We start from the raw sequence: 57,155 nt of genomic DNA, 5'->3' as shown, positions 1-57,155 counted from the left end.
GCGGGCAGGCTGCCCTGTCTCAAGGCCTTCAGAATCAGCGCCTGCGGCCCGGTCAGGCCGTGACTTTGCACCAGGGTGCGGGAATGCAGATCCACGGCGCGAATCACGCGTCGCAGAGCGATAATCACCTTATCGCCGATATCCTCATGTCCGCCCATGGTTTATTGCTCCGCAAATTGTTTGTGTCGTAAGCATATATTCCTCGGTACTATCCTCTGCCACTATCGTGCCGACTTTAATAATCGGCCATTATATCTTATAATCATTCGCCTCAAGCCCTTTTGGGACACCTTTTGGACAGATGCGCCACCACAAACTATTTAGGGATCAAATTATTATTCGGATCGTTCGTCTCACTGTTTTCCGTTGCCCATGTCGCCCGAAACCATGCTCAGACCCAATCTCCGTATAAACGAGAAACGCTGGAAGCACAAAGCCTTGTTTCACCGACGCCGTCGCCACCCCCTCATTCGTCTCGCCATCAGCGTATTGATTCTCGGCGTGCTGGTCGCCCTCGCCGCCTGGTGGCTAGAGGCGCCGCTCCTTGAACAACTCTCCGATCCCTTTTTATCATGACCGCCCTGTCCCGTAGACACCTCACGACCAAAAGCCGCCCGCAACGGATCGGGCTGGCCGTGTTGTTGCTGGCGTGCCTGTTCAGCACCGCGGCCGCCGGATCTCAACTGCCCGCGCCACGACTATCCACTTCGGGTGATGTCGTCACGGCAGGATACTACCGCCTCAGCTGGGAGACGGCGAGCAGTGAAGTGGAATCGGTAACAGCACCCCTAAAGGAATCTATTTGGACACCTGTTTGGGAACTACAGGAGGCCACCCAGGCGGATTTTCGCGATGCGGTGACCGCCTACCGCGGCCCCGATAGCGCCACGGTCTTCTCCGGCAAACCGGACGGCGCCCGGCATTATCGCCTGCGCAGTGTGGCGCCGCAGGCCAGCCCCTGGAGTGACACCGTTAGCGTGCGAGTCACCCATCATAGCCTGTCCCGCGCCCTGCTGTTTCTGTCGCTGGGTATCGTGGTGTTTGTGGCCACCGTGGTGCTGATTGTGCGCGGCCCGGAGGCAGCAAAATGAGTACCCCCGAGCTGCGGGTCAACGCCGAACGTCTGCGCGAGGACATCGACGCCCTCGCCCGGATTGGTCGGTATGAAGACCAGGGTATCTACCGCATGGCCTTCAGTGATGGCGACATGGCCGGCCGTGACTGGTTACGCCAGCGGATTATCGATAGCGGTCTGGAGTGTTATCAGGACGGCGCCGCCAATCTTTATGCGCGCCTGAACTGGAATGACCAGACCGCCAGCGTGATGGCAGGCTCGCACGCGGATACCGTACCGGGTGCGGGCCATCTGGATGGCGCCCTGGGGGTCATCTGTGCGCTGGAGGCCTTGCGCGTATTGCAGGAATCCGGGCTCACGCTGAAGCGCCCGCTGGAGGCCGTCTCCTTCAGTGATGAAGAAGGCCGCTTCGGCGGCATGTTTGGCTCCCAGGCCGTGGCGGGGCTGGTGACACCCGAGTATCTACACCAGGCCTGCGACCTCGACGGCGTCAGCCTGAGCGCCGCGCTGGCGGCCCGCGGACTGGATGCCCGCCAGGCGCTGCACGCCCAGCGTGCCCCCGGCAGCATCCATGCCTATGTCGAATTACACATCGAACAGGGGCCGGTGCTGGACCGCAAGCGTTGCAGCATCGGCATCGTTGACGCCATTACCGGCCTGTTCAAATGGGAAATCACCCTGAGCGGCGCCGCCAACCATGCCGGCACCACCCCCATGCATATGCGCGCCGATGCCTTTCAGGGCCTCGCCGAATTCGCTGGCCAGCTGGATCGCGTACTGGCGGAATACGGCAGCCCGCAAAGCACCGCGACCATCGGCCGAGTGGCGCTCAAGCCCGGTGCGGCCAATATGGTGCCGGGCGAGGCGGTGTTTTCACTGGATGTCCGCGATACCGACGCCACCACCCTCGAGACCATGGCCGCCGCCCTGCGCAGAAGCCTGTCCGCGATCGCCCGCCGCCGCAATCTGATGTTCGCCTTTACAGTACTGAGTGAGATCGCCCCCGTGCCGTGCGCCACCAGCGTGCTGGACGCCATCGATGAGGCGGTAACCGCCCTGGCCCTGTCCGCGACCCACCTGAGCAGTGGCGCGGCCCATGATGCCCAGATCATCGCCCGCATCGCACCCGCCGGCATGATTTTCGTCCCCAGCAAGGAAGGCCGCAGCCACTCCCCCGCAGAGTGGACGGCGTGGGCGGACATCGAGGCCGGCGCCAATGTCCTGTTAAACACCCTCAAACGGCTGTCCACCTGACCATGACCCACAAACACCAGACCCCCACACCCTCCACCGAAGACTTTCTGGATGTGGATCCCCTGCGCGAGGCCTACCGGCGCTCCATCACCCACACCCCGGCCGTCACCCTCTCGCTGGAGACCCATCAGACCGCCCTGCTGTGCATCGATATGCAGTACCTGGACGCGGCAGCGGGCTTCGGGGTGTTTGCCACGGCCGAGGCCTCGGGGGTGCCGCTCGCGGCCCAGCGCTACTATTTCGATCGTCTCGAACAGACCGTGCTACCCAATGTGCGCCAGCTACAGGACGCCTTTCGGGCCCGCGGGCTGGAGGTCATCCATACCCGCATCCAGTCGCTCACCCACGACGGCCGCGACCGCAGCCCAGGCCACAAGCGCCTGGGCCTGCATGCCGCGCCGGGCTCCAGGGAGGCCGAATTTCTGGAACAGGTCGCCCCGCTGGACGACGAGATCATCATCAACAAGACCGCCAGCGGCGTGTTTAACTCCAGCAATATCGAATACATCCTGCGCAACCTGGGCATCAACGGCCTGTTCGTGGTCGGCGTCTACAGCAACGAGTGCGTCTCCACCGCCATTCGGGATGCCTGCGATCTCGGCTTTCACGTCACTCTCATATCCGATGCCTGCGCAACCGTCACCCCGGAATTGCAGCACGCCACCATTACCACCATGAAGGACCGCTACGCCCGCGTACTGACCACGCAAGAGGCCATCACCGAAATCCGCGAAGTGGTCGAGCCATGAATAACATGCACAGCGCCCTGCTGGACGCCAATACCGGCTGGATGATCCTCGCCGCCTTCTCGCTGCTGTGGATCGCCCTGGGGGCCTATCTCGGCCGGCGCGCCAAAGGCCTGGAAGGCTTTATGCTGGCAGGGCGTCGGGTGGGTCTGGCCCTGGGCACCGCCACCGCCATGGCCACCTGGGTCACCAGCAACACCACCATGGCGGCCCCGCAACTGGCCCTGCAGATGGGCGTATGGGGCATGTTGGGATACTCCCTCGGCTCGGTGGGCCTGATCCTCTTCGCCCCGCTGGCCAGGCGCATCCATGCGCTAATGCCCGGCGGCTATACCAGCGGCGATTTTGTGCGCCTGCGCTATGGCAAGACGGCGTGGCGCATCTTTCTGCTCATCTCCCTGTTTTATGGCTTCGGCTGGCTGGTCTCCATGGGCATGGCGGGCGGTGTGCTGGTACATGCCCTGACCGGGATCGACTACCGCATCGGCATGAGCGTGATCCTCGCGGTGTGCGTGCTGTACACAATATTGGGTGGGCTGCGCGCGGTGATCGGCACGGATTTTCTACAGACCCTGATCATCCTGGTCGGTATCGTCATCCTGGCCTGGCTGGCGATCGCCGAAGTGGGTTTTGAGCGCATGCATGCGGCGGCACTGGAAGAACGCCCCGAGCTGCTGAACCTGCTGATGCCGGCCGCCATCATGTTTCTGTTTAACAACCTGCTGTTTGGGATCGGCGAAATCTTTCATTCCAATGTCTGGTGGAGCCGGGCCTTTGCCTTCCGTGCCGGCGTCGGCTTCAAGGCCTATTTCATCGCCGGGGTGTTCTGGTTGCCGATCCCGATTGTGGCCGGATTTATTGCCCTCACGGTACCGGCACTGGGGATCAATGTGCCTGCCGCCGACATGGTGGGGCCGCTGGTGGCGGCCAACCTGCTCGGGGCTGGTGGTGCCGTGCTGGTGTTTATCGTGGTGTTTGCCGCCCTCGCCTCCAGTCTTGATTCGCTGCTGGCCGCCACCTCTGACCTGATCCTCACCGACATATATAAGGGCCATTTCCGCCCCCGGGCCAGCGAGGCAGAACTCGCCCGCGCCGCGCGCTGGGTGGTGCTGGGGCTGGGTATCACCGCCTGGCTGTTATGCCTGCCGCGCCTCACCACCCTGGCCGAGCTGCTGTATTTCACCGGTGCCTTCGTGGCCAGCACCATCTGGCCCATCGCCGCCGGGCTGTTTTGGCGACGCGTCAATCCGGGCGGCGCGGCGCTGGCGATGGTGGCCGGCACCGTCATCGGCCTGGCCGGCTATTTCCTCATCGGCTTCTATGTGGCGGCGCTGATCTCCGCGGCGGTCTCCATGAGTGTCGTGTTGCTGACCACCTGGCTACGGCCCCATGAGTTTGACTGGGACAGGCTCGCTGGCCGCGGGGAGACACGAGTATGACGATCTCGATAAACGCACTGACCTGGTTGGTTGGAACGGCAATAGCTATAACTGCCATTGCACCCCTTGTATTAATCATCTTGTGGATAAAGGACTGGTTAACCAAACGCCTATGGTAGACAAAAAAAGCCCCATTCTCCGGGAACAGCTTGGAGACCAGACCCTGGACACCCAGGGATTCGAACGCCCCCGCGATCTGATGGACGCGATCCATGAAGACCTGGCCCCGCTGCTCGACCTGACCTTGCGTCCGGTGGTGTCCGCCAGCCAGTTCACGCGCGCGCAGCTGCTGCAGCTGTCACGGCTGGCGGCCCGGTATGAAACCCAGCCACAGATGATCACGCGGCCGCTGACCGGCAAGATTCTCATTAGCGCCTTTTATGAACCCAGCACCCGAACCCGGCTGTCATTTGAAAGCGCCTGGCATCGTCTGGGCGGCGACATCATGTCGATCACCGACCCCGCCTCGACCGGCATCGCCAAGGGCGAGTCGCTGTACGACATCGGCGAGATGCTCAATCACTACGGTGATCTGATTGTGCTGCGTGACGGTGACGAGAAGGCCGTCTATGAAATGCTCGAAGGCCTGCGCATCCCCATCATCAATGGCGGCAACGGCACCGATGAACACCCGACACAGGCCATGGCGGACATCTACGCCATCCTTAAATGGCGACCCGAGCTATGCCTACCCGAGATCAACATGCATGAGCGCATCCGCATCGGCATTATCGGCGTGCCGGGGCGCATGCGCACCGTGCGCAGCCTGCTGATCCTGCTGAGTCTGTTTGCCGATGCCCTCACCGAAGTCGTCATCATCAGTGATGAGAGTGATCCGTTTGCCAAAGACCAGCGTGAAGAACTGGAAGGCAAGGGCCTCAGCTTTCGGGTTAGCAACGACATGAACAAAGAGCTGCCGAAACTGGATGTGGTGTACATCAACACCATCGCCTGGGTGGGTGATGATTATGAAGAATTGGGCAGCCAGTACCGGCTCGACAAAGCATCGCCCCTGAAAGAAAACGCCATCATTCTGCATCCGCTGGCGCGCGGCGATGAACTTGCACGGGAACTGGATGACACGCCGCACAACTGGTATTTCGCCCAGGCCCGTGGCGCGGTATTCATTCGCATGGCGTTGTTGTCATCCATGTTAAAGAGTTTTACCTGATATCCATTAGCGGAGAAAAATTTACCTATTATGTGTGGCATAGCCGGATTTATATACCAAGACAGACAACACCCCGTTGACCCGGAAACCCTGGTGGCCATGGCCGCCATTCAACATCACCGCGGCCCGGATGGCTTCGGTTGGGAAGCCATGCCGGGTATCGGTTTCAGCCATGCCCGCCTGTCCATTATCGATCTGGATCAGGAGCGCGGACGCCAGCCCTTTGTGTCTGACGACAAAAGTCTGATGCTGACAAAAAACGGTGAGCTTTATGATTACCAGCGCATCCGCGCCGACCTGACCGCGCAGGGTGCACGCTTCCACACCCGCAGTGATTCCGAGATCATCATGCACCTTTATCCGCGCCTTGGGCTGGACAAAACCCTGCCGCATCTGCGCGGCGAATTTGCCTTTGCGCTGTATGATCGCGAACAGGACAGCCTGCATCTGGTGCGTGACCGGTTTGGCATCAAGCCCCTCTACTGGACAGAGATTAACGGCGGCATCGTGTTTGGCTCTGAATTGAAGGTGTTATTCGCACACCCCGAGGTCAGCCGTCAGTTTGATTCCGCGGGCCTCTATCACCAGTTAATGCAGACCATTGTGCCGGGCACCACCGCTTTCAGCGGAGTCCATCAGGTCAAGCCGGGGCATGTGCTCAGCATTCAGCGTCGCGATGGGCGCCTGCGTATCGACGAAAAATGCTATTGGGATATGCCATTTCCGGAACAGGATGCACGCGGAAAAATGGCTGACGAACAGGAGTATATCGACGCGGTTCGCGAACAGTTAATCGAAGCAGTGCAACTGCGACTGGAGGCCGATGTGCCGGTCGGCTGTTACCTGTCCGGTGGCATCGACTCCTGCTCCATCGTCGGCCTGTCGGCGGCCAGCACCCAGGGTTCGGTCAAGTCCTTCACTATCGGGTTTGATAGCGCCGACTATGACGAGACCCCCATCGCCACCGAGATGGCCAAATCCGTCGGCGCGGAGCAGGATATATTGCGCCTCGATGCGGACCAGCTGTATGACCACTTTGAGGAAACCCTGTGGCACACCGAACGCACCATCTATAACACCCTGGGCGTGGCCAAACTCCTCATGAGTCGCCGCGTCAATCAGGTCGGTTACAAGGTCGTGCTCACCGGCGAAGGTTCCGACGAACTGTTCGGCGGCTATCCGGCGTTTCGTCGCGACATGTTTCTGCACGGACTGGATCACCTGTCGGCCGAGGAACGCGGCGAATGGGAAGGCGTGCTGAACGAAAACAACAAACTGTTTAAAGGCGCGATGCTGGCGGAACAGAGCGTGGAAGATCCTGCCCTCACCGACAAGATCGGTTTTACCCCCTCCTGTCTGCAACCCTGGCTGGCCAGCAGTCAGTACGTACCCGATCTGTTACACCCGGAGCATCGCCGCACGTTGCAGGGTTACTCACCTGGCGCGGCGATTGCCGACACCTTCAATGCGGATGCACTGCACAACCGCCACCCGCTGGATCGTGCCCAGTACGTGTGGATCAAGACCATGCTGGAAGGCCAGATCCTCACCTGGGGCGGTGACCGGGTGGACATGGCCAACTCCATGGAGGCACGACCGCCATTTCTGGATCACCACCTGGCGGAATACGCCGCGACCCTGCCCCCCTCCATGCGCATCCACGGCCGCACTGAAAAATACGTGCTGCGCGAGGCGATGAAGGGGCTGCTGCCGGAGACGCTCTACAAGCGCGAAAAATTTGCCTTCATGGCCCCACCCGCACACACAGACCCAAAAAAATGGACGGCCATGCGCAGCCTCGCCAGCCGTCACCTCAGCCCGGAGCGACTCAGAGAGACCGGCCTGCTGGATCCGCAGGGTGTCGATGCCCTGTTCCGGCTGCACGAATCACCGGACACCTCGGCCGCAACCCAGACCCAGCTCGATGCTGTCATCAACCACCTGATCGGCGTGCAGGTGATGCACCAGCACTTTATCGCCGACGACATCCCCGCCAGGGCACGCCGCACGGCAAAGCAACTCGGCTGGCTGGTCGCATAAAGCCACAGCATTTTTTCCGTGGCCACTTTTCAGAGACAACTTTTTACATACAACAAAGGAGATCCACTATCCAACATCAAAACAGGAGTAGCTTGATGAAACGACACCGCATACAGTTTCCCCGATCAGGGGCCTTCAATCTTAACCAGGACGAGGCCTATTTCTATCTACAGGGATCAGCAGGACAACGAAAAATGCGGCTGCATGATTATGCTGAAATCTATCAGCTGCAAGGCCTCTACGAACAGGTCTTTTATGACCGCCTGAAATGCACATCCCCGAACAAGGTCACCGCCATTCTTGAATCCTCCGTCAGGCAATCGCAGGACAACTTTACAGAATTGCGGGTCCTGGATCTGGGCGCGGGCAATGGCCTGATGGGTGAAGAACTGAAGAAACACGGCGTATCACGCCTGATAGGCGTCGACATCATCCCGGAGGCTTACGAGGCAACCATCCGTGACCGACCGGGATTGTATGACGCCTATTATGTCGAAGACTTCACCGCCCTCAGCGACGAAAAAAAACAGGATATCGAATCGTGGCAGTGTGACTGCCTGGTAACCGTCGCCGCCCTGGGTTTTGGCGACATCCCGACGCGGGCCTTTATAGAGGCATTCAATATCATCAAGCCAAAGGGCTGGGTGGCCTTCAACATCAAGGAAAGCTTCTTTGACACCCGTGACAGCACCGGCTTTTCGACCATGATCAGGGAACTGATCTTTTCGGAATATCTTGATGTCTATCATATCGAACGGTATCGACACAGATTATCCATTGAAGGCGAACCGCTCTATTATTTCGCGATCGCCTGCCGAAAGAATGCAGACGTTCCACTGGAATTTCTGGCATCAAAAGGCATCGCGACCTAGCAACCGGTCAACCGTGGTTGGGTCGGCTATGGGGCAGGATAGTAGGAGAACAGGATAGTAGGAGAACAGGAGAACAGGATGTGGCCGCCAGCTCCGCTATCTCTGCTCGGCGGCTCGACTTAATGGCTGACCTATCGCGTCAAATTACTGAATCCCGCTACTGCGGCCATAAAATACGCACCGACCACGAACCATCCGCGGAGGTCGGTGGACGGCTCGCTGCGCCGCCATACATAACGACAGGTAGTCAATAACAGGTCAGAGTGAGACTGGCCGCGTTGTTTTTCTGCTTATTCGCATTCGCATTTGCATTGGTGAGGAAATCGATTTTCCCGGGAGGGCGTGAGGTCAGGAATACCGCATCACCTGATCCAGAGGTATCCGTGGCGTCATTTCAATTTTCGCACCCCGTTCAACATACCCCATTACAAACACCAGCTGCGGAATAGTCTTCAGGTCGGGCAGCATTTTCTCCAGATCGGTCCTCATTTCCGGAATTTCGAGCAACTGAAACACAGGATAAATACTCACGTCATGCAGCGAGGCTTCCAGGGCCATTCTCTCGAATACCTGCCCCACTTTGACCGCCGATGTGGGCTCATCCAGATTTGAGGTCAACACACCAAAAACTGCTGCATTGGCAATTATTTTCGATTCTTTTGTGGCAATCATATCGACGGCCTCCATATCCCGATCAAGCAATTCCAGCTCTTCCGACAACCAGGGATTATAGTAGTGCCCACCAGAGTTCAAGCTGGTCAATTCATGGCGGAATTCAGAATCAGAAAACAATATCGCATCACTGTCACGCACAAGTCGAACAAACTCATCTTTATACTTCGGATCATTAATAGTGTCTAATTCAACCTGATGCTGCATATCGGTATCGACGTAAATGTGTTCGCCGAGAAAGCCGGTTATGCTCTGCAGATCGGCACTGGATATTGGTTCATTTTTAAAATACTTCTTTATAAAGGTATCGCGATGACTGATTGCCGAAAATAAATACTCCGGTCGCGGCGCTATCGATTCATTCGCCGCTCCCAGAATGATTCTTACCGCCCAGTCGTTACTATAACCTTCCGGAAAATAAGAGACACTACGGTGACCCATCCCGAAATAAGCTATGGTGATCAATAGATTCTCCAGGGCACAGCCCAAACTGATGTATAACTCCCGCTTATCCGGATCCGCCATCTTCAGCCAACGGGAATTATCAGCGTAGATATTAATCTGATCTCCCTTATCATTGACTTCGAACTGCCATGGCTGGGTATTGTAGAAAGATGACGCCAATAGTGCATAGCGCAACATGAATTCCGATTTATCATGCTGACTGCCATTGCGTGGAAAATCTTTCGGGTCAACCTGCCAAGCTGACATTGTGGCTTTTTCAATCTCCATAATCGATCTCCTTGTGACATGCGATACAAATTTATCGCTGATTATTAATGTCTAGATCCTATCCATTCCATCATTAATATCATTGAAAAACATCAATATCGCTGCTGCCCCAATAACAGATACCACCACCTTGCAACTGGTTATTCTCCCACATTCCTCTATGAACCCACCTATGGCTATTGCGAAAACGCAATGACTCGATCAGGACAGATCAATACTCTCTGCAATGGGATTGGCGCATGACTCGAATCAATTAATTCGATCGATAATTAACGACATCCATTCCCCATCCATCTGCTTGTTACACCGACACTGAAAGACACGAATATTGCAGGGATCGCATATGAAAATTCTGGTTGTTTATTACTCTATGTATGGACACATTTATCAGATGGCCCAAGCCGTCGCCGAGGGCGTTGAATCTATCAGTGGTGCTCACGCGGAACTGCGCCGGGTACCGGAAACACTAACCGATGATGTATTGGAAAAGATGGGCGCCCTGGACGAAAAAAAGAGTTCGGCCAACATCACCCTGGCAACCGTGGATGAACTCGAACAGGCGGACGCCATCATCTTCGGCACGCCCACACGCTTCGGCAATATGTGTGGCCAAATGCGGCAATTTTTTGATGCCACCGGTCATCTATGGGCAACGGGCGCGCTGATCGGAAAAATCGGCAGTGTCTTCACCAGCTCAAACACACAGCATGGCGGCCAGGAGTCCACCATTCTCTCCATGCATACCACGCTGCTGCATCACGGCATGGTCATTGTGGGCCTACCCTACAGCTTTGAGGGGCAAATGCGTATGGATGAAATTACCGGTTGTTCACCCTATGGTGCCAGCACCATTGCCGGTGCCGACGGTGTTCGCATGCCCAGCGAGAATGAACTGGCAGGCGCCCGCTATCAGGGCAGCCATGTCGCCGCACTGGCGGCCAAACTGACTCGCGCATAACTATTCCCTGATGACCGATACCCTGGTGATCTATGACCTGTTCTGGTATTACCCTTATACCCTCAGCGGGATGACACGTATCGCCGGCCTGCTTTGCTTCGCACAAGGGCGTGCTGAACAGGTATTGATCGACGGCCTGCCCCTGGATTAAATGCCGTCATTCAGCGGCAACCCGGCTATATCGTCGCCGTCGCATCGCTGTCGATATTTTTTGTTAGATGGCAAGTCGAGCGCCAGGAGCCGGCGTTTCTTAACGACGCTCAGACCCTCAGTCCGGCCCGCGCTCGATACTGCAACACAGGCTGCCACCCGCCCCTTCCTCCTCGCCCTTTTCCGTACTCTACATTGCGCCGGTGACCGGGTTGGGACGGAGGGTAGCGTATCCCTTGAGGCCCTTGGAATGGGCAATTTCATAAGCAGCGGATGCCGTATTCGGCAATGCTGGTGCGAATGTCTTCGGGCAGGCTCCGAATCTATTCTTCAATATATGGGCTCAATAAATGGGCTCAATAAATGAGCTCAAGGATTGAGTTCAAGGATTGATTGAATTTCTGCGGCTTCAAGCGTCTCCTTGTTCAACAGGTGTTCGGCCAGGGCATCCAGTAGCGGACGGTGCCCCTTCAAGAGATCAGCGACCTCTTTTTCAATGCCTTCCCCTTGGCTGATCGACTTAACGGATGGCCTAAAACACGCACGTCCACAAATCATCGTCAGATGTCAATGGACGACGCGCCGAACATCCATATATAACTACAGGTGCAGATTAAAAATCGGTGACTTACTGGCCGAGTTATTTTTCTGCTTATTCGCATTCGCATTTACATTCGTAAGAAAAAATCGATTTTCCCAAAAAAGCGTGGGGCAGAAATGCTGCATCAACCTTACCCAGCCGTCATTTCCATTTTCGCTCCCCGTTCAACATAACCCATCACCCATTCACCTGCAGTGAAAATAAATTGCAAAGAACATTCAATGCTGAATGTTTTGAATTTTCTGGATTCGATTCAACAAATTCCCGGGTGGATTTGGCTGTTTAACAAGATATTGCCTGTAATAGCGTAAAGCTTGCTGGAAATCACCTTGACGATCATAGGTGGCACCAATATTGTAATAGGGCTGCGGGTTTGTCGGATCAGCAGAAATGGCGCGTCGCCAAGAGTTTATCGCCCCAGAAAAATCGTTACGCATATACAAAATATTACCTAAATTGTTATACGCATAGGAGTACTTTGGATCCAATCTTACCGTCAGATTAAACTCCTTTTCGGCTTTGTTATATTCCTCTCTCTCCAGATACATCATGCCTGTGGAATAGCGCAACAAGGGAAAATCAGGTGAGAATAATACCGCTTTTTCAAAATATTTTTTCTCATCTAAAAAATAAGACACGCGCCACATTGATACCGAAAAATAAAGCGCTACATAACTGACCGTTATCAAAACTAAAACACTCTCCTTGACGCGCAAACTTAACAGTCCCTTTGCTAACAACACACAGAATCCCAGCGATCCCAAATAAAGTATCTTGTCCATAAAATAGAATTGTGCGAATTCACCCACATTGAACATCACAAGCAGCCACACGAAAAACCATGCATACCAAAATAGCCATGCCTGATGGTATTTCCAGAGCCACGCAGCAACCAAGCCAAGACCTATTACGCCAAAATAAATAAAACTCTGTCCGACTGATATTTCAGCAAACATTCCAGGCTTGTTATGGTAAAGCGCTATCGCTGCATCCGGCACAAAAAATATCTTTACGCTGGTAGTCAGTATCGTTGATATCGCATTCAACCATGGCACAATCCCAATGTTGGTGATCGGCAAGCTACCAACAGCGAATGAGCGCAAAACAAGAAATGATACTACCAATACCAAATACGGGATTAAAAAATTATAATCCTTAAATGTCTTTTTATCTGCTATCAGATATCGCTCCAATACCAATATTATAGGCAACAGTATCGCCGATTCTTGCGCCAACAATGCCGTAGAAAACGAAACTAAAGACCACATTATTTTATTTCTAAGGTGGAAATAAAATGATAAAAGGCAAAACAACGAAAAAACAAGATAAGAATCTGAATAAGCCCAGCTTACCGCCTCTACATGACTAGGGTTAACTGCAAAAAACATCGCTGACATGAAAGCGACTAAAGAATTCCTGGTTACTTCACGCACCACCAAAAAAGCCAACAACACAACCAATAAATTTAAAATGATACTGACAGCGTGAAAACCCGCCGGATTTTTCCCGAATATTTTATACTCCAAAAAATGAAGCATCCTGATAAGCGGGCGGTAATAGCCAAGGCTTTTATGGGCCACTCCTTGTTTTTCAAGGTGGCTAGCCACGCCCTCCGTAAAGTACGAAGAAATATAACTGGAGTCACGAATTGACGGATCATTTAAAAACGTTTCTGTATCATCCCAGATAAAACCACCGAAAAAAGATGGGGAATACAGTGTCAATGACAACAGAGACAGTATAAAAAATACGATCCAATATTGTTGTCGTGGATTACGCCATGAATTTTGTAGGCTAAAGATGATGGGAGACATTATAACGACCTAAAAATTTTATTTTTGGCATAGAAAAGAAAATTGCAGATAAAAATCCATTAACAGACGTCCCGGCCAAGCCATCTAAACCTGCTAACTTTAATGCTGCATTCAGAAAATTACTCACCAGGCGCAAACAATCAAATGTCAGCGTTTTCTTAAAAAAAAAGCAGAGCTAGGAATAACCATAGGTAAGTGACCTTAATGCACATGACAAAATAAATAGTGGGAATACTCAGCACATTAATTTGAAGCCGCCAAAAAGCGCTATAATGCACATACTCATCAGGTTACTCAATGAGAAAATGGTTATTATGACACAAGACGGAGATGTTTTAATCCGTTCCTGACAGCCGCTTCACTGCGATCGAGATAGCGACACATTCATATTAATATTTGTGCGCTAGTACGGTATTATTTCCAGCACTGGAACATAGATTACCACCGGCGCATTGTCGAAATTATCCACATTGTCATAGATCTTGCTGGCAATCGTGGGAATGTCCGCACTACCCCACCAGTTACACGTAGCATCGATGGTCACCGAAGCACCTGTCAGGCAGCGCCAACTGGACAGATTGTATTGCGTATAGTCGTAAATACTATTGCCAGTTATGAACTAAACTCGTAGAAATATCACCTCCTGCTGTTATGACGCCGGGCAGCCAAGTTACTATGATTGACTATGAGCTTTGCGGCCGGGTTTCCGCTTGGTCTGACCAAGCTTCAACGGCTAACAATTGATAACATAATGAAAAAATGTTCACTGGTGGATAAAGCAGTTGCTTAACGGCTAGCATGGAAAACCGGACGGCATCCCGGACTAAAAGGCTGCTTGCAAATATAATCGGCATTGGATATAAGGCCTACGTGTTACCGCGTTGGTTCGGTTTGCTATTCACACGTTAACGTCCGACGCCTGTGCAAGGGCAGCGTTGTACATTCAAAGGGTAAGAGCATTGAAACCCGTTGTATCGACAATCTTTTTACTGGCCTGTAGCAATGTCTTCATGACATTCGCCTGGTATGCCCATCTCAAGGAACTCAACAACAAACCCTGGATTATTGCCGCGCTGGTCAGCTGGGGGATTGCATTATTTGAATATATGTTCCAGGTCCCGGCCAATCGTATTGGCTATACTGTCTTATCCATCGGGCAGCTCAAGATACTGCAAGAAATCATCACCCTGAGCATCTTCGTACCTTTTTCGCTGTATTATCTAAAAGAACCCCTGAAGCTGGATTATCTCTGGGCAGGTCTCTGCCTTGTTGGGGCGGTCTATTTTATGTTCAGAAGTAAATTTGGATGAAATGAGGATCACGAAGAATATAGTGATCGGGTTTTCAGGCGGCAAGCAGGCCTTCGTGAAAAGATACCCGGACCGGGTAAGCGTTAAACCCTGATGACAACACGGCCTGACGACTGAAACACATGGAGGCGGAACCCGGAGTCGAACCGAGATACACGGATTTGCAATCCGCTGCATAGCCATTCTGCCATTCCGCCGTATTGCGTTACCACTACCGGTTATATTGCATAACCTTTATTGCATGACCCTAGTATTGCATAGGCGTAAAACTAAAAAACCCCGACCGCAGGATCGAGGTTTAGATTCTTGCGCCATTTATTCCTGAAAAATTAATGGAGCGGGAAACGAGATTCGAACTCGCGACCCCAACCTTGGCAAGGTTGTGCTCTACCAGCTGAGCTATTCCCGCCTGCGCTTTAAGCCGAGGTATTGTACTGGCGAGAGATTCACTGTCAAGCGTCTGAAGCAACTTAATGGCAACTTAATGTCGACTTATTCATTTTCTTTTTGCATTGCCGGCCAGGAGGCCCGCAAATAGATGACCATTGACCACAAAGTCAGCCCGGCGGAAATGTACAAAAAGGTGAAGCCGATTTCGGCGGTGGGAAAATCGCCAATGGGTTCCCGGTAGAGCAGCAGCACCAGGGCCAGCATCTGGGTGAAGGTCTTGATTTTACCGATCACGGAGACCGCGACCTGGGCGCGTTCACCCAGTTCGGCCATCCACTCGCGCAGCGCGGAGATGACGATCTCGCGGCCGATGATCACCGCCGCCGGCGCGGCGAGAAAAAGCCCGGCATAGGCGGTCGGGTTGACGTCCACCAGCAGCACCAGGGCCACGGCCACCATCAGCTTGTCGGCAACCGGGTCGAGAAAGGCCCCGAAGGCCGAGGTGAGGTTCATGCGCCGTGCCAGATAGCCGTCCAGCCAGTCGGTCCCGGCGGCAAAGGCGAAGACGATAGTGACCGCCAGGTTGGCCCACCCCACCGGCAGATAGAACAGCACCACAAACACCGGGATCAGGGCGATACGCAGCAGGGTGAGGGCATTGGGCAGGTTCAGGTTCATTGGCTTCGTGGTCTCAACTTCGGCGGCGCGTGCAACGGCGCCTATTCATCAACATGAAACACATCATACACACGCTGCGCCAGCTGCTTGCTGATGCCGGGCACGCGGGCCAGATCTTCCACCCCGGCGCGCGACACCTCCTGCAAGCCGCCGAACTGTTTTAACAGGGTCTGGCGACGTTTGGGGCCGAGGCCAACGATCCCTTCCAGCACCGAGGTGTTACGGGCTCTGGCGCGCCGCTGACGGTGTCCGGTAATCGCAAATCGGTGTGCCTCGTCGCGAATCTGCTGGATGAGGTGCAGGGCTGGCGAGTCTGCCGGCAGTATACGGGTGGTGCCTTTGGCGGACAATTTTTTATCCGCTGCACCATTCGCCCCGCGATACCGTGACAGGATCAGCTGCTCCTGTCCCGGCCGCCGGGCGGGGCCCTTGGCCACGCCCACCAGGGTGATGCCGCTGATCTGCAGCTCTTCCAGCACCGCCTCGGCCTCGCTCACCTGCCCCTTGCCGCCATCGATGAGCAGCACGTCGGGCATCTTGCCCTCGCCCTTTTTCAGCCGGGTATAGCGCCGCAGCAGGGCCTGATGCATGGCGGCATAATCGTCACCGGGGGTGATGCCCTCGATGTTGAAGCGCCGATAATCCGCTTTCACCGGCCCGCTGGTATCCAGCACCACGCAGGAGGCCACGGTGGCCTCGCCCATGGTGTGGCTGATATCGAAGCACTCCAGGCGCTGGGGCGGGCTGTCCAGCTGCAGCACATCCTGCAGGGCCTCGAAGCGGCGCAATACTGTGCTCTTGGTGGCGATCTGGGTGGTGAGCGCATTGTCCGCATTGGTCACCGCCATCTCCACCCAGCGCGCACGCTCTCCGCGCAGCTTGTGGGAAATCTGCACGCGCCGGCCGCTCTCCGCGCTCAACACGCTCTGCAGCAGCTCGCTATCTTCCAGCGCCTGATTGACCAGGATCTCCGAGGGCACCCTGCGTCCGCTGTCGCCCCTCAGGTAATACTGGGCGATAAAGGCCGCCAGCACCTCCCCCGCCTCCGCCCCGTCGGCGTGCCGCGGGAAAAAGGTCTTGTTGCCGAGGTGGCGGCCATCGCGCACAAAGAAGACCTGCACGCAGGCCAGTCCGCCGCCGGTGACCGCGGCGATCACGTCCAGATCCCCACCCTCGCCGCTAACGTATTGCGACTCCTGCACGCGCCGCAGATTGGCGATCAGGTCGCGGTACTGCGCCGCCTCCTCAAAGGCCTGCGCCGCGGATGCCTGCTCCATCTGCCCGACCAGCTCGTCGATCACCTGCGAGCTTTTGCCCTCCAGAAACATTGTGGTGTGGCGGATGTCCTCCCGGTAGCGGGCCTCGTCGATCAGCCCCACGCAGGGCCCGGTGCAGCGCTTGATCTGGTATTGCAGACAGGGCCGGGTGCGATTGTTGAAAAAGTTGTCCTCGCACTGGCGCACCCGAAACAGCTTTTGCAGCAGGTTGAGGCTCTCGCGCACGGCCCCGGCACTGGGATAGGGCCCGAAATAGCGCCCCTTGGCGCGCTTCGCCCCGCGGTGATAGGCCAGCCGTGGATAGTGCGGGTGGTCGGAGAGGAAGATATAGGGGTAGCTCTTGTCGTCGCGTAGCAGGATGTTGTAGCGCGGCTTCAGCTCCTTGATGAGGTTGTTTTCCAGCAGCAGGGCCTCGCCCTCGGTGTGGGTGACGGTGACCTCCACCCCCCGGATCTGCGCCACCAGGGCGCGGGTCTTGGCCCCCTGCGAGGCGCTGCGAAAATAGCTGGAGACGCGCTTTTTGAGATTTTTCGCCTTGCCCACGTACAGCACCTGGCCCTCGGCATCGAGCATGCGATACACACCGGGGCGGCTGGTGAGGGTTTTCAGATAGGCCCGGGCATCAAACCCGGCACCGGTGGTCGGCGTTGCTGCGGGCTGGTCGTCCGCTCTGTTGATGGGTTCTTTATCCGCCATCAGCGCCTTCTGCTGGCCTTTACCCGCTTGCGGGCCTGGGCGAATACCGCCTGAAACATCTCCGCCGTTAGCCGCCGGGTCTGGGTGTTGTAACGGCTACAATGGTAGGAATCCAGCAGGTAGATGGACCGCGATTTTCCATCAGGTAGTTGTCGTAAGCTATTGTGTTCAAAAGGATAGTCCTTCAACTTCAGGCCCAGCGCCCGCAACACCGCATGGTGCGCGATGGTCCCCAGCGCCAGCACACAGGCGCCCGGCGACAGCCCTGCCAGCTCGGCCTGCAGATAGACATTACAGGTACGGATCTCCTCCGGGCTGGGCTTGTTTTGCGGCGGCAGACACTTCACGGCATTGGTGATCCGACAGTCGATCAGCACCAGGCCATCGTCTGCCGAGACTGAGGTCGGGGCGCTGCTAAAGCCGAAGTCATAGAGCGTCTGATAGAGCAGGATGCCGGCATGGTCGCCGGTAAACGGCCGACCGGTGGCATTGGCGCCGTGCATGCCCGGCGCCAGCCCCACAATCAGCAGGGCGGGATCGTCCACGCCAAACGGCGCGACCGGCCGGGCATGATAGTCCGGATAGGTCCGTTTGATCTGGTCGAGGAAATCGCTCAGCCGCGGGCAGCGGCGGCAATCGGGATCAAAAATGGGCTTCGTTGTAGTCACGCGGCTCCCGGCAGGTCGGTCATGGATGGGCGGTTGATTGATTGGCCAATGGGCACGCCCGTAGCATAACATTTGCCATTGCCGTTGATGAGCCAGGGCCCTCGCGGCGCAGGTTTTTTTTGATTCGGGATGAACAAATCGGCACACTAGTACTCCTTCAGGAAGGCGTCGAATCCGTCCAGCGGCAAGGCGGCGATAAAGTCAGGCAAACCATACGCCGCTATCAGTGAGTGGCTGGTGAAGCCACCGGCGTTGAAAATCAGAACATCAGGTGTTGAGAGGACGTGTTATGCGGCATAGGACAATGGTGAAAAAGATCGGGATGGTGCTGCTGGCCACGAGCGCCAGCCTCCTGCTGAGCAGCTGCCTGGTGGAAAAGGACAAGATTGTAGAAAAGATCGCCCGCAAGACGGATACCCTGCGCATCTACCGGGACGGGGATTTCATTGATTACAACCTTACCGCCATCATCAGTGCCAACGGCGACATCCCCGTCACCCAAATTGGCAGCGTGCGCATCCTGTGGGAGAGCATTGCAGAATTACAGGACCCCATCACGCTCGCAAACATCGTCTCGACCTACCCAGTATTAAAAGAGACCACCACCCTGACCTATGAGGGCAACGACATCCCTGATGCCACCGTCGTGCGCTACATCAGCCAGGTCAATACCGACTCGGCAGACCCCGACCAGGGCAGCATGCTCCTGCATGCCATTGAAGCCGCCGGTGAAAAATTCTGGCCATATGATCCCACGACAACATCAAACTCTAGCTCACCGGTAATACGCCCGGTGATTTTTGCGTCTCCATTAATATCTATGCCGTCTTCGCCTTATGCCTATTCCATCATGGAGTGCAACAGCCCTGGCCTGTGTGATACAAAAATTTATACCTTGAATGAGAATATATTTGCAGTCGTAGGCGATACGCGTGAGATCAGCACCAACCTGGGCATCTTCAGCAATCCCTTCCAGATCAACTTTTCGGGCACCACCACCCCCAATGGTGAACAGGCGATTGCATTTCTGGGAGACATACGCGACGCCTGCGGCACCAGCAGCGATCAAATCAGCCACAACGGCGAGATGTTTGTGATTCCGGAGATTGGGGTGATACGAATGGAACACGACTGCACTATCAGCCCATCAGGCAACTCCGTGCATTACATCCTCACGGTGCGCAACACGAGCTTCAACTAATAGTGTCTTTCCGTGATACGAGGCGGATAAGCATTAGCAGGTTGATTCATCAAAGGGGCAAGCCGTAATTCCCGCACCATCGCGTTACCGTCACGCTATATCCAGCGGCCACTCACACCAGGCAGTGGCTCTGTCCCTGACTACAGATAATTAAATAACGACAGATTCTGAATCCTGGCGAAACTCTGCTGGGCGGCCTGTAAGGTGGCCAGTTGCAGGTTCAGGCGGCTCACTGCCTCGGCAAAATCCAGGTCTTCGATGGAGGACAGCGTCTTCTGTCCCTGGAAGATAATATCCTCATTCAGTACCCGATGGCTGTCGATGGAATTCTGTCGACCACCGGTCTGGGTACGGAAGCTGCTCAGGTGCTCCAGGGCCAGATCCAGATCCGCAACAATGTTGGTGTTGGGCGTGCCGGCCTCGAGATCAAGGGCAAACTGCTCCAGGGTTTCAAAGACATTTTCGGTGCCGCCACCGGTCTTGGGGATATCCACAAACACCGATTGCCCCGGATCGCCCACCGCAATAAAACGCGTCTCGCCGATCTGCACATTGCGCTGCCCCAGATCGCCGGTATAGGCATAGGTAAACTCTCCGGGCGGCCCTTCGGTGGCGGTAAACGGTGTGGTATTCACATTGAAGCCGGAAAATATATATTCCCCGTTAGAGTCCTTTTCGTTCGCGACGCTCATCACCTCATTGAGCAGTTCGCGGGTCTCGATCGCCAGATTGGCGCGCGCTGTGGCCGGCAGGGTGGTGTTCTCGGCCTGTACCGCCAGCTCGCGGACGCGCTGCAGCACATTGATGCCCTGGGTCAGCGCACTCTCTTCCTGGCTGATACGCCCCACCGCGGCATCCGCATTTTCGCCGTATTGCTGGTGGGTCTCGATGACCTTGTTCAGGGCCAGGATCTGCGTGCTACCGAGCACGTCATCCGAGGGCGCCAGAATACGCTTGCCGGAGGCCACCTGTTGCTGGGTGAAGCTCAGATCACTCTGCCGCTCCAGCATGGCGGTGACGCCACGGTCCTGCATTTGTGTGGTTGAGATTCTCATTTTATTTCACCCGCGACAACATAGCTTTATTTAGCGACGGCCTAGCGGCCCGTCACATTGATCAAGGTCTGAAAAATTTCATCGGAAATCCGTATCAGCTGGGCCGCGGCCTGATAGGCCTGCTGGAACTTCACCAGGTTGGCCGCCTCCTCATCCAGGTTCACCCCGGAGACGCTCTGATGTTCCTCTACGGCCCGGTTCAACAGCGCCGCCTGGGCATCGGCATTCACCTTGGCCTTGCTGGTCGCGCCGCCCACGGTGGCCACCAGTTTTGCATAGGCCGACTGATAGGTCTCGGTATTACCGCCCAGCAGGCTCTTTGACTGCATGGCGGCGAGGGCCAGGGCATTGGTGTTATCGCCCAGGGCGTTGCCCGACGTGGCCGCCGCGAATTCGGCGGCTGAGCCGATGGCCACATCAATGTCATTGCCCGCATTGCGTACCGGGCGAATCAGGAAACTATCACCGGCGGCGGCGGTGCCGGTCAGTGTGAGTGTGAGCCCATCGGCGGCGACGGTGCGGGGAAAATCGCCGATCGCAAAGCCGCTGTCCACAATAGTGTCATCGCTAATACGCCGCAACGAGAAGGTTGCGCCGTCATAGTTCAGCCGATAGTCGCTGGCTTTTAACAGCGTGGCATCGTCAATGGCAACCCCCACGGTGCCACTGGCCGGATTATTATTGGAACTGGAAAACACCTCCGGGCTGGAGACGTCGATGGCGTTAAAAAAGAGCCCGCCCGCATTACCATTAATATCATCACCCAATTGATGTTGGGTATTAAAGGTGGCCGCCAGGCCGATGGCGAGTCGGCCCATCGAATCCTGTACCGGATTGATGATCTCCTCCCTGAAGGCCAGCAGGCCGCCCAGTTTGCCACCAGTGATCTGGCTGCTGATGGAATAGTCCGTGGCGCCACTGCTCGTACTCACTTCGAGCTGGCTCTTGTCGAATTCATTGCGCATGGTGCCAATGGTGTTCGCTTCATTTCCCAGCACCAGGGTCTGGCCATTGCCGATAAAGATATTGATCGAGCCATCGCCGCCATCCACCGTACTCACGGAAACCAGTTCCGCCAGTTGATTGATGAGCACGTCGCGTTTGTCCAGCAGGTCATTGGGGGGCTGACCGCCGGAACGCGCCATCTCCTGGCTGATACTGCTGTTCAGATTGGCAACCGATGAGGCAATGTTGCTGATCTCGGTGGTGACCGCGCCCAGTTGATCGTTGACCGAGTTACGCAAATCCTCAAAGCGTTTATCCAGCGAGGCGAAGCGATCCACCAGGGTCTCCGCTTCGAGGATCACCACCTGGCGGGCAGGAATCGAGGTCGGGTTATTGGCGGCATCCTGCAAGGCATTGAAGAAGCTCTGTAATGCCGGATTCAGTCCTGCATCATCATTGGCGAGCAGGCCATCCAGACCAGAGGCGAGCTGCTGCAGGGTATCCAGCTGATTGAAGGTGGAGGTGCGCGCCGTGACCTGCGCGGACAGGAAGTCATCGTATACGCGCTTGACGGTAACGACATTCACGCCGGAGCCGACAAAGCCATTACCGACCGCGATGGGATTGCGGGTCGCAAGCTCCACCGACTGACGACTAAAGCCATCGGTATTGACGTTACTGATATTGTGGCCAGCGGTGGCCAGGTTGCGTTGGGACGCCTGCAACCCGGATATCCCGATGCTCAACATATCGCCTGAACTGGCCATGAAATACTCCAATCAATCCCGGGTTTTAAGGCACTACATGTGCCCGCCACCCAAAGTGGTTATCGTCTAAAACGCCTAAATCTTTACCGATCTCAATGCCTGCTGGAGGTCGTCTCCACCGGCTATGCGCATGATTTTATTTGCATAATGTGGGTCGGTGGCGTAACCCGCCTGCGACAGCTGCTGGGTAAATGCCTCGGCATCCGCCGCCACCTCCAGCGCCGCCTGGTAACGGGGCGACTGCTGCATAAAATTGACGTAGTCCGCGAAGCTCTCGGCAAAGGACTCATAGGCCCGGAAGTTTGCCCGCTCGCGCACCGCAATGCCGTCCCGATACTCCAGGGTCGATACGCTGGCCGTCTCCCCGCTCCAGCGCGCATCGGCCTTGATGTTAAACAGGTTGTGACTGCTGGCGCCGGACCTATCACGGTTGACCTTTTTTCCCCAGCCGGTTTCCAGCGCGGCCTGGGCAAGGATCACCTCAGGGGCAACGCCCAGTTTTTCCGCCGCTGCCCTGGCCAGGGGCCACAGGTGCTCCACGAACGCCTGCGGGGTGCCTAATACCACCTCTTCGCTCAGCGATACCTTGTCCCGCGCATCGACCCTGGGTATTGCACCATCGGTCAGCGGCACAGGACGTACCACCGGAAAGACAGGGGAAGGCCTGTCGGAATGAATTGCGGTATTGGGAATCGAGGCTTCGGGCGTTGACTGGCCGGTTTGTAATTGCTTGATCAACATCTCTGCAATGCCCACCCCTTTACCGGCGGCCAGATCAATGGACAGTTGCTTGTCATGCCAGTCCTGATAAAACTCCGTCTGCTGATTATCAAACAGGCCCTCCTCATCGCCTTCACCATGGGCACTCTTCAACATCATCTGCAGGAAGATGGCCTCAAACTGCTCGGCGACAAAGCGCAGCGACTCCGCCGAATTCTCTTCGGTGGTACCGTGGCGCAAGGTGTTCAGGCCTTGCAGGTCGGCATAGACTCCGGCTGATTGAAGAGGTGTGGTCATGGGGTTCAGGCTTCTGCTCTATCCGTAAACATCGCGGCTAGATAACCAGAAGAGTGGCCTTCAGTGCACCGGATTGTTTCAGTGCCTCAAGAATCGCGATCAGGTCACTGGGCGTGGCGCCCACCTCATTGATCGCCCGCACGATATCATTCAGCGAGACACCGGGATTAAACAGGAACATGGGCTTGGCCGTCTCGCTCACTGCAAGCTGGGTGCGCGGCACCACCACGGTCTCGCCCTCGGAGAATGGCGCTGGCTGGCTCACCTCCGGCTGTGCGGCGATGGTGACGGTCAGACTGCCGTGGGTGATCGCCGCCGGCATCACCCGCACATGGCGGCCAATGATGATGGTGCCGGTGCGCGAATTGACCACGATCTTGGCCGAGGCCTCCGCCGGCGAGACTTCAAAGTTTTCCAGCAGGGACATGAAGGCCACCCGCTGTGACGCGTCGCGTGGCGCATTGACCATGATCGACGCACCATCGACGGCCTGTGCGGTGCCATCACCGATTTCGGCATTGATCGCAGTGGCAACGCGATTGGCGGTAGTAAAGTCCGGGGTATGCAGATTCAGGGTCAGGGAATTGCCCTGCAGAAAGGCCGTGGTAACGCCCCGCTCTACCATCGCCCCGTTAGGAATCCGGCCGACACTGGGGACGTTGACGGTAATACTCGAACCACCGGCACCGACCCCAAAGCCACCCACTACCACGTTACCCTGGGCGATCGCATAGATATTGCCATCCGCGCCTTTCAGGGGCGCCATCAGCAGTGTGCCGCCGCGCAGGCTTTTCGAATTGGCAATGGACGAGATGGTGACGTCAATGGTCTGACCCGGTTTTGCGAAGGCCGGCAATTCCGCATGCAGGGAAACCGCGGCCACGTTCTTGACCTGGGGGTTCACATCCGGCGGAACGGTGATGCCAAACTGCGCCAGCATGCTCTTCAGGCTTTGTACGGTGAAGGGGGCCTGACTGGTCTGGTCACCCGTGCCATCCAGACCGACCACCAGGCCGTAGCCCACCAGCTGATTGCTGCGCACACCGGCAATCGAGGTAATGTCTTTCAGCCGTTCGGCAGAGACGTTGAACGAGATAAGGCAAAGCCCGATGACGACCAGCAGCTGATTTACAGTAATCGATCTCTTAGCAATCGTCATTTTATACACCCGTTTTTTATCATCATTAAGGTCAGTCATTGTTCAAGTCGTGCTGTCGTTCGTCCGTCAATCAAAAGAAACTAGAAGGGCCACCAATTGCTATCAAATACCCGCTGTAGCCAGCCCTTGGTATTGGCATCGGCCAGCACGCCCTGCCCGCCATAGACGATACGGGCGTTGGCCACCTGGGTGGAAAATACCGTATTGGTGGGGCTAACATCCGAGGCGCGGACAATGCCGGAAATGCGCACGTGCTCGGAACCCTGGTTCAGGGTCAGCAGCTTTTCGCCACGAATCATCAGATTGCCATTGGAAAATACATCCACCACGGTCACCGTGATCCGGCCCGTCAAACTGTTACTTTGCGTACTGTCGCCCTCGCCCGCAAAATCCCGCTCGGCATCAATGCTGGCTGATAGAATGTCACGCCCGTTGCGGGTCACGCCCTGCCCGAACAGGGTGGGAGCGGCAATGGAGACTTCGGCATCTTTTGCCGTATTGGTGCTGGCGCTTTTACTGGCGTTGGTCTTTTCCTGCAGAATGATGGTGATGATATCGCCGACACGGTGCGCCTTGGCATCCTCGAACAGTGCTACGCCAAAGCCTGACTTATAGATCGAGCCATCGCTGACCGGTAATGGCTCGACGCTCAATGGACGTACGGGTGCGAACTCGGGATCGGACACCGCATGGTGCGTGGTACTACAACCCACGGACAACAAAAATGCGCCGGATATAACAAGCCAGGTGAATACATTCCGGGGCACTGCCAGAGTTGGGCTGCTTGTCTTTGTTGTTGGAATCATGGTCACGGCAGTTACCCTTGGTTCAGTATTTCAGGCATCGGTTACAGGTTGTTATTCAGGTACTGCAACATCTGGTCGGCCGTGGAGATGGCCTTTGAATTCATCTCATAGGAACGTTGCGTTTCGATCAGCGCAACCAGTTCCTTCACGGAATTCACGTTAGAGGATTCCAGGGCGCCCTGCACCAGACTGCCGATGCTGTTAAGCCCCGGTGTGCCGGTCTGGGGTGCGCCACTGGCGGCACTCTCGGAATAGAGATTTTCACCCAGGGGCTGAAGGCCGGTGGGATTCGGAAAATCGGCTAACTGAATATTGCCTATCTGGGTCGGTGTGGCGTTGCCGGAAAGCGTGACAGAAACAATACCGTCGGAGCCAATGGTAACGCTCTGCGCATTGTTGGGAACGGTGATCGCCGGTTGCAAGGGGTTACCCGAAGCGGTAACGATCTCGCCGGTGGCATTGAGTTGGAACGAACCGTCACGGGTATACGACAGCGAGCCGTCCGGGCGCAGCACCTGGAAGAAACCCCGGCCCTGCACCGCCAGGTCAAGAAAGCCTTCGGTCTGCACCAGGTTTCCCTGTGAATGATTTTTTTCCGTCGCCACCGTTCGCACACCGGTACCGATCATCAGACCCGATGGCAGCTGGGTGCCCTCGGAGGATTGCGCACCGACCTGTCGTACATTCTGGTAGAGCAGGTCTTCAAAAACAGGACGGCTGCTTTTGAAGCCCATGGTATTGGCATTGGCAAGATTATTTGAAATAACGGAGAGACGGGTTTGCTGCGCGTCCAGTCCTGTTTTTGCGATCCATAGTGCAGAATTCATCTTCAGTTACTCCTTAATCATTGATATCGAGACTAGCTTGACAGGCTCAACAGCTGGGTCGATGCACTGTCGATGTCTTCGGCAGTCTTCATCATTTTAATCTGTGCCTCGTACTGCCTTGCCAGGGTGATCATATTCACCATTGAATCCACTGCGCTGACGTTACTGGTTTCCAGAGCGCCGGAAACCAGATTGACGGTGGCGTCCGGCTCTGCGCTGACACCATCGGTTCTGCGCATCAGGCCGTCAGTGCCCTTCACCAGCGCTCCACTGTCGATCTTGACCAGCTTGATGCGATCCAGCACCGTTAGCGTGCTCGCTGTCTGGCCGATTCCCTGGATTGAAATAGTGCCATCTTTACCGATGGCAACCTTCTCTGCCGGCGGTATCGCCACCGGCCCGCCATTGCCCAGCACTGGCAGGCCACTACCCGTGGTGAGAATGCCGCCATCTTCGATACGCAGATTGCCGGCACGGGTGTAGGCCTCGGACCCGTCCTTTGCCTGTACCGCAATCCAGCCATCATCTTTTATGGCGACATCCAGATCACGCCCGGTTGCACTGATTGCACCGCTGGTGGTGTCCACCCCCGGCCTTTCCGCCATGGCATAGACACGGGTGGGTTCGCCGGCACCATAGACCGGCATGCTTCTAAAGGACGCCAGATCGGCCCGAAAGCCGGTGGTGTTGGCATTGGCCATATTGTTGCTGTTACTCGCCTGCGCCAGCATGGTTTGTTTGGCGCCTGACATTGCAACATAAAGCATACGATCCATGGTCTGTTCCTGTTGTTTCTTGTTAAGTTTTTTGTCGTAAGTGCTACGTGTTACGACTGACAGCTAGCCATCAATAACGTCAATTAGATATTGATGATCGTCTGGGTAACGGTATCCGCGGCACTGATAACCTGTGCGTTGGCCTGGAAGTTACGTTGCGCGGTGATGAGATTCACCAGACTGGCGGCGATATCAACATTGGAGGCCTCCAGCGCGCCGGACTGCACCAGACCAAAACTGGCGGTATTCGCCTCACCCAGAATAAGGTCGCCGGAATTGAAGGTCTGACTCCAGGAGGTGTCACCCTGTTGTGCCAGCCCGCTCACATTCGCAAAATTGGCCAGCGCCACCTTGCCCAGGGGGTTAGATTGGCCATTGGTAAAGCGGGCAAACACCACACCCTCACTATCGATATCGATACCACTCAGACGACCCGTGGTAAACCCATCCTGGGACAGACCATTCACCGCAAATGGGCTACCGAATTGTGTCGAGTTGGGATAATTCACATCGACCTGTATTGGCAGCGCGCCGGTACCCGACGGCACTGCATCATAGGCAATACTGGTCGGACCCGAGAGGGTACCGTCGGCATTGAAGGTCAGGCTGACCGGAGAAAGACCACCGCTGGTGATTTCGTTGCCATCGATAAACTGGTGGGTATTCCACTGATTCAGGGTTGCCGATTTTACGTAGTACAGGGTCGAGGTATGCGCCGAGCCCAGCGAGTCATAAATGACAGTGGAGGTGGAGTTATTGAAGCTGGTGGGATCACCTGGATTAAAAGGCAACGTGGTCGGTACCGAATCGGATGCGCTGAGATTCAGCGTCACATCGATATTGCTGGTCGTCTGTGGAGGACCATCAGAGGTCAGCAACTGGATGTCCGAAAGCACACCGGTATTAAAGCCACCGCCGGCAATCGCGGGGAACACCTGCAGCTTTTGTCCACCCTGATTCACAATCAGGCCATTGCGATCAATATGAAAGGCGCCGGCGCGGCTATAGGACTGACCGGATGCATCATCCAGCACAAAGAACCCCTGGCCACTGACCGCGATGTCCAGGTTGCGTTCGGTAAAGTCGATATTGCCCTGGGAGAAATTCTGCGAAATACCCGTAACCGAAACACCATTACCGGTGGCCAGACTACTGATACCTTCGAAAGCCACGGCGTACACATCTGAAAACTCGGTACGTGAACCCTTGAAGCCTGCGGTACTCGCATTGGCAATGTTATTACCGGTTACCGAAAGGTCGGTCTGCGCGGCGTTCAATCCACTCAAAGCGATGCGAAATGGCATGATCTATCTCCTTACTCTGCTGTTAGTCAACCCGGTCAGGTAACCGGCTGGTTTTATCTGTTAATCGCGCAATCTGTAAATAATGCAATTTGTTAATAGTGAAGTGTTTGTCTGATCGCTATTAATCGTTACTTGATTTCTTTCACGCTGGAGAAGTCGACGACATTTCCATCGGTTAAATTCAGTGTCAGACCATTACCACCCTGTCCCAGGGTGACGCTGGCGACGGAAGAACTCATCAGGGTTTCCAGCGCCACGGTCTCGCCATCGAATCCCGCATCGGCACTCACAAAGTAGCGCCCGGCATCGGCTGGCACACCGGCGTTGGTCAGGCCATCCCAGTTGAAATACACCTCGCCGGCGGATTGCGAACCCAGCTCCAGCCGTCGAATCACCTGACCTGCCGCATCCTGAATATTGACGCCCACCGAATTCCCGAAAGCCGGCAGATTAACTGCGCCGACAATCGAGCCACCCACCGGCAAGGTTCCTACCGCCGATGGCACCAGCACGGTGCGACCCACCAGACTCGATGCCTGCAATGCCTGATTCGACTGTAACGAGGTGGCCAGTTTCTCGAACGACTGCTGCAGTTCGGCAAGTCCGGTAACGCTACTGAACTGGGCCATTTGTGAAATAAATTCACCATTTTCCATCGGCGCAAAGGGATCCTGATTCTTGAGCTGGGTGATCATCAGGTCCAGAAATTCTGTCTGCCCCAGTTGATCAGGTTTATTTTTACCAACGGCCGATTGCGCACCGAGGCCAAGCTCATTGATGGTGGATGATATGTTGTTATTGATGGTAGTCATTTTCTTTACCCGCTCTGTGTTGGCTTATTGGCCCAGGCTCAATGTACGCATAAGAAGTTCTTTTGATGTCTTCGCCACTTCTGAATTACTTTGATAGGAGCGCGAGGCCGAGATCATGTTCGCCATTTCTTCCACCATGCTCACGTTCGGCAGAAAAATGTAGCCTTCCTCATTGGCCATTGGATGGCCTGGCTCATACTGTTGGCGCAATGGCGCCTGACTCTCAACGATGCCGTTGACCTGTACGCCGGTGCCTGCCGGGGATTCGCCCAGCGCCTTGACCATGGCGGCAAACACGGGCTGCCTGGCGCGGTAGGTTTCACCGCTACTGCTGCTGACGCTCTCGGCATTCGCCAGATTACTGGCCGTGGTATTGAGGCGCAGTGCCTGCGCACTCATGCCACTACCCGCGATATCAAGAACCTTAAAGAGAGACATTATTTTGTACCTGTAAATAAGTAACTGTAAATGTGTTGCTGAAAATACGTGGCTTCATGCCGAGCAAAAATGCCGGAAGCGCTACTCACCCTTCAACGCCGCCTTAATATGCTTGATCTTACTACCGAGAAATTGCAGGTTGGTCTGATACAGCAATGAGTTTTCCATGAACTTGGATTTCTCAAGCAGCGGGTCGACGGTATTACCATCGATTGCGGGCTGACTGGGGGTGCGATATTTCATCTCGCCCAGCACATCATCAACCCGACCGGCGGTCGTGCCCGAGCTGGTAAGATGACGCGCATGGGTGGTTTTCAGACTGCCATCCGCTGCCCCGCTCTTCACCGCCTGCAGTGCCGCCTTGAAATCAACATCGCGGGCCTTGTATCCCGGCGTATCGGCATTGGCCAGATTGCCGGCCAGAATCTCGGAACGACGGGAATGAATCGTCAGCGCCTGCTGATTGATGCCAAAAAACTTGTCGAGTCCAAATTGCATGTCCTGCTCCACGGGGTGATTACAAGCAGACATGAGCAAACGCCGTGCCAAAGAATTATTTATCAGCAATTACAGGAGGTTATGAATTATCAGGGAACCTGGACTGGGCTAAAGCGGCAACTCACCGCCGAACAGCGGCAAGCCGAAATGCCTGGATTTGCAGGCAGGGAGGCGGGAAAGAAACATCTGTTACGCCCACGGTTAACCCGGCGGCGATTGCGTCCGGGTTAACCGTGCGAGGGATTAAACGTTTAGGATTTGAGCTGGTAGATGACGCCGTTACGCCAACGAATCAGATCAAATTCATCCGAGTAATTGGAAATGGACTCGGAACCGCCCAACACCAGATAACCGCCTGGGTTCAGGCATTTCGCCATGCGCGACAGGATGTCACGCTTGAGTTCGGTGGAGAAATAGATCAGCACATTGCGGCAATAGATGATATCAAACCGGCCCATCAGGTTGTAACTCTGCATCAGGTTGACCTCACGAAAGCTCACCCGCCGCCGGATATCATCCGTGACCCGCCAACCGCCATCGCCGGTTTCGCGAAAAAAGCGTGCCTGACGCTCCGGTGACAGGCCGCGTGACACGGCCACGCCCTCATAGGTGGCGGATTTCGCGGCCTCAAGCACGCGTGGCGAGATATCCGTGCCAATAATTTGTACCGCATTGGCGAGCAAGCCGCCGGGCTTTGACTGGCAATACTCCTGCACCATCATGCTCAGGGAATACGGCTCCTGGCCGGTGGAGCAGGCGGCCGACCAGATCCGAATCTGCCGTGGCTGGCGTTTCGACAACTCCGGCAAGAGCATTTCCTTAAGTATCTCGAAAGGATAAATGTCACGAAACCAGGAAGTTTCATTGGTCGTCATCGCATCCATTATGCGCTGGCGTAATCGGGCATCGGATTTCATGCGCCCCATCAGGGTGCTGAAACTCAATACCTCATTTTCAGCCATAATCCGGGTCAGGCGGCTGGTGACCAGGTATTGCTTGTTTTCACCCAGAATGATGCCGCTGGCATCCTCCAGAAAAATACGAAAGGCCTTATAGTCCTCGAGAGTTAATTCGTCAGCGGCCACTGGCTTTCTCAGTGAATTTTTTATTGATAATGATTGGCATTGCCTATTTTCCTGCTTGTCGGGCATCTTTCAGTGCAACCGCTTCGATGACCGCGTTCGCCAGCTCATCCGCATTAAACTTCGCAATAAATTTATTTGCACCGACTTTTTCAACCATTGCCTGATTAAACACGCCGCTCAGTGAGGTATGTAGAATAACGTGAAGATCCTTTAACAGCGGATGTTTGCGGATCTCGGTGGTCAGGGTATAGCCGTCCATATTGGGCATTTCGACATCGGATATCACCATGGTCAGGTGATCCGCGATTTTCGGGTCTTCCTTTGCCCAGTCTAATAATATATCCAATGCTTCCTTCCCATCATTCACCAGGGTGGACTCTATTCCCAGCTGATCAAGGGTGCGTTTAATCTGCTTGCGGGCCACGCTGGAGTCATCGGCAACCAGGATATTCGCCCCCGCCTCAATGGTGCTCCCCGTGACAATCGATGCTGAAATGTCCGAGGTAACACCGACTACTTCAGAAAGAATTTTCTCCACATCGATGATTTCCACGAGTTTATCGTCGACACGGGTCACCGCCGTCATGTAACTGTTTTTACCGGAACCCTTGGGCGGTGCCAGGATTTCCTCCCAGTTCATATTCACAATACGTTCGACGCCTTCGACCAGGAAGCCCTGTGTGGTCCGATTGTAATCGGCGATGATAACAAATGAATTTTCCGTCGCTTCCATTGCCGGCCCGGACATTGCCATGCATAAATCAAGCACGGGGATTGTTCGACCCCGCATGTTGGCGACACCTTTGACCACCCGATTGGAATTCGGAACATGTCTCAAGGCGGGGCAACGAATCACCTCCTGCACCTTAAAGACGTTAATACCGTATAGCTGTGGCCCATGCAGGCGGAATAACAGCAACTCAAGACGATTGGCGCCCACAAGTTGCGTGCGTCGGTCGATATCATCCAGCATTCCCGCCATTTTTCTGCTCCCACGATTGCAATAGTAAAGAGGACATAAAGCTTTCCCCCTATCGACATCCCACTACCAATACTTGAATCAGCCGATGCGATATCTGGCGCGCGTTACCGCACATCGGCCGCTGACAAAAAGGAGATGGCACAGCATGTGCTCCCTAATTCAGATAGACACCTGATGGCGGGCCACTATTGCGGGTATAGGCGACTGAAGGGCCATAGAAAACGGGCCCGTGATCAGCGTCAAAATAGTTTTTCCACCACATTCAATCATTTAGAAAATAATTATTAAAGCTGGACGGTTTTTTGACGATAGTACCTACAAGTGAGATGACACAAGCTCAACAGCTACATTTTATTCAACCGGTAAAGACTGACCGAATAATGGCAAATATGAAGTGATGACTATGAAAACAGAGACCCCGATAACAAAAGCCCCGTCCGTCAGGCGTGAAAACAGTCCTGTTCCGGGGCTACTGCTGGTCATCTCCCTGCTGGCTAGTGTCCTGCTGGCTAGTGCTCTGCTGGCTAGTGCCCCGGTCTACGCAGAGACCAGCGCCTTTCAGTCTTCCGAGAGCTTACGTCTCACGGCACAGACGTTCCTCCAGCAACAAACCGCCCATCAGCGCGAACAGGAGTCAGAGATCAGTATTGGTCATCTGGATCGGCGCCTGCAGCTTACCGAGTGCTCGATCCCCCCTACCGCCTTTTTATCACCCGGCAGCAAACTGCAGGGGAAGCTCAGTGTCGGACTGCGTTGCGCGGGTGAAAAACCCTGGACCGTTTATATCCCTGCGAACATAAACAGTTACGCCACCGTAGTCACCGCCGCCCGCCCACTGCCCCGCGGCACGCAACTCACGGATGCGGACCTGATGACCGTCAGACAGGACATCAGTCGACTACGCGGCGGCTATTTCACCAAAGGCAAAAATCTTATCGGCAAAATTGTGAAGCGCCCGATTTCAACAGGCCAGGCATTCACCGTCACCAATGTCCAGCCGCCGTTACTGGTTCGTCGTGGCGATGAAGTGGTAATTCTGGCCTCGGTTGGCGGCCTGCAAGTCAGGGGAAAAGGCAAGGCACTGGACGATGCCGCGCTGGGAGAGCGTGTCCCGGTGCGAAACAACCAGTCACAGAGAATTGTACAGGGCACGGCCGTTGAATCCGGCGTCGTCAGTGTACAAATGTGAAACAAATCACGGGCTTATGCATTTTTTTCGAGATAAAGAATCTGGCCGAAAGGCCGATAGAATCATCAGAGTAAGTAACCAGGAGTATAGGCATGGCAGTTGAAATCACCGGAGTCCCTGGGGCCCCATTACCCAACCATCAGACGGCGAAAACTGACACACACAACGCAGGAGTAGTCGGCCTGAAATCACGCCTGAGCAGCGACAACGCTGCCACGAGTGCACCGTCCACCGACTCCGTCACCATTAGTCCTCAGGCGGAACGCCTGCGACTGATTGAGACAACCGTCAATGCTCAGCCCGATGTGGATGACGCCCGCATCGAAAGCCTGAAATCTGCCATTGATGCGGGCAATTATGATATTGACCCACAGCGCGTAGCAGAGAAACTCATTGAACTCGAATCTCAATTTGTCGCCTGACATCACCAAACATCAACACAATCATAGTGAGCGACATGACAACGACAATGAACACTGAAAACAGCAGCATAATCCTGGCCCAGGCCCTGGAGCAGCAAACCAGGGTCATGCTGTGCATGTTGGACGCGCTCCGCGAGGAACACCGCACACTGTCCTCTGCCGATCTCGAAAGCTTTGAAAGATCCGTTCGCAACAAGCAGGATCAGGTAACGATCCTTGAGCAGACACAGGCCCAGCTGGGCGCACTGACACCCATCCTGAATGGAAAGTTTTCAAAAACGACCATTGTCAGTTATATCGGGAAATTGCCCGCCGGTAGCCAACGCTCACAACTCGAAAGTCTGTGGGATACGCTGCAAAAGACAACCAGGGACTGCAGCGAGCAAAATATCATTAACAATAGAATCATGGATGCCTCCAGCACGCACCTGCGGCAGGCCATCAGCATTTTACGCGGTGATCTAAGTGGCCCGACGGTCAACGTTTATGGTGCATCCGGTCGGCAAAAGGCGAACTCCAACGGACAATCACTCGCGACGGCCTAACAGGAATTGGCAAGGGAAGGCAATCAGGGAAGGTAAGAACGGATAGTAACAAGGCAGCCAATTTTGACGATACGGAATATAAAACCACCCGCATGCAACAGGCATTACTAATGGCCAATCGTGAACCTGCTAATAGCGCAGATACTGACGACAGTTATGTTCAGCAACACGAAACCATCACCTCCTCCGTGCGTATCGCCGCAATACTGCGTCCTGTGATGGCGAATCATACGATCATTACAGCGATGCTGCCGGGCTCCAGCCATTTTTTTAATACCGCATTTCTTGAAATGGATCTTGACAAGGGAATGCTGGTAATTGATGAACTCAAGCCAAACACCGGCCATGACCTGCTGATAAATGCCCAACGTGTCACGCTGCAAACCATGCATGAAGGTGTAGAGATCAACTTCACGACCAAGCTTAAAAGTGCCAGTAGCGAAAATGGCATTGCCCTTTATCAGTTGGAATTCCCGCAAAGCATTCGTTACCTTCAACGCAGAACCTCTTTTCGGGTGCCGGTGAGTGGCGCTGACAGGATCGATGTCGTCATTCATGCCAGGAATGAACAGATGTATTGTGGCGAGCTAAGCGACATCTCCCTGGGAGGCATGTGCATTCGGTTCCCAAAAAAACTGGCCAGTGCTTTTGCGAATGATACGGAAGTAAACCAGTGCCATATAAAGCTGCCGAACAAACAAGACATCAAGTGCGCGTTTAAAATCTGTCACTCCATCGTCAACGATGCGAGCAACTGCGTGCACATTGGCGGCCACTTTGAGCGACTCGACAAGGCTCAGAGCCGGGCCATCGAACGGTTCGTGATTGAGCAGCAACGCGAAAACCGGAAAAAAATGCAGCGCTAAAGGATTGGCTTCCTACCAATCAGTTTCACCAGATACTCAGAAAACCCCCGCTCCAGCGCCAGCTCATCCGCAGAATCCCGCAGGCGTCTCAGGTCATCGACATCATCGATATCCCACAACGTGGATAGCTCCTTCACCTTACCGGTGAGGCGCGATCGGGTTTTTGCCAGCACCTTTGATGTCCCCCAGGGCATATCGGCAAATAGTGGCGGCTGAGGCTTGCGCAACCCCAGCAGCACATAGCCGCCATCTTCGGCGGGTCCCAACACCGCGTCTTGCTGTTCCAGCGCAGCAAATGCCGCACGTATATAGGCCGTATCCAGTGTCGGGCAGTCTGTGCCCACAACGACGGCGTTGCGTGACTGAGACAATGCGTTGGAGAAGGCCTGTTCCATCCGTTGTCCCAGGCATTCCCCTGTCTGCTGTTTCAATACCAGCCCATATTCCGCCGCACAGCGCCGAAAAAAATCATGTCCCACATCCGGGGTGCACCACAGCTCGACGGGGGCAATAGCGGCCCTCGCCAGCCTGTTCAGGCAATGCCATGCCAGGTATTCATGCACCGTTGCAGCGGCGGCATCACCGATAGAGGCGGCAAGCCGTGTCTTCACACGGCCCGGTTCGGGGGCCTTGCAGAAAACCATGATGCGGCCATCGGGGTATAACAGGTCAGTGCTCATTGATTGCGTGTGCCTATTGGCGATATTTTCGGGCGATAGTGTCGGGCTAGCCGGGCCGGGTCAGCCCCCAGCCAGTAGGCCAGTCGTAATCGCCACATGAGCCAGACCGTTTTAAGGATGCCGTTTTGTTCCCAGCGCCGACTGGAGGTCACGACCTTTTGTGAAAGACAGATCGGCCTGGCCTGTTGTTTAAGTCGGCGACTCATCTCGACATCTTCCATTAACAGGATCGCCGCATAGCCGCCCAGCTTTTCAAACAGCGACCGGGCAATAAAGATCGCCTGATCGCCGGTCGCGATCCCCGTGAGTCGGGAACGCCAATTCATCATCTGTTCAATCAGCCGAAATAAAATATGCCCACCCGACAGGCGCACATCGAATCGTCCCCAGGTGGTCGACTGCCGAACGATGTTTTCGGTGATCGCCCTGATGCCATCGTCGGGCAATAAGGTGTCGGCATGCAGGAACAGCAGCACATCGCCCACCGCGGATCTCGCTCCCGCATTCATCTGCACAGCGCGCCCGGCAGGCGCAGAGACCACCCGGTCGGCAAGCGGGGCCGCTAGCAACACGGTGTCGTCTTGACTGCCGCCATCAGCGACAATCAGTTCATGCCCCAGATGTCGCATCCATTGCAGTCTTTTGAGCTGGGCCTCGAGAATGCCTGCCTCATTTAACACGGGGATAATAATGGAAAGTTTCAACAATCGCGGAGACGTCCCGGTGAGGCTTAATTAAGTGCGCCACCACAGCTACTGCCCTGACCCGCCGTGCAGCCATAGCAATGGCCCCTAACGGTAATCGGTAACCCGGCCGTATCGGCATGAATTAAATCACGCAGGTGGGGAGTCTTATTCTTGGGGAGTTGCATGGGCAGGCCGAGCATTTGATTAAAGTCACAGTCATAAAGGAAGCCCCGCCAGTCAATGCTGACCAGGTTCCGGCACATCACGGTTTCCAGGTTTGTATCCTGGTGTGCCTCCCGCAGCAGGCTCATGTAGGCATTAAACTGACCCTTGGATATCAGGCTGCTGCCAAACCGCTGGATCGGCATGTTTGCCAGGGTTAACAGGCGCGTAAAGACAATCCCGTACTTCTCGAATAACTGCAATTTGTAATCCGCTTCAAGATCGGCCTGCGGCGGCGGAAGGTAGGGGCCGGTGGGATTGTAGACCAGATGCAGTTCCAGACTGCTGCCCTGCTGCCCATAGCCCAGCGCATTGAGAGCCTTGAGACCGGCAATGCTGCGTTCAAACACGCCTTTGCCCCGCTGGCCATCGACATTCTCCTGCTGGTAACAGGGCAATGAGGCGGTGATCTGTACCTGATGTTCGGCCAGAAAATCGGCCAGCCCCACCTGACCGGGCTCACTCAATACGGTCAGATTACAGCGATCCATCACCCGCACATTTCGGCTGCGCGCCGCCTTGACCAGGTCTCGAAAAAAGGGATTCAGCTCCGGCGCGCCGCCGGTGAGATCGAGCATTTCCACGACATTGGCATCGAGGTAGTCAATGATCACCTGGATATTTTCACCGCTCATGATCTCGGTGCGTTTGGGACCGGCGTTCACATGGCAGTGTAGACACTGCTGATTGCATAAATAGCCGAGATTTACCTGCAGCACAGATACACCCATCCGCGACAGGGCGGGAAAGGCAGTCTTTTCAAGCAATGGCAGTGTCTCCAACATCGTATCGCTAACTCCTCTTTATTCGTGTATTGATGCGTGTATTGATGACCACATCAGAATCCAGTCACATCAATTTGATCGATCATGATAGAACAATGATTTTCCAGTACCAAATCCGCATCGCGGCCCGGCGGGCATTGATCGGTGGATGACTTGCCGGCTACGCGACTTGTGGGCAAAATGGCCCTCTGCCGCGACGGGCACAGTGTCAGCCTCGAGTATGAATGATTAAGACACCTGTTTTTGTCTCCTGTTACGCTATAAAAAAATAAAAAATTACCAAGGTAATCTACGTGGCGACTCCCGTGCTTCCCCCAGACGACATACTGATTCCCAAATTATTGGCCCGCGACGAACAGGCCTATGCCCAGGTTGTTGCCGCCTATCACGGCCTGATGGTGCACCTGGCCCGCGCCATCGTGGGCAGTGCCATCGCGGACGAAGTTGCTCAGGAGTCCTGGCTGGCGGTTCTCAGGGCCCTGCCCAAATTTGAACGGCGCTCCAGCCTGAAAACCTGGATTCTGCGCATCGTCAGCAATACGGCCAAAAGCCGCCTGCGCCATGAATCCCGCACGGTGAATCTGGGCGATACACTCGAAGAGGCGCCCATTGTGGATCCCGCACGCTTCAGACCCAACGCCCACTGGTCCAGCCCCCCGGCGATGTGGCACGCCGAAACACCCGAGGCCCTGCTCGCCAGCACCCAATTGCGGGAATGCATCAGCGCGGCGCTGGACGCACTGCCACCGATCCAGCGCGCCGTGCTCACACTGCGGGATATGCAGGGGCTCGACATGGAAGATATTTGTAAGGTTTTAGAGGTTTCTGAGTCCAATGGGAGAGTTTTGCTTCATCGCGCCCGCAGTCGTATCCAGCTGGCCATCGAGGAGCACGAAAAGAGATGAGTATGATGCCAAGCTGTAAAGACATAACAAAACACGCCAGTGACTATGTGGATCACCACCTGCAGTGGTGGCAACGGCCTGGCTATTGGCTGCACCTTGTGATGTGCGTACATTGCCGCCGTTATATAGACCAACTCAAACTCACCATTCGCACACTGGGTCAAACGCCAGAGGCCACGCCACCCGAGGTCGATGGACAGCAGGTGCAGGCCATCGTCGCACAGCTGCAAAAACCGAGCGCAAAAATCGATTCGGAATAGTCTGCACCACTGGCGAGAGGCCAGAAGTGAATGCTACACTCCGCGTCACACGAGAGTAGATGTGGGGCCGTAGCTCAGCTGGGAGAGCGCGTCGTTCGCAATGACGAGGTCGGGAGTTCGATCCTCCTCGGCTCCACCAATTCCCCCTCTCACCCCAAGCGGTCCATATTCAACACCCTGCCCCGGTAGCTCAGCTGGATAGAGCAATCCCCTCCTAAGGGATAGGTCGGACGTTCGAATCGTCTCCGGGGCACCAATTAAATCAAATACTTACACCAGTATTTCCCCCGGTAGTCACAAGGCAAGCTGAATCGTAAGTGCTGTGTAAGTGCAGCAGACCGAATTGACCGGGGTCTCCTACCAGTCGCAGCCCCACCAAAAACAAAGTTGACATAGAAAACCCGACCGTCAATACTTGACGGTGTTGGACGATATAAAATGCAGGAGGCGCCATTGCCCGCCAGAAACATCACCGAGCTAAATCTGACACCGGAATCAGCGCGCAGGGTCATCAGTGATATCGCCAAAACTTCGGGGCGTGTGTTTTTTACTGACCATGCCGAAGAACGGATGCAGGAACGCCAGATAACCCGCGCTCAAGTGCTGAGGTGTCTGCGTAGCGGACGAATTATCGAAGGGCCGGCTAAAGGGCAAAATGACGACTGGACATTCCTAATGGAAGTCATCTCTGCGGGGGACATCATCAAGACGGCCGCCGCATTGGGCTTTGATTCTGATGGTAACCGGATAGTTGTAATCACAGTTTATTGATAACCGTGAAGACTGAAGAATCATAGGAGCATTAAATTATGGGTAAACTTTTCCACTACACAAGCAGCGGTTTGGATGGCGTTTGGCTGCGGAACGGTTTTACTGAAACCACCACTCCTTACGGCAAAGCCGTTTCCATTCATAATATCGAAGGCCTGCACCGCGCTATCGGTTTGGACATTGTGTGCAGAAAGTCGCAACTGCAACCCAATGAAGTGCGATTTCTGCGCAAAGAGCTAAACCTCTCCCAGACTCACCTAGCTAGAATTCTCGGCGTTAGCGAAACAACGGCGCGAAATTGGGAATCAGAAGATAAAGGCAGAGCGCGTATCCCTGGCCCCGCCGACCGCATACTGCGCGCTTTATATCGGGAATCTGTGCAGGGAGACGGCAAGATTCTCGAAATGCTGGAAAGCATCAGCGACCTGGACGAAGAAACAGGCAAGAATCGTATCGAGTTAGAGGAAACGGAAAGCGGCTGGACAGCTAAAGCCGCTGCTTAAAGCAACCTAAGCCCGATTTCGCGCCCATTGCCATAGCTGGCGGCGTAGCTACAAGCAGATGCCGATGGCATAAAAAAACCCGCCTCGGACAATCCTTGGCGGGGGATATAACCGCTTTTGCGGCAGGCTGATTGATCACAAATCAGTAAGGGATAGGTCGGACGTTCGAATCGTCTCCGGGGCACCAATCATCCACGACTATTTTGTTTGCTGGGCCTCACCCTGGTGAGCTTGCAGGCAATCTCATAGCGGTGATCATCCCGCAAGCCACATCGCACCACCACCGCTTCCGCGACAATCCGGGGCACGCGCCGCATAGTTCCCGGCAGCAGCTCAAGATTGATTTTGGTGTCCTGCAACAGGGTATTGTCGCAGACCATACGCACGCCCGTTGCGGAATAGTCGCACAGGTCGGCGTTTTCCCAGTGGCCTTCCGCGAAGTGTTCATGCGCTAGCCCAGGCCGGTGCGCATAACGTACCGGACAGCTGGCCACAATGCGGGGAAACATCCTGCGCTCGGCGCCACCGGCGGAGTGTTCCTGCCCCTGATACGGTATCGACATAACACCCCCTCACCTATTAAACGCTGAAATTCCGTTTGAGTACCGTTAGCGGGTACAACGCTTGCCCCCCATCACCAGACACAGTGACGCCCTACAGCCACTGTGTCGGCCGATATCGCGAAATCTTAAAATATTATTCTTATTGCTGATTTAGATATTTAGGCCGACCACTTCATACCTTCGCAGGATAATCGCGCAGATTAGGGGATGCAGGTAGTAATTGGGCTGAACAGATACTGGATAAGGCGTTGATCGGGCCAAAGGCCTGGCGCGGTCAAGTGGCCAGCAAGGAAATGTGTGCCATCAGATTCGCGGAGAGAAAATTCGTGTGACTACCGATACACCTTGAGGATCTTGCAGGAGACCTCGAAGCGGTGCTCGGCGTTGACCTGACAACGCACCACGATCCCGGAGGCGGAGATGGCGGGCACCGTTTTCTGGCTGCCCGGCTTTATCTGGATCGAGACCTCGGCCTGCTCGGGGAGATTTTCGTCACAGATCATGCAGACACCGGTGGCGGAAAAGTCCACCAGACGGGCGACCTGCCAGCGTTTGTTGGCGGATTGCCGATACAGGACCGGGCAGGTTACGGTGATGCGGGGAAATACGCGCTTATTTTTAGGCTTGTCGTCCATCATGCTCGCCATACCGACTCAGAGCCTGTGAAAAATTCGACAGCCGTAGCGAGGGCGTCGATTTGCGAGCGAAACAAGGCGCGCTACGTGAAAACAAGGGAGTTTGGTGGACCAAATGACCGCCGTTTTCACGTAGCGCAACGCCGTTGCAGCCGCAAAGCGGCGCCCGCAGTAGGCTGGCGATTTTTTCACGGGCTCTCAACACACTCGCTAAGGCGAAACACCGCAACCGCACGAAGCCTGTCAGCCGCCGGCACTCCCCCTCCCCTGCACACCGTTTGCGCACCCTTCTTCCACCCGCTTATACCCCATAATATCCTGCCTCAGCTTATCGGCGTAAGTGTCGGAAAATGAAGCGGCTGTCAGGGCCTCCAGAGACGCATACTTACCCTCCCCACAGCAACACGGGTATAATTTGCGCCGCACCCACCTTTATTCACTGAGAACCGGACCATGACCGAAATCACCATCGAGCACAACGTGACCCCCATCAAACTGGACGCCATGGACGTGGATTGCTGGCCCATCTGGAAGAAGGAGATCTCGACCTTTGAATGGTCCTACGATACCGATGAGGTGTGTTACATCCTTGAGGGTGCCGCGGTAATCACCCCGGCTGACGGCGAACCGGTCAGCATTGAACGTGGCGATCTGGTCCGCTTTCCGGCCGGAATGACCTGTACCTGGCACATCACCGAAGACATCGAAAAGCACTACCTACTCAAACAACCGGCCTAACGTCTACTCACACACTGCGCAAACAACCTGCGCAATCACCCGGCCTCACTTATCACACCGCCAGCCAGTATAGGCGGTATCCGCACAGGCCTTAACGCGGGGATGTTGTACCCTGTTGTTCTGTTTGCTGCTTGATCAAGCGGCTCACGGTTTGCCTGAACTCGGCCTCAGCGGGAGCATATTTCGCCGCTTTGGCCTTACCCAACCACTTTAACGCCCGGGCCTTGTCGCGCGGCCCCGCCCTGCCGGAGAAAAGCAGCTTACCCAGCTCGTACTGTGCCGGCACGTGCCCGGCCAGCGCCGAACGACGAAACCAGTCGAGCGCCCTGGCGGGCGCATGTTCCAGCTTCTCGCCATACAACAAGAGATAACCGACCTTGTAGGCCGCCTGCTGGTGTCCCTGCTCTGCCGCCAGCAAAAACCAGTGCAGCGCCTGGGCGTGATCGGTAGGAGTACCGCGGCCGCGGAAGTACATGTCGCCCAGGGCATACTGGTCATCGGCCTGGCCGGAGCGGGCCTGCGCCAGACCGGCCTTAAAGCGCTCATCCCAAATATAGTCACCCTCAAACGCCACTGACGGCTGACTGACACAGAACAGCAACAACAATGCGCCACCGATATGCATCTTGCTCACCAACAACTCAGAGCCTGTGAAAAAATCGACGGCCGTAGCGAGGGCGTCGATTTTCAAGCGAAACTTCGAGCGAAACAAGGCGCGCACCATGAAAACAAGGGAGTTTGGTGAACCAAATGACTGCCGTTTTCACGTAGCGCAACGCCGTTGCAGCCGAAACGCGACGTCCGCAGTAGGTCGACGATTTTTTCACAGGCTCTCAGCTCCTTATCCTGAAAATGCACAGCGCATGGCACCATTAATGGCGAAATAAAACCACAGGTTGTAGTGATAAACCATTCATCTCATTAATGCAAAAAATTTATCGATAGCGTACCTGCCCCTCATCCGATTCACTGATATGTCCAGCCAATGTGCTACTAGCACTTCACCACCGTCCGTGGCTCAATGACGCCAATGAACCTGTTATAATCGCCTCCTGATCGTTGGCCCGCCTGTACCTGATCGACGCAACCGTTATGAAAATCCCCCACCAGCAATTATCCCCCGATACCCTGTACTCCCTGGTGGAGGAATTTGTCACCCGCGGGGGTACCGATTACGGTGAACACGAGACCTCGCTGCAGCAGAAGGTACAGCAGGTCATTGGCCAGCTGGCGAAAGAGGATGCCTTTATTGTGTTTGATGCGGCGACCGAGACCTGCACTATCCTGTCGGCCGCAGAGGCGCAAAAGTTCGAGGCTGCGGCAACCACGGCAGACAACACCACCGACTCATGAGGTAAAAAGACCATGGCACAAACAGGCTGTAGCTCTGAAGGGATGGAGGCCTTTGCATTGCAGGTGATCGGTGACAGCATGTCCCCCGAATTCGAGGACGGGCACATCATCATCGTCGATCCAGGCTTTCCGTTGCTGGACGGCGTATTTGCCGTCATCGAAAACAACGGCGAGATCATCTTTGGTCAATATTTCGAAGGCGGCCCCGGGCGCGGCGCCTGCCGGATCGAATACCTGAAACCCGGGATGGACCCCGTCATTCTGGCGGCGGGGTTTCGGAAAAGGGGGGTGATTACCCAGCGCAATGCACGTCGTCGCAGGGACACCAAATACTACGATTACGCGGCCAGGCCCGGTGCCTAGGAGCCTGTCATCACCTAGCCTGTCATAGTCAGCCTGAAAGGCCGCTGGCACGGCAATCCATGGCGATGTATATCGCTCACCCACATCCACATCTGGGTGAACGGCCGTTAGCTGTTGCACCACAACATGCAACAGACAGGATTAGAAACCAGTCTCAAGCCATTCTATTTATTGTAAAAATGGCCATAAAAAAATCCCGCGATGCGGGGGCATCACGGGATCTTCTGTTACTGGACCAGTGCGGTCCGGACGAAAATGCTAGGCGCGTTCGTCGATATGACGGCCAACTGTGGAAGACGCATCACGGGCCGGAGCCCCCCTGTCACCACCCGAATCAGAACTCGTCGCATTCTGCTGGGCCTCACTCTGTGACGTCTCTCGAACGGCCGTTTCCAACTGGGCATCCCGAGGAGGCGTTGGCTGTACCTCAGCTACCGCCGGGGTTTGCACACCACTAATGTCCATGTCTGCCTCCTATCAATCACTTTACATACGTACTATAAGCTACTGTATATTAATCATTAATTTATATCTGTCTCGCAATGGTCTGAACAGTACCCTGATTTATATATCGTCCAGCCCCAGTAAACCTGAATGATTTGTGCTGCATCTTTGAGCAATCCCCCTGGCGCGATCTCACGGCGCGATACTACATAGACGCGGGCCGACTGCCCATCACCACCAGTGCCGCCCCATTTACCGGTATCGGGTATATAATGCCGGCTGTGCGCAACGACGCGCCTCACGCAAGCAATAATCACTACGAGAGACTGTCCCACCAACACCATGCTGAATGCTGCACCACTACTGATCGTCATGAGCGCCATCCTAGCATTGCTCGCCGTGCAGCGCCTACTCAGCCGCGTCACTCCCCCGGACCAGCCTGCCGAACTACCCCAGGCCGCACCCCCCGCCCCGCCTCCACGCCCCCGCGGCCGACCGCTGGTCGAAGGGCTGTCGGTGAGCGGGCTGGATGACCGGGCCATTGAACAACTCAAACAGCTGATTGGCCAGAATGATGTGGGCGCGCTCACCGCCTTTCTCGCCTTTAACCGGCCCGGGTTCATCGAACTCAATGAATGTATCGCCCAGATTCAGGCCACACCCGCTGAAAAAGGCAACATTCCCCTGCCGGCCGGACTGCGGCTGGCCGCGCTCACCAAAGACGAGCAACGGGAGCTATTATCAGCGACGCCAGGCTCTCCACGCCTGATCACCCGAGAACTTATGTCACGCTTTGGTGGTCACAGTTTTGAACTTTTGTTTGCCCATTATGCCGCCCGTGAGCCGTCCATCACCTTACACGTACCGCCCTTTGACCCTGACCGCAAGATCATGGAATCTCTGGCCCAGTCCGGCATCGCGCGCAAGGGCCGACACATTCCCCTGGCGCAGCGATTGACCGTATTGAAGATGAGCCAATTACGACAGATGGCAAAAGACCTGAACCTGGACAAAAAATTCACCCGCAAGCAGGATGCCACCGAAACACTGGCCGACGTGCCCGGCGCGGCCGTGTTACTCTCCATGCAATACGTGATCGACGATCTCTTTGCCCTCAACCCCATCAAAGAAGATCCCGCACAGATAAAGCAGGAATGGGCCCACCTTACCGCCTACGCGAAATTATTGGGCACACTCAAACTTCCTCAATAGGCCGGTGGTGCAAGCTCGGACACTACGTTACCCTTTCACACCTCTATTTCTCCGGTTCTTGAGCAAACCAGACACTACACAACGGAATCCTTAATGAGCGTAACTGCAAGCATCCCCAGCACGATCGAATCACACCCCAACTTCCGCCATCTTCGCCGCCAAAACATCGAATCCCTGAGTCTGGCTATTGATGAGTTTGAACACATTGAAACCGGGGCAAAGCATTACCACCTCGCCGCCGACAACACCGAAAATGTCTTTCTGGTCGCGCTGCGCACCGTACCCACCGACTCCACCGGCGTTGCCCATATACTGGAACACACCGCGCTCTGCGGCAGCGAGCGTTATCCGGTGCGCGACCCCTTTTTCATGATGATCCGTCGCTCGCTCAACACCTTTATGAACGCCTTCACCAGCAGTGACTGGACGGCCTACCCCTTCGCCAGCCAAAACCGGAAAGACTTCTTTAATCTGCTGGATGTGTATCTCGATGCCGTGTTTTTCTCCAGCCTGGACGAACTCGACTTCGCACAGGAAGGCCACCGCATCGAATTTGCCACCCCCAATGACCCCAATAGCGAGCTGACCTTCAAGGGCGTTGTGTTCAACGAAATGAAAGGCGCCATGAGCTCGCCTATCAGCACCCTGTGGCAGACCCTGACCAAATACACCTTTCCGACCAACACCTACCACTACAACAGCGGTGGCGAACCGGCCGACATCCCCGATCTCAGTTATGCCGAGCTCAAGGCCTTCTATCAGAAGCACTACCATCCCTCCAACGCGATTTTCATGACCTATGGAGATATTCCGGCAACCGAGCTTCAGCAGCAATTTGAGGACCGGGTGCTCAGCCGTTTTCAGCGTGCAGAGACTCGTATCAACGTGCCGGCGGAAAAGCGTCTGGTCGCCCCTATCTACGTCGAAGAATTTTATGCCCTGGATGAGTCCGAACAGGATGGCCACAAAACCCACGTCGTGATGAGCTGGTTGCTGGGGCCCACTACCGACCTGCGCGCCGCCTTAACCGCTGAACTCCTGAGCGGCGTGCTGCTGGATGACAGCGCCTCGCCGCTGCAACAGGCGCTGGAGACCAGCGACCTGGGCACGGCACCCTCACCCCTGTGTGGGCTCGATAACTCCAACAAGGAGATGACCTTCGTCTGTGGCCTGGAAGGCTGCACTCCCGAAAACACCGCGGCGATCGAGGCGCTCATCATCAACACCCTGCAGAAAATTGTGGAACAGGGCATAGCACAGGACCGTATCGAATCCGTGCTGCACCAGCTGGAAATTGAGCAGCGTGAGATCGGTGGCGGCAGCTACCCCTATGGCCTGCAATTGATTCTGGACGCCATCACCACCGCCGTACATTACGGCGACGCCCTGTCGGCACTCAACCTGACACCGGTACTGGAACAGTTGCGCAGCGACATTCAGGATCCGCAATTTATTCCCAAGCTGATCCAGAGCCAGTTGCTGGACAATCCGCACCGCATCCGCCTGACATTAAAACCGGACGCCCAGTTGGCCGCCCGCCGCGACGCCGCCGAGGCCGCCCGTTTGGCCGCCATCAAACAGTCGCTCAGCGATAATGAAAAACAACACATCATTGAGCTTGCGAAACAGCTTGAGGAACGTCAGAAGCGGGAGGATGACGAGACCCTTCTGCCGAAAGTCGGCCTCGAAGACGTGCCCGCAGAGATGCACATTGCCACCGGGACCACAACATTGCTCAATGGCCGCTCCACTGCCTTGTTTGAACAAGGCACCAATGGCCTGATCTATCAACAGCTGGTGGTTGATCTTCCCGCACTTGATGATGAGCTACTCGAGGTTATGCCCTATTACACCAACTGCCTCACTGAACTCGGCTGCGGCGACCGTGACTATCTCATCATGCAGGCCTTGCAGAGCAGCGTCAGCGGCGGCATTGGGGCCTACACCACCTTACGTGGCGCGGTCGACAATGAACAGCGATCATCAGGACACTTCATCCTCTCGGGCAAGGCGCTGGCGCGCAATCATGTGCCGTTTAACGAACTGGCACGCGACATTTTCCACATGACCCGGTTTGATGAACATGACCGCATACGCGAACTGATGGCGCAGCTGCGCGCCAGTCGTGAGCAAAGCATCACCGGGCTTGGCCATTCTCTCGCCATGCAAACCGCCAGCGCCGGCATGAGTCCGACTGCGGCGCTTAAACAACGACTATCAGGCCTCAACGGCATCCAATCGCTCAAACAACTGGATGACACCCTGGATGACCACACGGCCATCCAGCAGCTAGCGGAAAAAATGGCCACGCTGCACGATATGTTACAGCGCAGCCCGAGCCAGTTTTTATTGATCGGTGAGCAAGAGGCGCTCAACGATCTGCAAAACGATTGCGCGACGCTGTGGTCGGCGCCGAACAGTGACGGTTTCACCGGCATCTCGTTGCCGGAGATACGCGAGCCGGTGAAGGAGTTATGGACCACCAGCACCTCCGTCAATTTCTGCGCCAGGGCCTATCCTGTCGTCCCCGTCTCGCATCCGGATGCCGCCGCACTGAGTGTGCTCGGTGGTTTCCTGCGCAACGGCTTCCTGCACCGCGTAATCCGTGAACAGGGCGGCGCCTATGGCGGCGGTGCCGGCTATGACGCCGACAGCGCAAGCTTCCGTTTCTATTCTTACCGTGACCCACGTCTGACCGACACACTCAATGACTTTGATCATTCGGTGGAGTGGCTGTTGTCCGAAAAACACGACTGGCGTCAGGTGGAAGAGGCCATCCTCGGTGTCATCGGCGGGCTGGACAAACCCTCCTCCCCCGCCGGCGAGGCAAAAAACGCCTTCCACAGTGCCCTCTATGGCCGCACGGCGGAACAACGCCAACAGCATCGCCGGCGCATCCTTGAGGTCAGCCTGGAAGATTTACTGCGCGTTGGGGAGACGTACCTGAAACCCGAAATAGCCAGCACAGCGATCATCACCAGCCCACAATACGCAGAACTTGGCGGGCAGCTGGGGCTTACGGTGAACCGGCTTTAGGATAGTGCCGTAGGGCGCAATAACCGAAGGGCATTGCGCCGTATGTCTCAGAGCCTGTGAAAAAATCGACGGCCGTAGCGAGGGCGTCGATTATTTCACAGGCTCTCTGCACTATTGAATCACACCGCGCAGCCGGAGCAGTTCCAGTACAGAATCGACGCACTCTTCGATAGGCCGCGCACCGGTATCCACCATTAACTCGGGCTTTAAGGGCGCTTCGTAGGGCGATGAAATGCCGGTGAAATCCCGGATCTCCCCCGCACGGGCGCGCTGATAGAGACCTTTCACGTCCCTTGCCTCGCAGACCTCAATATCGGCATGGCAGTAGATCTCGATAAACTCCCCATGTGGCACCAGCTTGCGGGCCGCCTCACGTTCCGCGCGAAACGGGGAGATGAAGGCGGTCATGGCAATGACACCGGATTCCAGCATCAGCTTTGCCACCTCGCCGATACGCCGAATATTTTCCATGCGGTCGGCAACGGAAAAACTGAGATCCCCACACAGGCCGTGCCGCACATTGTCGCCATCCAGCACAAAGGTGCGGCAGCCCAGTTGATGCAGCTGTTCCTCCACGGCATGCGCCAGGCTGGACTTGCCGGCACCCGAGAGGCCGGTAAACCACAGGATGACACTCTTATGGCCATTCTGTGCCTGCCGACGCTCTCGCGTTACCGTGGCATTGTGCCAGACCACATTGGTACTTGATGAGTCGGTCGTTGATGAATCGATAGTTGCTCGTTTGTCAGTCATCTGGTCCTATTCCCTGTTTGCATTTTTTCGCTTCGAGTGTATGGTTTATTCAGTATCGCTTTAACCGCGTCAATCTATTCTATGTCCGGTATTCTGCATCCGGTTGCAGACGCGACCTGAAATTGTGGACAGCGTGCAGGACAAAAACCAGAAACACACCCAGTATGAGTCCCAGCATCGTGCCGAGACTAATGATCAGTCCGACACGGGGATAGACCGGTTCCTCGGACGCAACCGCGGGATCAATCACCTGCAGGGCATATTCCTTTTTGACATTGGCCAGCATAATCGACTTGGTCTGCGCCTCGATCAGGCGATAGATCGCCTGCTGCATATCCACAACACCGGTTTGCTGTAGCTGGGTATTCAGGTATTCGATACTCTGTTCCGCCTCATGGATCGCATTTTTACGCTGGTGTTCATTCAGTTGTAAGAGCAGATCATTGGCCCAGTCTGCGGCAAGCTGCGGCTCCCGCCACTCGATACTCAGGGTGACAAGGCCGGTCTTGTTGTCCTTGCGTACATCGACCACATTTTCGACAAAGTAATCATAGGCATCCAGCAACGTCAGGTCGTCCTTTGCCAACTGCGCCGAAAGGGCCTTAAACACCGCCTCCTGTTTGAGGAAGCCTACCAGGAAGGCGCGCGAGTGCAGGGTCGCCAGTAGCCGATTGACGTCACTGCCGCCCGAGGCAATGTTGACGCCCGCCAGTGAAGCCAGTCCACCGAACTGACCGGCCAGGGCGGACAGGCCGCCCCCCTTCTCTTCAGTGACGGGCGCGGCAATCAACTCCGCCCGATACAGGGGCGGTGTCAGAGTGGCGACACCGATGGAAACCAGCAGTGCCAGCAGCACCACGCTGAGCAGGGCCTTTTTGTATCGGTTGAGAATGGACCATAGTTCCAGCAGGTCAATCGCATCATCGCCCGCCAGGAAGGCGGCATCATAGTGCGGAACGGCGACATAACGGATGGTCTCCTCGGCGGGGCGCGCAACCGGCTCGTGGCCGGCTTCCACCTCCGTGTCGACCGTACGATCCGCGGGGGTACCCAGTTTATGTATCTTTGATCCCGACTTTTCCATCCACAATCACCGCTGTATAAAACCTTCACTGTTACTGGTAACCCACTATGGTAGAGCGCCTTTCTCGGAATAAAATGTCAGTCTGAATTGCCGGCCTGGATCGTCGGTCTGTGACGCCTGGGCCACCATGGCCAGACACCAGTATAACCGCTTATCCGCGGATAAAAATGGCAGTTCGACGCCCAAAACCGTCCTCAAAAAATTCCCACGGCATTCCAGCTCGCGGCTGCAATTCCGATCTGGTAGATGATCTGGCTGACGCTGGTCCACAGGGTCAGCGGCTTCATCCGTTCCGCGTCCAGTGGCACCACAATGGTATCTCCCGGCCTGACATCCAGGTTGCTGGAAAACCAGTCGGCGGCGTGGCTGGGCAGCACCTCGCCATTGGCCCGCACCACATAGATGCGGTCCTCGTCGGCACGGTAGGTCAGACCGCCGCTTTTGCCGATATATTCGCTGACCGTGATATTTGGCGTATACAGATGCGAGGTGGCATGCTGGACCTCGCCCAGAATGGTGACCTCCTGGGTCAGGGGCGGGACAAATAGCTTATCGCCATCACGCAGCAGCACGTCCCGTACCACAGCGTTCTCCGCCTCGGCTTCGAGCATTTCGGGGAGGTTGATCACCAGACGGCCCAACGCCTTGGTGGAGCGCAACTGATTCAACAGCGAGCTGGCCATGCCGACGGAACGCTGCTCATCCGTCGAGGCCTGCGCCTTTTCGAGATCGACCGCGGCCAGATCGGATTCCAGCCTCAGGCGCAGGCTATCCAGCTGTTCCTGTTCTTTTTTCCGCAGGCTTTCACGCACCAGAACCGCGCCTTCCGCAAAGGCCTGATCAGTCAAACCGCCCGCCCGCTTGATGACTTCGAGCAGGGTTTCATTGCGGCTAACCGGATATAGCCCCGGAAAGCGCACCTCTCCCCTGATCTCCACCACTCTCTGCTCCGCCCAAAAAGGCAGGCGTTTGATCTGCAGGCTGTCATGCGGTTGCAGTTCAACATTGGCGGCGGCATCGCCCAGAAACACTCTTTCAAGATCCACCTGGAGATGCTGGGTCTCGCGGGTTTGATCACTGTTAATAGAATAGCGACTGATTTCGGCCTCGAGGCTATAGGCGGACTCGGTCAGCCCCCCCGCCGCGCGGATCAAGTCGGCCACCGTCATTCCGGCCTCCAGCGGGTATTCACCGGAGGAGCGCACCAGACCGCTGATGCGCGCCAGCAAAGTCGGTGTATGCAGGTTGGCCTGTTGTTTGAATTGCGCCATCACACTCGACAGCAATTCTGATCGATCACCCTGCTCATCAAACACATAGACTCTGTCCCGCGGCGCCAAGGTCAATGCCGTCGCACGCGCAAGGCCCGTCGCCCGCGTCAGGTCAAAGGACTGGGCCACTAGCGTGGTGGCGTTTGCATTTTCACGCACCAGCAACACATAACGCAGATCGGTGTGCGGCATCGTGTCGCCGGCCACGCGGATGAGATCGGACAGCGCCATGCCGGCAGACAGTGGATATTCACCCGGCCATTGCACGTTACCGTCGATATTCACGACCGACTCAGGCTGCCCCTGGCTGACCTGCTGGCGCAACTCCATCACCAGATCCGCCAGCACCCGGTCACGAAAGTCGACCGAATCATCATCGAGACCGAACAGGAAAATCTTGTCCTGAGGAAGCAGCGGCAGGTTGGCCGGAGAATTTGCATCAGCGAACACCGCATCCAGACGTGAGATCAAGACCTCGATCCCCCGATCTGGTTGCCGCTCACGCCGCAGCAAGACAAAGCGCAGGCCCGGCTCGGGCAACAGACTATTGACGCTGGGCACGGCATCCGAGAGGCGCATGCCATCAAACCATTGCAGGCCGCCGGGGCGTAGAAAATGCCCAAGCACAAACACCACATTTTCCATTTTGTCGGGCACGGAATATATGCGCAGCGTGTCGCCGTCCAGCAGTTGACGCGCACTGTCTGCGGCCAGCGAAAGATCGACATTGATCAGGGTGCGCTCCCCCTGGGTGTTGATGCGCTCTACCTGGCTGGCGGGACTGTAAGCCGTCGGCAGCAAACCACCGGCCATCTCTACCAGTTGCTGGATGGTCTTTTCCTGCCGGACCTCATAGATCGCGGGCCGCCGCACCTCGCCCGCGATGCCCACCGTCTTGCCGATCGGTGGCACAAAGATCACATCGCCGGGCTGAATCCTGGAATCGGTGCTGGTGTCACCCTTCAATAGCAGGTCATACAGGTCAAACTTCTGGATCACCTTACCGCTACGCTTTAGCTGAATGTCACGCAATGAGCCGATGGTCTTCACCCCACCGCTCACAAACAGGGCATTGGTCATGGTGGACAAGGCACTCACCATATATGAACCGGGCCGGTTCACATCGCCCATCACAAACACCCGCATGGAGCGCAGCGCGCCTAACGACACGTAGGGCTGGACGCCCAGCATTTTTTTGCTGATGCGTCGCGTCAGCTCCTCTTTCAGTTCGACAAAACGCATACCGGCTACCGCAACCGGCCCAAGCCCCGGAAACTGCAGTTGCCCGTCACGCCCCACCATCAGCTCATACTCGGCATTCTCCTTGCCAAACAATTGCACCTGGATCGTATCGCCGGGACCGATCACATAATCCACGGGAATGGGGATTTCGGTGACAGGGGAAAAGGTGGTGGGTGCGCCGGCAAACAGGTCATAACCAAAGGGCTGCAGTGGTTCACTGCGATCGCCCGGCGCTGTCTCCACAGTTCTTGGGGCGCTGCGACCAGGGGTTTCGCCACGACGGCCGAGCGGCTCCACCACCACCGGCTGCTCAAGCGCCGCGGGCCTGGTTGTGGGTATTTTGGTGGAGAGCGACTGACGCAGCCTGTCCTGCTGGTCAGCCGGTAACTGGCGAAACATCTCCAGCTGCTCTGCGGTCACCGTGTCTGCATATACCTGGCCCAGTGCCGACAGACAGCCCAGCATCACCGCAAAAATGGCCATTATCCCTATTGGGCTGATGCTTCCCGTACCGCGTTTTTTCATGCTTCCCTCAAGTCATTTATGCTGTGCGGCATCATCCCGTGCGCCGAACAATTTTTCTAATTATCGGCTTTCGCCGCACTGCTAACGGTGGAAATCCGACAGCAGGTGATGCCCGCTCCAGTCCAGCAATAATGGATCTTCCAGAATAGTGTATAAATCTCCCGGCGACTTTACCATCTGGCCCACGTCCCGGGTCCATGGCGCAATGGCAAAACGGGCGGTCGCACGGGTATCGCTGGTTAGCATACTCCCCAGCGGGATCGAGACAAAGATGCCTTTGTCCCGATAGGGATCGTCCGGGCTGCCGGGCTTGGTGATATCGTCACCATCGGTCACCGTATACCAGGCGCCAATCCTCACCCCGGAGCGGAAACGCCGCTGGATCTCATAGCGAAGCCCCCGGTCCTTTGCCAGGAACCGCCCGCCGCGTAGCGTGAACGTCAGCCCCTGTTGGGGGATCTGGTAATGGAGCGCGACAATCGCCGTGACGGTTTCATAATCCTGGAGCCCCAGGTCGCCATCGGTATCACGCTGCCTCACCGCATCCACGGACAGGTCGGTCGCCCAGACGCCCTGTTTGGGGAGATACAGTACCTGCCCGCCAATACCGGCAAACATTTCCTCGTAATAACCGGCCGACAGGCGGGCATACACGCGTGGCCGCAATTGCAAAAACTGATTCACCAACAGGTGATCAATCTTGAAATCGGCATCGCGCTTGTAATCCGCCACATCGCTGCGCACATGCGGCAGGGTGCTGTTGGATTTATCAACCACCTGGCTCACATCCTCCAGCAGCCGAAGGCGCACCGCGCTGTTGAGGAACAGTCCCCGGCGCAGGTGGCGTGCATATCTTGCCAGGGCAAATGTTTCATAGCGAAACGCCCCATTGGCATCGTTGAAATAGATCCCCGCGTTTAGCGGACTGATCAGAAAACTGCCGAGGGAGGCATCCTGCCTTTTAAAACTGATCGCATCGCCATCCTCATTGGGGACCCATTGAAAGGCAGGCGCCTTGGTGGTGCCTGTCTGCTCCGATATATCATCCGGTTTTTCTTGCACTTCTTCTGGCGCTTTTTCTGGTGGCGACTGCTGCCCCGCCGCCTGTTCGGCCATCGGCGACTCCAGCGCCACTGCGGAAAGCCGCTCTGCGGTGCGTGGATTCGCGTAACTCACCGTCAATCCCGCCAGCAGCTCACCGTAGGTCACCTGCCCCTCAAAAAAGCGCATCAATAGCGCGAGGTCGTCAAACTCATACGTCACCAGCGGCAGGTCGGTGACGGTAAAATAGGTGATACGCAGGCTGGCCATATCCGACGGGCCGAGCAACAGGGCGGTGCGTGCCGCGCGGCCGACGGCACGGCCTGTCAGGCTGATCCGGGCATGCGAGAAACCAAGCTCCAGCTGCCGACCCCGCAACAGCAGCTGCACATTTTTGTAACCCTGGATCTCCAGCGCCGAAATCAGTTTTCGCTGATGGCGCGCATCTGCGGACCAGTCTGCCACCGTCGCCCGAGCGGTCGTCTCGGCAAATACCGGCGGTTCGTCCAGTTTAGGAATAAACTCCCTGGCCATCAACGGGACCGTGAGATAGGCATTGATTCCCAGATCCCGGTCGCGCTGATAGTCGAGATTCAGACCCAGCCAGCCCCGGCGATAATGGATACCGACCGTGGACCCGCCCCGGTAGTCGATCGCGCCACTGGTCGTGGCAAAGCGTTCATGCGGATAATCCAGCGCGTCATGCTCGTAGACCAGGGAGACATTTTTGGCCCACGGCGGCCGGTACTCGATGCCGCCAAAATAACCATTAATCCTGGCGCGGCCATAGCCCAGGCTCAGGTCGAAATTACCCACCGCCTTGCTCAGCACCACATACTCCGCATTGAATACCCGCGTCCCCAGGAAATCCTGTGCGCCGATGCTGACAGCCGGGAAATAGCGGCTCTCCTTGAGCAACATCAACTTGGCATCAAAGGCCTTGTCCTTGAAGGTGCCGTAATTATCCTCTACCGTCAGCCCAATGGTGTTCTCGATCGAGGTATAACGCGCCCCCAGTTCCAGGCGGGGAAATGGACTCAGGCTGCTCCAGAAGGTGGTATAGGGTGAAAACTGACTGAGCCCAAGACGCCAGCTGCCCTCCTCGTCAACCCGTGCCGTCGGCATACTGACCAGCCCGGTCTGACCCATGTTAGTGGGGGCCCCTTCGGCATTAGTCAGCATGCCGGCACCCAGCAGCGCCGCCAACAGCCACACACGGAGCCCACGTGAACTATCGATGATTGTCTGCCGGGTTTGCATATCTGTCCGAATACCGCTCTTCTCTCAATTTTTACAACCAATTCTCACGAAGCGCACAAACAAAAATGCCTCTAGCGATAGTCTAGAGGCATTCTTCATGCTCACACTAATTTCAACGCCATGTCTAACGATAGAAAGATACCACCCTGCGTTTACCGCGACTGACGATACGTTTAGCTGGCAGACTCAATGCTGGCTCATTCAATGTTGGGAGGTACTGGAACTGCCGCCGCTGGCGATCGCGGCGATCGCCCCAGCGGCAAGCACGCCAATCGTCACCATAGTTGTCGTCCCCATCGCGGCGGCGGATGCGGCCGCTGACCCTGCGCCCGCGGTCGCCGTCGAACCTGTGGCGGCCGCCTCAGCGCCGGTGGCAGCCCCCCCTGATGTCGGCGAGGTTGCACTGGAACCGGCGCCAATCGCCGCCGCCAACTGGATTTCTTCACCGGCCAGGACTGCTTGTGTAGAAAGCGAGCCACTCAAGATCAACCAGGTGGTAGCGACTAAAAGGCGATGGCTTATTGTATTTTTCATTTTGGGTTACCTCTTATTTTTCTATTCTTCTATCTTTCTATTCGTCTGTCTTTCTATCGCCCTGGTTCGCAGCATTCATTAAAGGCGTTATTCAGAGAAGGCGAAATGGGTAATGCGCATATTGTTATCCCTGCGCTCGACCTGCAGCCACAGCAACCCCTGATAATGATCTTTTTTATCCTGGCCGCTCGGCTGAATATCCACATCATAACGCGCCTCGCCGCGTGCGATACCGCCATCCCACTTCCAGTTAAGCTGACTCAGGGCAATTTTTCGCGACGTCGTATTATTAAACAGGCTGACATAATCATCACGAATACCCTGTAGCGTGGCGCGATCATTGGTTTGCGCATCTTTCGCAAACAGCTTCATGAAGCTGGTGATATCCCCCGCATTATAGGTGGCGATGAGCGTCTTGATTAACTTCTCCAGCTCTGCGGTCGGCAGGCTCTTCGCGGCGGGTGTTACCTGCGTCGTTGTTACCTGCGCACTCGCTGTTGCGGTTGTCACCGGGGTAACATCAGATGAATAAAATCGGGTGATCTGCAATTTATCGGCGCGTCTCTCTAGCTGCAGAATTACCTTGCCCTGTTCCTGATAAAGCGAATCCGCCGCCTCGCGGCGTTTGGAGGCTTCATACTCACCCGTTGCACGTGCGTAACTCTTTTCACGTTCCCATTTCAGGTTTTTGAACTGGATCTTTCGCTCCGTCGTGCTCCTGAACAGGTCCTGATATTCGCCACGTAGGCCGGCAAGATTCACCTGCTCATTGGTGCGCACTGTGGGCGCAAAAAGACTCGCCAGGGTATCGACGTCGCCGGCCTGATACGCCGTTTCAAACGTGGAAACCAGTGCTGCGAGGCTGGTGGGGTCGATCGTCACAGGTGTTGGTGGGGTAGGCAATGCAATCGGTGCTGTGGTGGAAATAGCGGGTGCCTTTGCCACCAATTTGGCCTGCGCTTCTGCCTCTGCCCTGGCCTGTGCTTCTGCTTTGGCCTGTGCCTCTGCCTTGGCCTGTGCCTCTGCCTTGGCCTGTGCCTCTGCCTTGGCCT

At 55.8% G+C, this 57,155-nt stretch carries 58 protein-coding genes and 4 tRNA genes (1 of these 62 only partly in view); 28 read left to right on the top strand and 34 right to left on the bottom strand.

The genetic code is table 11. The features are described 5' to 3' along the window. Nucleotides 1-158, bottom strand: partial view of a MarR family transcriptional regulator gene (locus RRB22_01865; protein MDT8383139.1) — the beginning only. The gene continues 373 nt to the left of window position 1, outside the view; only the first 158 of its 531 coding nucleotides appear in the window; it begins with the start codon at nucleotides 156-158; its stop codon lies off the left edge, out of view. A gap of 280 nt (nucleotides 159-438) precedes the next feature. Here RRB22_01865 and RRB22_01860 point away from each other — a divergent pair, with 280 nt between their 5' ends. From RRB22_01860 to RRB22_01825, 8 genes are all read left to right on the top strand, one after another. Further along, nucleotides 439-576 carry a hypothetical protein gene (locus RRB22_01860; protein MDT8383138.1) on the top strand — a complete coding sequence of 46 codons (138 nt, stop codon included), beginning with the start codon at nucleotides 439-441 and terminating at the stop codon, nucleotides 574-576. Continuing rightward, entirely contained in the window at nucleotides 573-1,091 is a 519-nt protein-coding gene (locus RRB22_01855) for a fibronectin type III domain-containing protein (protein MDT8383137.1), read from the top strand. Before RRB22_01860 ends, RRB22_01855 begins: the two co-directional genes overlap by 4 nt. Continuing rightward, nucleotides 1,088-2,329 (top strand): Zn-dependent hydrolase, encoded by a 1,242-nt coding sequence (locus RRB22_01850; GenBank protein ID MDT8383136.1) that lies wholly within the window; start codon nucleotides 1,088-1,090, stop codon nucleotides 2,327-2,329. Before RRB22_01855 ends, RRB22_01850 begins: the two co-directional genes overlap by 4 nt. 2 nt (nucleotides 2,330-2,331) lie before the next feature. Then, nucleotides 2,332-3,078: an isochorismatase family cysteine hydrolase gene (locus RRB22_01845; GenBank protein MDT8383135.1), complete on the top strand. Its 747-nt coding sequence runs from the start codon at nucleotides 2,332-2,334 to the stop codon at nucleotides 3,076-3,078. Continuing rightward, nucleotides 3,075-4,514: a sodium:solute symporter family protein gene (locus RRB22_01840; protein ID MDT8383134.1), complete on the top strand. Its 1,440-nt coding sequence runs from the start codon at nucleotides 3,075-3,077 to the stop codon at nucleotides 4,512-4,514. Before RRB22_01845 ends, RRB22_01840 begins: the two co-directional genes overlap by 4 nt. A gap of 112 nt (nucleotides 4,515-4,626) precedes the next feature. Then, nucleotides 4,627-5,685: an aspartate carbamoyltransferase gene (locus RRB22_01835; protein ID MDT8383133.1), complete on the top strand. Its 1,059-nt coding sequence runs from the start codon at nucleotides 4,627-4,629 to the stop codon at nucleotides 5,683-5,685. A 30-nt stretch (nucleotides 5,686-5,715) separates the two neighbouring features. Then, nucleotides 5,716-7,725 carry an asparagine synthase (glutamine-hydrolyzing) gene (gene asnB / locus RRB22_01830; protein ID MDT8383132.1) on the top strand — a complete coding sequence of 670 codons (2,010 nt, stop codon included), beginning with the start codon at nucleotides 5,716-5,718 and terminating at the stop codon, nucleotides 7,723-7,725. A 95-nt stretch (nucleotides 7,726-7,820) separates the two neighbouring features. Continuing rightward, nucleotides 7,821-8,597 carry a methyltransferase domain-containing protein gene (locus RRB22_01825; protein MDT8383131.1) on the top strand — a complete coding sequence of 259 codons (777 nt, stop codon included), beginning with the start codon at nucleotides 7,821-7,823 and terminating at the stop codon, nucleotides 8,595-8,597. A 348-nt stretch (nucleotides 8,598-8,945) separates the two neighbouring features. Here the strand turns inward: RRB22_01825 and RRB22_01820 are convergent, their stop codons facing one another. Next, nucleotides 8,946-10,001, bottom strand: a complete 1,056-nt coding sequence (locus RRB22_01820) for a hypothetical protein (protein ID MDT8383130.1) — start codon at nucleotides 9,999-10,001, stop codon at nucleotides 8,946-8,948. Between the two features lie 343 nt (nucleotides 10,002-10,344). Here RRB22_01820 and wrbA point away from each other — a divergent pair, with 343 nt between their 5' ends. Together wrbA and RRB22_01810 are read left to right on the top strand one after the other, a co-directional pair. Further along, nucleotides 10,345-10,959 carry an NAD(P)H:quinone oxidoreductase gene (gene wrbA / locus RRB22_01815; protein ID MDT8383129.1) on the top strand — a complete coding sequence of 205 codons (615 nt, stop codon included), beginning with the start codon at nucleotides 10,345-10,347 and terminating at the stop codon, nucleotides 10,957-10,959. A gap of 10 nt (nucleotides 10,960-10,969) precedes the next feature. Beyond that, nucleotides 10,970-11,110, top strand: coding sequence for a hypothetical protein (locus RRB22_01810; GenBank protein MDT8383128.1), 141 nt, complete (start codon nucleotides 10,970-10,972; stop codon nucleotides 11,108-11,110). An 818-nt stretch (nucleotides 11,111-11,928) separates the two neighbouring features. On the opposite strand, the gene RRB22_01805 is transcribed toward RRB22_01810, so the two are convergent. Then, entirely contained in the window at nucleotides 11,929-13,524 is a 1,596-nt protein-coding gene (locus tag RRB22_01805; GenBank protein ID MDT8383127.1) for a tetratricopeptide repeat protein, read from the bottom strand. A 403-nt stretch (nucleotides 13,525-13,927) separates the two neighbouring features. Then, complete coding sequence (locus RRB22_01800) at nucleotides 13,928-14,068, bottom strand: hypothetical protein (protein MDT8383126.1); 141 nt, start codon at nucleotides 14,066-14,068, stop codon at nucleotides 13,928-13,930. Nucleotides 14,069-14,483: 415 nt separating this feature from the next. On the opposite strand from RRB22_01800, the gene RRB22_01795 reads away from it, so the two are divergent. After that, the gene (locus RRB22_01795) at nucleotides 14,484-14,834 is read left to right on the top strand and encodes a DMT family protein (GenBank protein MDT8383125.1); all 351 of its coding nucleotides are present in this window, start codon (nucleotides 14,484-14,486) and stop codon (nucleotides 14,832-14,834) included. 123 nt (nucleotides 14,835-14,957) lie between these two features. On the opposite strand, the gene RRB22_01790 is transcribed toward RRB22_01795, so the two are convergent. The 5 genes from RRB22_01790 to RRB22_01770 all read right to left on the bottom strand — a co-directional run bounded on the left by RRB22_01790 (nucleotide 14,958) and on the right by RRB22_01770 (nucleotide 18,543). After that, nucleotides 14,958-15,031 (bottom strand) — tRNA-Cys (locus RRB22_01790). 136 nt (nucleotides 15,032-15,167) lie between these two features. After that, a tRNA-Gly gene (locus tag RRB22_01785) sits at nucleotides 15,168-15,243 on the bottom strand. Nucleotides 15,244-15,326: 83 nt separating this feature from the next. After that, entirely contained in the window at nucleotides 15,327-15,896 is a 570-nt protein-coding gene (pgsA, locus tag RRB22_01780) for a CDP-diacylglycerol--glycerol-3-phosphate 3-phosphatidyltransferase (protein ID MDT8383124.1), read from the bottom strand. Nucleotides 15,897-15,943: 47 nt separating this feature from the next. Further along, nucleotides 15,944-17,875, bottom strand: a complete 1,932-nt coding sequence (gene uvrC / locus RRB22_01775; GenBank protein ID MDT8383123.1) for an excinuclease ABC subunit UvrC — start codon at nucleotides 17,873-17,875, stop codon at nucleotides 15,944-15,946. Then, complete coding sequence (locus tag RRB22_01770) at nucleotides 17,875-18,543, bottom strand: uracil-DNA glycosylase (protein ID MDT8383122.1); 669 nt, start codon at nucleotides 18,541-18,543, stop codon at nucleotides 17,875-17,877. Before RRB22_01770 ends, uvrC begins: the two co-directional genes overlap by 1 nt. 322 nt (nucleotides 18,544-18,865) lie before the next feature. Between RRB22_01770 and RRB22_01765 the strand changes: the two genes are divergently transcribed. Next, a complete protein-coding gene (locus RRB22_01765; protein ID MDT8383121.1) occupies nucleotides 18,866-19,744 on the top strand; it encodes a hypothetical protein in 879 nt (292 codons plus the stop codon). 140 nt (nucleotides 19,745-19,884) lie between these two features. On the opposite strand, the gene flgL is transcribed toward RRB22_01765, so the two are convergent. The 13 genes from flgL to RRB22_01700 form a co-directional block, all read right to left on the bottom strand. Next, the gene (gene flgL, locus RRB22_01760) at nucleotides 19,885-20,799 is read right to left on the bottom strand and encodes a flagellar hook-associated protein FlgL (protein ID MDT8383120.1); all 915 of its coding nucleotides are present in this window, start codon (nucleotides 20,797-20,799) and stop codon (nucleotides 19,885-19,887) included. Nucleotides 20,800-20,840: 41 nt separating this feature from the next. Then, nucleotides 20,841-22,511 (bottom strand): flagellar hook-associated protein FlgK, encoded by a 1,671-nt coding sequence (flgK, locus tag RRB22_01755; GenBank protein MDT8383119.1) that lies wholly within the window; start codon nucleotides 22,509-22,511, stop codon nucleotides 20,841-20,843. 75 nt (nucleotides 22,512-22,586) lie between these two features. Further along, nucleotides 22,587-23,528 carry a flagellar assembly peptidoglycan hydrolase FlgJ gene (gene flgJ, locus RRB22_01750; protein MDT8383118.1) on the bottom strand — a complete coding sequence of 314 codons (942 nt, stop codon included), beginning with the start codon at nucleotides 23,526-23,528 and terminating at the stop codon, nucleotides 22,587-22,589. A 37-nt stretch (nucleotides 23,529-23,565) separates the two neighbouring features. Next, nucleotides 23,566-24,687 (bottom strand): flagellar basal body P-ring protein FlgI, encoded by a 1,122-nt coding sequence (locus RRB22_01745; protein ID MDT8383117.1) that lies wholly within the window; start codon nucleotides 24,685-24,687, stop codon nucleotides 23,566-23,568. Between the two features lie 80 nt (nucleotides 24,688-24,767). Continuing rightward, nucleotides 24,768-25,454, bottom strand: a complete 687-nt coding sequence (flgH, locus tag RRB22_01740) for a flagellar basal body L-ring protein FlgH (GenBank protein MDT8383116.1) — start codon at nucleotides 25,452-25,454, stop codon at nucleotides 24,768-24,770. Nucleotides 25,455-25,534: 80 nt separating this feature from the next. Further along, complete coding sequence (flgG, locus tag RRB22_01735) at nucleotides 25,535-26,320, bottom strand: flagellar basal-body rod protein FlgG (GenBank protein ID MDT8383115.1); 786 nt, start codon at nucleotides 26,318-26,320, stop codon at nucleotides 25,535-25,537. Between the two features lie 32 nt (nucleotides 26,321-26,352). After that, entirely contained in the window at nucleotides 26,353-27,096 is a 744-nt protein-coding gene (gene flgF / locus RRB22_01730) for a flagellar basal-body rod protein FlgF (GenBank protein ID MDT8383114.1), read from the bottom strand. Between the two features lie 83 nt (nucleotides 27,097-27,179). Beyond that, nucleotides 27,180-28,400 carry a flagellar hook protein FlgE gene (gene flgE / locus RRB22_01725; GenBank protein ID MDT8383113.1) on the bottom strand — a complete coding sequence of 407 codons (1,221 nt, stop codon included), beginning with the start codon at nucleotides 28,398-28,400 and terminating at the stop codon, nucleotides 27,180-27,182. 128 nt (nucleotides 28,401-28,528) lie between these two features. Further along, nucleotides 28,529-29,212: a flagellar hook assembly protein FlgD gene (locus RRB22_01720; GenBank protein ID MDT8383112.1), complete on the bottom strand. Its 684-nt coding sequence runs from the start codon at nucleotides 29,210-29,212 to the stop codon at nucleotides 28,529-28,531. A 24-nt stretch (nucleotides 29,213-29,236) separates the two neighbouring features. Then, nucleotides 29,237-29,650 carry a flagellar basal body rod protein FlgC gene (gene flgC, locus RRB22_01715; protein ID MDT8383111.1) on the bottom strand — a complete coding sequence of 138 codons (414 nt, stop codon included), beginning with the start codon at nucleotides 29,648-29,650 and terminating at the stop codon, nucleotides 29,237-29,239. A gap of 81 nt (nucleotides 29,651-29,731) precedes the next feature. Further along, nucleotides 29,732-30,148 (bottom strand): flagellar basal body rod protein FlgB, encoded by a 417-nt coding sequence (flgB, locus tag RRB22_01710; protein MDT8383110.1) that lies wholly within the window; start codon nucleotides 30,146-30,148, stop codon nucleotides 29,732-29,734. A 251-nt stretch (nucleotides 30,149-30,399) separates the two neighbouring features. Then, nucleotides 30,400-31,233, bottom strand: a complete 834-nt coding sequence (locus RRB22_01705; GenBank protein MDT8383109.1) for a protein-glutamate O-methyltransferase CheR — start codon at nucleotides 31,231-31,233, stop codon at nucleotides 30,400-30,402. A gap of 43 nt (nucleotides 31,234-31,276) precedes the next feature. After that, nucleotides 31,277-32,215 (bottom strand): chemotaxis protein CheV, encoded by a 939-nt coding sequence (locus tag RRB22_01700; protein ID MDT8383108.1) that lies wholly within the window; start codon nucleotides 32,213-32,215, stop codon nucleotides 31,277-31,279. Between the two features lie 403 nt (nucleotides 32,216-32,618). On the opposite strand from RRB22_01700, the gene flgA reads away from it, so the two are divergent. The 4 genes from flgA (at nucleotide 32,619) to RRB22_01680 (ending at nucleotide 35,237) form a co-directional block, all read left to right on the top strand. Then, entirely contained in the window at nucleotides 32,619-33,404 is a 786-nt protein-coding gene (flgA, locus tag RRB22_01695; GenBank protein MDT8383107.1) for a flagellar basal body P-ring formation chaperone FlgA, read from the top strand. A 92-nt stretch (nucleotides 33,405-33,496) separates the two neighbouring features. Beyond that, nucleotides 33,497-33,826 carry a flagellar biosynthesis anti-sigma factor FlgM gene (gene flgM, locus RRB22_01690; GenBank protein MDT8383106.1) on the top strand — a complete coding sequence of 110 codons (330 nt, stop codon included), beginning with the start codon at nucleotides 33,497-33,499 and terminating at the stop codon, nucleotides 33,824-33,826. Nucleotides 33,827-33,873: 47 nt separating this feature from the next. Then, nucleotides 33,874-34,371 carry a flagellar protein FlgN gene (locus RRB22_01685; GenBank protein MDT8383105.1) on the top strand — a complete coding sequence of 166 codons (498 nt, stop codon included), beginning with the start codon at nucleotides 33,874-33,876 and terminating at the stop codon, nucleotides 34,369-34,371. Nucleotides 34,372-34,481: 110 nt separating this feature from the next. Continuing rightward, nucleotides 34,482-35,237: a flagellar regulator YcgR PilZN domain-containing protein gene (locus RRB22_01680; GenBank protein MDT8383104.1), complete on the top strand. Its 756-nt coding sequence runs from the start codon at nucleotides 34,482-34,484 to the stop codon at nucleotides 35,235-35,237. On the opposite strand, the gene RRB22_01675 is transcribed toward RRB22_01680, so the two are convergent. From RRB22_01675 to arsS, 3 genes are read right to left on the bottom strand one after another with little or no spacing between them, the layout of a single operon-like run. After that, entirely contained in the window at nucleotides 35,234-35,917 is a 684-nt protein-coding gene (locus RRB22_01675) for a TIGR04282 family arsenosugar biosynthesis glycosyltransferase (GenBank protein MDT8383103.1), read from the bottom strand. The two genes, RRB22_01680 and RRB22_01675, sit on opposite strands and share 4 nt — an antisense overlap. Then, entirely contained in the window at nucleotides 35,914-36,621 is a 708-nt protein-coding gene (locus RRB22_01670; GenBank protein MDT8383102.1) for a TIGR04283 family arsenosugar biosynthesis glycosyltransferase, read from the bottom strand. The genes RRB22_01675 and RRB22_01670 overlap by 4 nt, the downstream gene beginning before the upstream one ends. 26 nt (nucleotides 36,622-36,647) lie before the next feature. Beyond that, complete coding sequence (gene arsS / locus RRB22_01665; GenBank protein MDT8383101.1) at nucleotides 36,648-37,610, bottom strand: arsenosugar biosynthesis radical SAM protein ArsS; 963 nt, start codon at nucleotides 37,608-37,610, stop codon at nucleotides 36,648-36,650. A gap of 305 nt (nucleotides 37,611-37,915) precedes the next feature. Between arsS and RRB22_01660 the strand changes: the two genes are divergently transcribed. From RRB22_01660 to RRB22_01635, 6 genes are all read left to right on the top strand, one after another. Beyond that, nucleotides 37,916-38,515: an RNA polymerase sigma factor gene (locus tag RRB22_01660; protein ID MDT8383100.1), complete on the top strand. Its 600-nt coding sequence runs from the start codon at nucleotides 37,916-37,918 to the stop codon at nucleotides 38,513-38,515. Further along, on the top strand, nucleotides 38,512-38,775 hold the full coding sequence (locus RRB22_01655; GenBank protein MDT8383099.1) for a hypothetical protein: 264 nt from the start codon (nucleotides 38,512-38,514) through the stop codon (nucleotides 38,773-38,775). The genes RRB22_01660 and RRB22_01655 overlap by 4 nt, the downstream gene beginning before the upstream one ends. Before the next feature lie 63 nt (nucleotides 38,776-38,838). After that, nucleotides 38,839-38,914: transfer RNA gene (locus RRB22_01650), tRNA-Ala, on the top strand. Nucleotides 38,915-38,954: 40 nt separating this feature from the next. Beyond that, nucleotides 38,955-39,031: transfer RNA gene (locus RRB22_01645), tRNA-Arg, on the top strand. 182 nt (nucleotides 39,032-39,213) lie between these two features. After that, nucleotides 39,214-39,546, top strand: coding sequence for a DUF4258 domain-containing protein (locus RRB22_01640; GenBank protein ID MDT8383098.1), 333 nt, complete (start codon nucleotides 39,214-39,216; stop codon nucleotides 39,544-39,546). 38 nt (nucleotides 39,547-39,584) lie between these two features. Beyond that, complete coding sequence (locus tag RRB22_01635; protein ID MDT8383097.1) at nucleotides 39,585-40,049, top strand: helix-turn-helix domain-containing protein; 465 nt, start codon at nucleotides 39,585-39,587, stop codon at nucleotides 40,047-40,049. A gap of 188 nt (nucleotides 40,050-40,237) precedes the next feature. Here RRB22_01635 and RRB22_01630 read toward each other — a convergent pair whose 3' ends face one another. Further along, complete coding sequence (locus RRB22_01630; protein ID MDT8383096.1) at nucleotides 40,238-40,612, bottom strand: hypothetical protein; 375 nt, start codon at nucleotides 40,610-40,612, stop codon at nucleotides 40,238-40,240. Between the two features lie 332 nt (nucleotides 40,613-40,944). After that, nucleotides 40,945-41,259, bottom strand: coding sequence for a PilZ domain-containing protein (locus RRB22_01625; GenBank protein ID MDT8383095.1), 315 nt, complete (start codon nucleotides 41,257-41,259; stop codon nucleotides 40,945-40,947). Between the two features lie 441 nt (nucleotides 41,260-41,700). On the opposite strand from RRB22_01625, the gene RRB22_01620 reads away from it, so the two are divergent. After that, nucleotides 41,701-41,985: a cupin domain-containing protein gene (locus tag RRB22_01620; GenBank protein MDT8383094.1), complete on the top strand. Its 285-nt coding sequence runs from the start codon at nucleotides 41,701-41,703 to the stop codon at nucleotides 41,983-41,985. 91 nt (nucleotides 41,986-42,076) lie between these two features. Here the strand turns inward: RRB22_01620 and RRB22_01615 are convergent, their stop codons facing one another. Continuing rightward, nucleotides 42,077-42,610, bottom strand: coding sequence for a tetratricopeptide repeat protein (locus RRB22_01615; protein ID MDT8383093.1), 534 nt, complete (start codon nucleotides 42,608-42,610; stop codon nucleotides 42,077-42,079). 467 nt (nucleotides 42,611-43,077) lie between these two features. Here RRB22_01615 and RRB22_01610 point away from each other — a divergent pair, with 467 nt between their 5' ends. Then, nucleotides 43,078-43,338, top strand: coding sequence for a YheU family protein (locus RRB22_01610; protein MDT8383092.1), 261 nt, complete (start codon nucleotides 43,078-43,080; stop codon nucleotides 43,336-43,338). A gap of 12 nt (nucleotides 43,339-43,350) precedes the next feature. After that, nucleotides 43,351-43,701 carry a S24 family peptidase gene (locus RRB22_01605; GenBank protein ID MDT8383091.1) on the top strand — a complete coding sequence of 117 codons (351 nt, stop codon included), beginning with the start codon at nucleotides 43,351-43,353 and terminating at the stop codon, nucleotides 43,699-43,701. Nucleotides 43,702-44,222: 521 nt separating this feature from the next. Here RRB22_01605 and RRB22_01600 read toward each other — a convergent pair. Continuing rightward, nucleotides 44,223-44,519, bottom strand: a complete 297-nt coding sequence (locus RRB22_01600) for a hypothetical protein (protein ID MDT8383090.1) — start codon at nucleotides 44,517-44,519, stop codon at nucleotides 44,223-44,225. Here RRB22_01600 and RRB22_01595 point away from each other — a divergent pair. Both RRB22_01595 and RRB22_01590 read left to right on the top strand, forming a co-directional pair. Continuing rightward, nucleotides 44,518-45,357 (top strand): hypothetical protein, encoded by an 840-nt coding sequence (locus tag RRB22_01595; protein ID MDT8383089.1) that lies wholly within the window; start codon nucleotides 44,518-44,520, stop codon nucleotides 45,355-45,357. The two genes, RRB22_01600 and RRB22_01595, sit on opposite strands and share 2 nt — an antisense overlap. A gap of 93 nt (nucleotides 45,358-45,450) precedes the next feature. After that, complete coding sequence (locus RRB22_01590; protein ID MDT8383088.1) at nucleotides 45,451-48,393, top strand: insulinase family protein; 2,943 nt, start codon at nucleotides 45,451-45,453, stop codon at nucleotides 48,391-48,393. 111 nt (nucleotides 48,394-48,504) lie between these two features. Here RRB22_01590 and cysC read toward each other — a convergent pair whose 3' ends face one another. The 4 genes from cysC to RRB22_01570 form a co-directional block, all read right to left on the bottom strand. Further along, on the bottom strand, nucleotides 48,505-49,146 hold the full coding sequence (gene cysC / locus RRB22_01585; protein ID MDT8383087.1) for an adenylyl-sulfate kinase: 642 nt from the start codon (nucleotides 49,144-49,146) through the stop codon (nucleotides 48,505-48,507). A 79-nt stretch (nucleotides 49,147-49,225) separates the two neighbouring features. After that, nucleotides 49,226-50,230 (bottom strand): GNVR domain-containing protein, encoded by a 1,005-nt coding sequence (locus RRB22_01580; protein ID MDT8383086.1) that lies wholly within the window; start codon nucleotides 50,228-50,230, stop codon nucleotides 49,226-49,228. A 194-nt stretch (nucleotides 50,231-50,424) separates the two neighbouring features. Continuing rightward, nucleotides 50,425-53,268, bottom strand: coding sequence for an SLBB domain-containing protein (locus RRB22_01575; GenBank protein MDT8383085.1), 2,844 nt, complete (start codon nucleotides 53,266-53,268; stop codon nucleotides 50,425-50,427). Between the two features lie 81 nt (nucleotides 53,269-53,349). After that, nucleotides 53,350-55,524, bottom strand: a complete 2,175-nt coding sequence (locus RRB22_01570) for a YjbH domain-containing protein (GenBank protein MDT8383084.1) — start codon at nucleotides 55,522-55,524, stop codon at nucleotides 53,350-53,352. Nucleotides 55,525-55,666: 142 nt separating this feature from the next. Here RRB22_01570 and RRB22_01565 point away from each other — a divergent pair, with 142 nt between their 5' ends. Then, complete coding sequence (locus RRB22_01565; GenBank protein MDT8383083.1) at nucleotides 55,667-56,185, top strand: hypothetical protein; 519 nt, start codon at nucleotides 55,667-55,669, stop codon at nucleotides 56,183-56,185. 5 nt (nucleotides 56,186-56,190) lie between these two features. Here the strand turns inward: RRB22_01565 and RRB22_01560 are convergent, their stop codons facing one another. Next, entirely contained in the window at nucleotides 56,191-57,048 is an 858-nt protein-coding gene (locus RRB22_01560; GenBank protein MDT8383082.1) for a hypothetical protein, read from the bottom strand. Nucleotides 57,049-57,155 lie beyond the last annotated feature (107 nt).

The organism is Gammaproteobacteria bacterium, assembly GCA_032250735.1.
Taxonomy (GTDB): domain Bacteria; phylum Pseudomonadota; class Gammaproteobacteria; order SZUA-152; family SZUA-152; genus SZUA-152.
This window is presented reverse-complemented; position numbering and strand designations above follow the sequence as displayed.

Bases quoted from the DNA above. Each gene is read 5' to 3' on its own strand.
- RRB22_01855 (MDT8383137.1), top strand. From the start codon at position 573: ATGACCGCCCTGTCCCGTAGACACCTCACGACCAAAAGCCGCCCGCAA.
- RRB22_01850 (MDT8383136.1), top strand. From the start codon at position 1,088: ATGAGTACCCCCGAGCTGCGGGTCAACGCCGAACGTCTGCGCGAGGAC.
- RRB22_01845 (MDT8383135.1), top strand. From the start codon at position 2,332: ATGACCCACAAACACCAGACCCCCACACCCTCCACCGAAGACTTTCTG.
- RRB22_01840 (MDT8383134.1), top strand. From the start codon at position 3,075: ATGAATAACATGCACAGCGCCCTGCTGGACGCCAATACCGGCTGGATG.
- RRB22_01835 (MDT8383133.1), top strand. From the start codon at position 4,627: ATGGTAGACAAAAAAAGCCCCATTCTCCGGGAACAGCTTGGAGACCAG.
- asnB (MDT8383132.1), top strand. From the start codon at position 5,716: ATGTGTGGCATAGCCGGATTTATATACCAAGACAGACAACACCCCGTT.
- RRB22_01825 (MDT8383131.1), top strand. From the start codon at position 7,821: ATGAAACGACACCGCATACAGTTTCCCCGATCAGGGGCCTTCAATCTT.
- RRB22_01820 (MDT8383130.1), bottom strand. From the start codon at position 10,001: ATGGAGATTGAAAAAGCCACAATGTCAGCTTGGCAGGTTGACCCGAAA.
- wrbA (MDT8383129.1), top strand. From the start codon at position 10,345: ATGAAAATTCTGGTTGTTTATTACTCTATGTATGGACACATTTATCAG.
- RRB22_01810 (MDT8383128.1), top strand. From the start codon at position 10,970: ATGACCGATACCCTGGTGATCTATGACCTGTTCTGGTATTACCCTTAT.
- RRB22_01805 (MDT8383127.1), bottom strand. From the start codon at position 13,524: ATGTCTCCCATCATCTTTAGCCTACAAAATTCATGGCGTAATCCACGA.
- uvrC (MDT8383123.1), bottom strand. From the start codon at position 17,875: ATGGCGGATAAAGAACCCATCAACAGAGCGGACGACCAGCCCGCAGCA.
- RRB22_01765 (MDT8383121.1), top strand. From the start codon at position 18,866: ATGGTGCTGCTGGCCACGAGCGCCAGCCTCCTGCTGAGCAGCTGCCTG.
- flgL (MDT8383120.1), bottom strand. From the start codon at position 20,799: ATGAGAATCTCAACCACACAAATGCAGGACCGTGGCGTCACCGCCATG.
- flgK (MDT8383119.1), bottom strand. From the start codon at position 22,511: ATGGCCAGTTCAGGCGATATGTTGAGCATCGGGATATCCGGGTTGCAG.
- flgJ (MDT8383118.1), bottom strand. From the start codon at position 23,528: ATGACCACACCTCTTCAATCAGCCGGAGTCTATGCCGACCTGCAAGGC.
- RRB22_01745 (MDT8383117.1), bottom strand. From the start codon at position 24,687: ATGACGATTGCTAAGAGATCGATTACTGTAAATCAGCTGCTGGTCGTC.
- flgG (MDT8383115.1), bottom strand. From the start codon at position 26,320: ATGAATTCTGCACTATGGATCGCAAAAACAGGACTGGACGCGCAGCAA.
- flgF (MDT8383114.1), bottom strand. From the start codon at position 27,096: ATGGATCGTATGCTTTATGTTGCAATGTCAGGCGCCAAACAAACCATG.
- flgE (MDT8383113.1), bottom strand. From the start codon at position 28,400: ATGCCATTTCGCATCGCTTTGAGTGGATTGAACGCCGCGCAGACCGAC.
- RRB22_01720 (MDT8383112.1), bottom strand. From the start codon at position 29,212: ATGACTACCATCAATAACAACATATCATCCACCATCAATGAGCTTGGC.
- flgC (MDT8383111.1), bottom strand. From the start codon at position 29,650: ATGTCTCTCTTTAAGGTTCTTGATATCGCGGGTAGTGGCATGAGTGCG.
- flgB (MDT8383110.1), bottom strand. From the start codon at position 30,148: ATGCAATTTGGACTCGACAAGTTTTTTGGCATCAATCAGCAGGCGCTG.
- RRB22_01700 (MDT8383108.1), bottom strand. From the start codon at position 32,215: ATGGCGGGAATGCTGGATGATATCGACCGACGCACGCAACTTGTGGGC.
- flgA (MDT8383107.1), top strand. From the start codon at position 32,619: ATGAAAACAGAGACCCCGATAACAAAAGCCCCGTCCGTCAGGCGTGAA.
- flgM (MDT8383106.1), top strand. From the start codon at position 33,497: ATGGCAGTTGAAATCACCGGAGTCCCTGGGGCCCCATTACCCAACCAT.
- RRB22_01685 (MDT8383105.1), top strand. From the start codon at position 33,874: ATGAACACTGAAAACAGCAGCATAATCCTGGCCCAGGCCCTGGAGCAG.
- RRB22_01680 (MDT8383104.1), top strand. From the start codon at position 34,482: ATGGCCAATCGTGAACCTGCTAATAGCGCAGATACTGACGACAGTTAT.
- RRB22_01675 (MDT8383103.1), bottom strand. From the start codon at position 35,917: ATGAGCACTGACCTGTTATACCCCGATGGCCGCATCATGGTTTTCTGC.
- arsS (MDT8383101.1), bottom strand. From the start codon at position 37,610: ATGTTGGAGACACTGCCATTGCTTGAAAAGACTGCCTTTCCCGCCCTG.
- RRB22_01655 (MDT8383099.1), top strand. From the start codon at position 38,512: ATGAGTATGATGCCAAGCTGTAAAGACATAACAAAACACGCCAGTGAC.
- RRB22_01640 (MDT8383098.1), top strand. From the start codon at position 39,214: ATGCAGGAGGCGCCATTGCCCGCCAGAAACATCACCGAGCTAAATCTG.
- RRB22_01635 (MDT8383097.1), top strand. From the start codon at position 39,585: ATGGGTAAACTTTTCCACTACACAAGCAGCGGTTTGGATGGCGTTTGG.
- RRB22_01630 (MDT8383096.1), bottom strand. From the start codon at position 40,612: ATGTCGATACCGTATCAGGGGCAGGAACACTCCGCCGGTGGCGCCGAG.
- RRB22_01625 (MDT8383095.1), bottom strand. From the start codon at position 41,259: ATGGCGAGCATGATGGACGACAAGCCTAAAAATAAGCGCGTATTTCCC.
- RRB22_01620 (MDT8383094.1), top strand. From the start codon at position 41,701: ATGACCGAAATCACCATCGAGCACAACGTGACCCCCATCAAACTGGAC.
- RRB22_01615 (MDT8383093.1), bottom strand. From the start codon at position 42,610: ATGCATATCGGTGGCGCATTGTTGTTGCTGTTCTGTGTCAGTCAGCCG.
- RRB22_01610 (MDT8383092.1), top strand. From the start codon at position 43,078: ATGAAAATCCCCCACCAGCAATTATCCCCCGATACCCTGTACTCCCTG.
- RRB22_01605 (MDT8383091.1), top strand. From the start codon at position 43,351: ATGGCACAAACAGGCTGTAGCTCTGAAGGGATGGAGGCCTTTGCATTG.
- RRB22_01595 (MDT8383089.1), top strand. From the start codon at position 44,518: ATGAGCGCCATCCTAGCATTGCTCGCCGTGCAGCGCCTACTCAGCCGC.
- RRB22_01600 (MDT8383090.1), bottom strand. From the start codon at position 44,519: ATGACGATCAGTAGTGGTGCAGCATTCAGCATGGTGTTGGTGGGACAG.
- RRB22_01590 (MDT8383088.1), top strand. From the start codon at position 45,451: ATGAGCGTAACTGCAAGCATCCCCAGCACGATCGAATCACACCCCAAC.
- cysC (MDT8383087.1), bottom strand. From the start codon at position 49,146: ATGACTGACAAACGAGCAACTATCGATTCATCAACGACCGACTCATCA.
- RRB22_01580 (MDT8383086.1), bottom strand. From the start codon at position 50,230: ATGGAAAAGTCGGGATCAAAGATACATAAACTGGGTACCCCCGCGGAT.
- RRB22_01575 (MDT8383085.1), bottom strand. From the start codon at position 53,268: ATGAAAAAACGCGGTACGGGAAGCATCAGCCCAATAGGGATAATGGCC.
- RRB22_01565 (MDT8383083.1), top strand. From the start codon at position 55,667: ATGCTCACACTAATTTCAACGCCATGTCTAACGATAGAAAGATACCAC.